This window comes from Clostridioides sp. GD02377, assembly GCF_045899875.1.
Taxonomy (GTDB): Bacteria; Bacillota; Clostridia; order Peptostreptococcales; family Peptostreptococcaceae; genus Clostridioides; species Clostridioides difficile_A.
Window position 1 is genome coordinate 1 of sequence record NZ_JBJODA010000003.1, and the last position, 57,671, is coordinate 57,671.

Genomic DNA, 57,671 nt, shown 5'->3' on the forward strand with positions numbered 1-57,671 from the left:
TTTCCAGCAATTCAAGTAGTATTGGATAGGTTCTATCCTATCTCTACACATAAGTTTCCCTATATGCTGACTATTTTAGCTACTAACTCATGACTAAAGTCACAAGTGTGCGTAGCTATTTTTTAATCAAATAATTCATCGCCAAAATCCTCACTTGTTCTTTCAATTTCTTTTATGACTAATATTTTATTCTCTTTTTTTATCTTTTCTATATCTATGTCCATATCTGGTATATCTATAAATTCAACTTTTATCTCATCCATAACTGAGTTTATACTTTTGGCGGCTCTCTTTGAAAATACAAGCCCTTCAAGTAAAGAATTACTTGCCAGTCTATTTGCTCCATGAACACCTGTGCAACTAATCTCTCCAACTGCATATAAATTTTCCATAGATGTTTTTGAGTCCAAGTCGACATGTATCCCACCCATAAAATAATGTTGTGCAGGTGATACTTTTATATATTCCTTAGTTATATCTGTCCCTCTAGTCAAACATTCATTGTAAATGAAAGAAAATCTGTTAATTAAATATTCGCTACCTAAATGCGTTGCATCTAGATATACATAAGGTGAATTATCTTTTTCCATTTGCTCAAAAATAGCTTTTGAAACTACATCCCTAGGAAGAAGTTCATCGACAAATCTTTCTTTATTTTTATTTAAAAGTTTAGCTCCCTCTCCTCTTAGTGATTCAGATATAAGCATTCTCCTACCTTCACTATTCTCTTCATAAAAAGCTGTAGGATGTATTTGAATATACTCTAAGTGCTCTATTTTTATATCATTTTTTAAAGCTATAGCAATTCCATCACCTGTAAGGTGTCTTTGGTTGGTAGAGTTTTTGAAAAGTCCACCTATTCCACCTGTAGCCAAAACTACCACTTTTGAAAAAACATGAATTTCTCTTTGAGATTTAAAAATTCTAGCTCCTATACACTTATTACCATCTTTTAATATATCTAAAAGATACGCATCTTCTATAAGAGTTATATTTTCTCTAGTTTTAGCTTCTTTTAATAAAGTCTTAAAAACAACCTCTCCAGTATTATCTTTACTATGAACTATTCTATTTACACTATGAGCACCTTCTCTAGTGTAATCTATTTCTCCATTTTCTCTATCTAAAGGCATACCATAATCTACTATTTGTCCTACATTTTCAATAGATTCATCTGCAAGAACTTGGACTGCTTCAACTCTATTTTTATACTGACCAGCTTTCATTGTATCTTCCACAAAAGACTCTATATCATCAATATTTCTAGCAGTTGAAATTCCACCTTGTGCAAGATATGTATTATTGTTTTCAATTGTAGATTTTGATACTACTAATACATTTAAATTTTTATCTAAATTTAATGCACAATATAACCCTGAAATACCACTTCCAACTATTAAAACATCTTGTTCTAAATTCATAAGTCTATCCCTCTATCCTTCTGCTAATCTGTGCATATTAAGCAGTGAATTTAAAGCCTTTTCCATGATTTCATCTTCTACAGTAACTTCATTTTCCATATTTTTAAGTGTACTGTATAAATTTTCTAATGTTGTCTTTTTCATATCAGTACATAGTATTCTTCCTCCAGGGATGTAAAAGTTTTTATTAGGATTCTTTTTCTTTAATTCATGTAATATTCCTTCTTCAGTTGCTATTATAAAATCTTTATTTTCACTATTAGTAGCATATTTTATTATTCCTGATGTACTGCCTACATAATCTCCTAAATCTCTTACTTCCTTTTTACATTCTGGATGTACCAACACTTCTGCATCTTTATACTTATCTTTTAATTCAATTATTTCTTCAGCCTTTATATTATTGTGGTATTTGCAATATCCGTCCCAAAATATAAAGTCTTTATCTGGAAATTTCTCTGCAATATATCCTCCTAAGTTTTTATCTGGAAGAAATATAATTTCTTTATTATCTATGTTTTCTAATATTTTAATTGCACTGGACGATGTAACAGAAACATCACAATGTGCCTTGACTTTAGCTGTAGAGTTTATATAACATACAACCAAAGCATTTGGATACTGTTGTTTTAGTTTTATCACGCCTTCTTCATCTACCATATCTGCCATAGCGCATCCAGCGTTACTTACTGGCATTAATACAGTTTTCTCAGGTGATAATATCTTAGCACTTTCTCCCATAAATCTTACTCCACAGAATACAACCACATCTTCGTTACAATCTCTAGCAATTTCACTTAAGTAATATGAGTCTCCAACTGCATCTGCTAATTCTTGTATTTCTGGTGGTTGATAAAAATGGGCAAGTATTATTGCATTTTTTTCTTTCTTTAGCTCTTTGATTTGATATGTTAAATCTTTATCCATAATTGCACCGCTTTCTATATGTACTAGTGTATATACACCTGTAAACTCATTATATCACTTGACTATTCTTTCTTCAAGAATTTTAGACCTCTTAATATTGTTAAGATATAGACATTTACATTATCAATTGATTTATCTTTTTTACTTATATATTTAAACTATTTTTTATGTTTTTTAATTTTTTTGTAAAATATTATCAGAATTTTGTTTATATTCTTTATTGCTATAATATTGAAAATTTTACCAAACACATGTATACTAAGTACATGATTATGTGTATGTATTAATTTCTGAAATTATATTACTTTTAGTATTTTATAGAATTTGTAGGTTATTTCAATACGTATACAGAATCCAAAAATTTTATAAATGGGGTGATATTATGACAACGTTCTTAATTGGATTGGCTATATTACTAATAGGAGGTGCTTTATATGGTGCTTATTGTGAAAAAGTATTTAGCCCAGATGACAGAAAAACACCTGCTCTTGCTCAGAGTGATGGTGTAGACTATGTTCCAATGAAAAAATGGAAGAATAGTCTCATTGAATTGCTTAATATAGCTGGTACAGGACCAATTCTAGGACCTATCCAAGGTATATTGTTTGGCCCAATAGCATTTATACTAATCCCTATTGGTTGTGTATTTGGAGGAGCTTTACATGACTATATGAGTGGAATGATTAGTATAAGAGAAAAAGGAGCACAGATGCCTTCTCTTATCAGTAGATTTTTAGGTAATAAAGTATTTCAAGTCTATAATATATTCCTTTGTCTATTAATGCTTTTAGTTGGTGCAGTTTTTATTTACACACCTGGAGATTTGGTTGTTACACAAATCTTAAATATGAAATCAACTATAAACAATCCAGTTGTATGGATAGTTTATGGAATTATTTTTGTATATTATTTATGTGCAACACTCTTCCCAATTGATAAGATTATAGGAAAAATATATCCGATATTTGGGGCAATACTACTTTTATCTGCTGCTGGTGTTGGAATCGGAATATTTACACAAGGTTATGATTTAGCTAATCTAAGTCTTGCAAATTGGAAAGGTATTCATCCTGATGGAATTCCTCTTATCCCTACATTCTTCGTTACAGTTGCTTGTGGTATAGTTTCTGGGTTCCACTCAACTCAAGCCACTCTTATAGCAAGATCAGTTTCAAATGAAAAAGAAGGAAAAACTACTTTTTATAATATGATGATTTTAGAAGGTTTAATTGCAATGATTTGGGCTGCAGCTGCTATGGGTATTTACAATAAAGGTATACCTAAGGAATTGATAGGCTCTCCTGATGTAATAGGCTTAGTTGCAAGAGATTTACTTGGTTCTATTGGTGGAATCATAGCTATAATAGGTGTTATCATTTTACCAATAACTTCTGGAGATACAGCTTTAAGATCTCTAAGATTAATGCTTGCTGATTATTTTCATTATGACCAAAAGGAAAAGAAACATCGTGTTATACTATCAATCTGTATATTTATCCCTGTCATAGCCATCCTCATATTTGCAAAACTCAGTGCTTCTGGATTTAATATATTATGGAGATATTTCTCATGGAGTAATCAAACCATCGCTATATTTGCATTTGCGATGATTACAGTCTATCTTATAATAAAAGAAAAAAATTATATTATAAGCTTAATTCCAGGTATGTTTTATTCTTTTATCATATTTAGCTATATATTCAATGCTCAAATTGGATTTAATCTAAGTATAAACATATCCTATATTTTAGCTGCTATATTTACTGTATTATACGCTGTTTTAACTGTCTACTATGGTAGAAAGTTAAAAAACAAAGCAGATGTGAAACTAGCTGACTAAAATCAACCAGAGTTACACTTAAATTAAACTTTTAATATAAAAATCATAAAAAGAGACTATCTCAAATTAGAGATTGTCTCTTTTTTATTTAACACATAAATAACTAGGTATTTACTCTTTATTGGAATATTTATCCTGAATTTCTAATATAAATAAATAAAAGTTTTAAAACAATCTACACATTTATATACTTAAAATAAATTTTTTTGGAGGAATACTTATGAATAATAAATTACATGAACTTGAAAAAAATCTACCAGAGACATCTTGTTCTTTTTGTACACATCTTTCATTCAAGGGGCCCAGCCTAGACTATAGATATGATATTAGATGTGTTATTTCAGATACTAAGCCTGACTTTAGAGGATGTTGTGAATATTTTGAACCAGAATATACAGAATTAGATACAGGAGATTTAGATAATCTATACATAAACTTTCTTGAAACATGCCTCAAGGTGAACTACAATGATTACATCAATTCTATGTACTGGAAGTTATTTAGAGAAAGAACTTTACTAGAAAACAATTTTAAATGTTCTATATGTGGTTCAACTGAAAATACAGATGTATATCATGTCAATAGAAATTTAGGAAGAGAAACTTCAAAAGATGTAATTGTTAAATGTGATAAATGTAATTGTAAATAGGTGTATAAAATTTAAATAACTTCACATAATAAGTTTAAATAAAACTTAGGAGGTTATTTTATGAAAAATAATAATTTAAATTGCGATGCTACTAATTGTGCTTATAATACTAGTGGATATTGTTATGCTGGGAGCATAAAAGTAGATGGAATGCAAGCAACTACTACAGGAAACACTTATTGTGCTTCTTTTGAAGACAAATATACTTCTGGAATAACTAGTCGTTCTAATGATACTAATCAAGTTGATACAGACAATATCCATTGTGAAGCTGTAAAATGTAAATACAATAAAAATGAACTTTGTAAAGCTGAAAAAGTTCATATAAATTCAGGAAATGCAAGTTGTGAAACTTTTGAAATGAAATAAATTTCTTGTTATTAATTCTATAGTATTTATAAAAATCAAAATGGAACCTATAAAACAGACTTCTTTTATTAATGTTGTCCATTTATAGGTTCTTTTTTAAATCAAATTATGAGTCACATTCATAAAATAAATTATTATTGTAATACATTATCTAGAAGTAAATTTAACACCTAAAATATCCATAAGGAACATGAATATTGGAACTCCAATTAATAATCCCCATACACCCAAATAATGCTCTCCTACAAGTAAAATAATAAACACAAAGCAAACTGGAAGTTTTGTTCTATTTGACATCAGCTTAGGATTCAATATGTATGTTTCTACTGCATGTACTATACAAATCATTGCCAAAACTCCAAGTACTTTTGTTATCCCACCTATATTAAAGGCTATTACAGTTAGTGGAATTAATGATACTATAACTCCTGCCACTGGAATAAGACCTAACACGAAAATCATAAATCCTAAAGCCCATATTTGAGGGAATCCCATAAAACCTAAAAAAATCATGGAAACAACAGAGTTTATAAATGCAATCATTACTTGTACTTTCATTACTTCACCAAAATTTTTCACAAAACTCTTTCCGAAAAATACAAGGGAATTATAAATAAAAGAAATCTTACTATCTGCAAGTTTATTTCCAAATTTCTTGATATCATTTTTTTCAAGTAAAAGAAGCAAACTCAGTAAGAAGCCTAACAATATATTTACTCCAAAGCTTCCAACCTTTGTTGCTGTTGATGCTATAAGTAGCCCTGCCTGTGAAATATATTTATTAAAATCTAACTTTGAAACAACAGGATAAAGTTTTGGACCTAGAGATTGAGCAATTTGATTTACATCAAAATCACTAAAAATCCTACTTAATTCCGTAAGTTGGACTATAATTATTGGTACAACTGCATAACTAATCAATACCAATAATATAGCAAATAGTAAGTATAACACTACAATTATCAACGAATCTGGAATAATTCTAGAAGAAATTTTATTAATTCGTTTTCTTATGGCTACAAGTAAGTTATAGAAAATAAAAGTCATTATAAATGTTAAAAGCACCATATTTAACATGTACCAGAACGTAATTAAAATAATTACTACAACAGATATAGAAACAATTTTATATTTTGAGCCATCATGTGTCAATTCTTTGTTATCTTTCACAGTTTAAACCCTCCCCAAATTTTTATGACTTTACAGTGTCACTCTTTTTTATTCTAATTCTAAAAATAATCAAAAAGCTTTCAAAACAACTTATTAATTCTTCATAAAACAATATTAAAATTTAGAGAAGATAATTCTATACAATTATGTTTATACTAAAATCTGCTCCATATTATAAGTTTAAATTATTATTATCTATATCATATAGTAATTCATATATTTCTGGATATTCAAAAAATAAACCATCCTTTATCAATTGTCTTATTCTGTCTGTACTTACCCACTTTATATCACTTACTTCTTCTTCTTGTAAAATAGCTTTTGATATATCATACTCCTTCTTAACAAAGTATACATCCCAAAGAGTATCACCATGAATCATACTTCTAAAAACTTTCATTTCATCTTTAGATATATCTATCCCTATTTCTTCCTTTGCTTCACGAATTGCACCTTCCAAACTATCTTCTCCAGAAACAATACATCCAGTTGTCATTCCCCACATATTTGGTAATGTCTTTTTACTTTTAGACCTTTTCTGAATTAAAATCTGAGAGTTACTATTTACAATCCATACTTCAACTGCTAAATGGTAATAACCTTCTTCAATAGAATTACCTCTTTCTATAACTTTTCCTGTTTTAATTCCATCAGTATTATATAAATCCCATAATTCCATTTCCAAATCTCCTTACCTTTACATAAATTAAACAAAATACAAATATATTTTGGTATACTTAATTTTGCTCATTTTTTATTGCAATACTTGATTTACACTTATGTTCATCTCTTTTCTTTTCTTTCCATTCTTTTATATCATCTATAATAAATCTATGTTTAAGCGACTTCGTGTCAAAATTAAACATCCTAAACACTATTTGTAATACATATCCTAGTCCTAATGCACTTACAAGTGTACCAATACCTACAGAACCTCCTAATAACCAACCAACAACTAGAGCTAGTATTTCAAGAATTGTCCTAACAAGGCGTACTGATTTATTAGTTCTCTTTTGAAGAGCAATCATAAGACCATCTCTTGGTCCACTGCCTAGACAAACACCTAAATATAGAAAACTTGCTATAGCTGCTAAAATAATTCCTATAACAACCATAAATACACCTACATAAGTGTTACTTGCATGAGGTATTACTTCAGAGAATATTACTAAATCAATAAATATTCCTATGAATGTCATGTTAAGTAGTGTTCCCCATCCTATGTTTTCACCAAAAACTGCATCCAATATAACGATTATAACCCCTACCATTATAGATGCCTGACCTATAGTTATACCTAATTTTATAGATAAACCTTGATGAAGCACATCCCAAGGCATAAGCCCAACATGCGCATTAATCATCAATACAGAAGAAATTGCAAATATAAAGAAACCTGAAAACAATCTTATCATACTTTTTAAATTTATTTTTCCCATCAAAAATCACTCCTCATAATAATAATAACAATAAATACCAATAAAATATATATATAAATACAAAATTTTACATAACTCTTCATTAATTTAATATAAAATTTCAATTATAAAAAAAGTGGCAATTCATATTTTATACACTTTCACTTATATTCTAAGCTTTCGTGTATAAAAATGGATATACCACTTTTTAATATATAAACATTTTTAGTTGTTCTTATTAATTTTCACTATAAATTCTAGCTTCTTCTTCTCCATTTAGTACTCTTAAAGTTCCAAAAGCAAGTGATTCTAACTCATTTTCTCCTGCCATAATTTCTACTGGTGCAATAAATTCCACTTTCTTTTTAACCATTGACGTAAACATTTCAGAATATGCAATTCCACCTGTTATAATTATAGCATCTACTTTTCCATCCACTACAGTTGCTAATTCTCCAATACCTTTTGCCAATTGATAAGCCATTGCTTCATAAATAATTTTTGCTTCTTTATTTCCTTCTGCTATCATCTTCTCAACTTCTCTAGCATCTACAGTGTTTAGATATGAAACGATACCACCTTTACCTCTTATCTTTTTAGTCATTTCTCTTTCTGAGTACTTTCCTGAATAACAAGCTGCCACTAATTTTGTAGCAGGTACTCTTCCTGACCTTTCTGGAGAAAATGGCCCTTCATCATCAGATAACATATCAACCATTCTTCCATTTTCATGAAGATAAATACTTACTCCTCCACCAATATGAGCTACTATTAGATTTAAACTCTTATAATCTTTCCCATTATCTTTAGCATATTTTAAAGCCATAGCTCTAGTATTTAATGCATGCCCTGTACTTGCTCTATCCATTCCACAAAGTCCAGATACTCTGGCTACATCTATAAGCTCATCTACTGCAACAGAATCATAAATATATGAGTTTATTCCAAGTGGCTCTGATATTGCGTGTGCCACAACAGCTCCTAAATTTGAAGCATGTTCAAGCACTGGTCTATGTCTAAGTACATCAATCATTTCTTCATTTACTAAATATGCTCCTGATTTTACTGGTGGTAAAACCCCACCTCTTCCTACTATTGCACTAAGAGATTTCAAATCTATATTATTTTCTTCAAGAATATTCAAAACAGCTTCTTTACGCATTTCAAATTGGTCTTGTATTGTATTATATTTTGCAATCTCTTGAGCTGGATGGTCTATTGTCTTCACAAGAATTTGTTCTTCTCCATCATATACTGCTATTTTTGTAGAAGTAGAACCTGGATTTATGGCTAATATTCTGTAAGTCATAATTTTCTTCCTTTCACCTTAATTTCTATAGTTTATTTATATATATTATAAACTATTTGTTAACCATTTCCATACCTTCATGGAAAGCTTTTATATTTAATTCAACAAATTTTGGTTTAACATTTTCACTTATAATTTTTTCCCAATCGATAGACTCTAATTCCATAGATTTAACTAGACAACCTAATAAAATAACATTCATTATTTTTGAATTTCCTAGTTCTTCAGCTTTATCAGCAGCGTTTATAACTTTTGCATTTAATCTATTTAGCTCTTCATCTATATCACCTTCTAGATATTCAGCTCCTCCGATTAAGACAGTCATAGAATCTATTCTATAATTGTTTACTAAAGCTTTTCCTTCTGGTTTTAAATAATTAAACCATCTTAAAGCTTCCATTTTTTCAAAAGATACTAATATGTCTGCTCCACCAATTTCTATAACTGGAGAATGCACACAATCTCCATATCTAACTTGTGAGGAAACAGAACCTCCTCTTTGACTCATTCCATGTATTTCACTCATTTTTACATCGTATCCAGCTTCCATCAATCCCATAGTTAATAATTTACTAGCAAGTATAGTTCCTTGACCTCCTACACCTACCAAAAGTATACTCTTAGTCATATTATTTTTCCTCCTTAACTATTGCTTGTTTTGGACAAACTTGTGAACATACTCCACATCCTACACACTGATTTCTATCTATATTTGATAATTTATTTTCTTTATCAAATGATAGGGCTGGACATCCAGTTTTCAAACATAATTTACATCCAATACACTTATCATGGTCAACTTTACACTTAGTCTTAAATGGGTTATTAAATTCTTCTATATCTTCTTTAGAGAATTTTTTAAGTACACATGGCCATCTTGTAATTATTACTGATGGTTCATCTTCTATAGCTAAAGCCCAATCTAATGCTTCATTTACTTCTTTTAGATTGTTAGGGTCTATAACTCTTACATGTTCTATTCCACAAGCTTTAACTAATCCTTCTATATCAACATCTTTAGTTTTAGCACCTTGTAAAGTATATCCTGAACCTGGGTTTTCTTGGTGACCTGTCATTCCAGTTATTCTATTGTCTAATATAACTGATATAGAATTTCCTCTATTGTAAACTACGTCTAAAAGACCATTTATTCCTGTATGGAAGAAAGTTGAGTCTCCAAGTACACCTACTAATCTTTTTTCATTTCCTTCTTTCATATTAAGAACTTTTTGAGCTCCATGTGCAGTTCCAAAAGCAGAACCCATACAAACAACATAATCTATTCCATTATATGGAGGAGCAAATCCAAGAGTATAACATCCTATATCTCCACCAACTATTAAATTTTTTCTCTTTCCAAGTTCATAGAAGAATCCTCTATGTGGACATCCTGCACAGAAACTTGGTGGTCTTGGTGTTACTAATTCAGATTTGTATTCTATAGTATCATTTGTTTTTCCAAATATAGCTTTTCTTAAAACATCTGGTGTCATTTCACCATATGGAGGCATTACATCTTTTCCAATACAGTCTATTCCATATGCTTTTATTTGTTCTTCTATAAATGGGTCATTTTCTTCTATTACATATATTTTATCAACTTTATCTGCAAATTCTTTTATTTTTTCATAAGGTAATGGATTTGTAAATCCTAACTTCATATATGATGCATTTTCTCCAAATACTTCTTTAGCAAAATTGCAACACATACCTGAAGCTATAACACCTATTTTTGTATCATTTATTTCATAATAGTTCAAGTCAGTTTCATTTGAGAATTTTTTAAGAATTTCCATTCTTTCCTCAACAACACCCCTTCTTATTTGAGCGTTTGCTGGAACTGTTACCATTTTTTTAGCATTTTTAGTGTATTCTTTAATTTCAACTTCTTCTCTATCATAACATTCCACTAAACCTTTTGAATGACAGAGTCTTGTTGTAACTCTATATAAAACTGGTGTATCGTATTTTTCACTAACTTCAAACGCTTCTTTTATCATATCTTTAGCTTCTTGGCTAGTTGATGGTTCAAATAAAGGTATCTTTGCAAATTTTGCATACATCCTATTGTCTTGCTCATTTTGAGATGAATGCATTCCCGGTTCATCTGCTGTAATAAGTACCATACCACCATTTACGCCTGTATATGCATAAGTAAATATTGGGTCAGCTGCAACATTCACACCAACATGTTTCATAGAAGCCATAGTTCTTGCTCCTGCAATTGAACCCCCTATAGCAGCCTCAAGTGCTACCTTTTCGTTTGGAGCCCATTCTGCAACTATTGCATCTTTATATGTTGCTATATTTTCTAATATTTCTGTACTTGGAGTACCTGGATATGCGGATGCATATTTAACACCAGCCTCATAGGCTCCACGTGCAATTGCTTCATTACCTGTCATCAATTGTTTCATATAAAATTCCCTCCATCTACAATTATTAAATTCATAGTCCACCCAATTTGTTCAATGAAATTAATTATTTATTTTTACTTCTAAACTTTCAAGTGCTTCTTTTATAATACTTGGTGCTTTCTCACATTTTTCTTCTGAAACTGCACAAACTGCAAATCTTAATCCCATTTTTAATGGAACTGCAAATAGATTATGTTTAGTCAATTCTTCACATACTTCTTTTGGATTATCACATGGTATACTTACAAAGAATCCTGCTATATATGGAAGAATTTCTAAGCCTACTCTTTCAGCTTCTTTTACAAATACATCTGCTCTTCTAGTTAGCATTTTTTTGTATATGTCTTTTTCATCTTCATATTCTTTAAATTTTTTAGGGTCATTTACAATGTTAGATAATACTGCCATAGCGCTTCTATTACAATTTGACCAGTTTGCTCTACATGAATGAACACATGAATAATGGAACTCTTCAGCTACATCTTCACTTGAAGATATACAAATTATAGCTCCCATTCTCATACCATAAGCTGTAAATCCTTTTGACATACTGAATCCAACCAATACGAGAACGTTTTCAGGTAGATTTGAAAATTTCTTAAAAAACTTTCTACATACATCATCATCACCTGCAAAGTCAATATATGCTGAATCTACGAAAAATATTATCTTTTTATCTTTATCTTCTGCAATTTCTTTTGATAAATCTAATATTTTATCCCATTCATCATCTGCAACACTATATCCAGTTGGATTGTGAGCTGGTGTATTTATAATTGTAAAAACTCTATCTTGTTTTTGTGCTATATTTACAAAATTTTCTTTGAATGACTCAAAATTAAATCTTCTATTTTCATCAAACAATTGGTAGTTTACTACTTTTCTATTGGCTTCTTCAGCTATACTTACATATGGACTCCAAAACCAATCAGATGTTAAAACCTCATCACCTTCATTAGTATAATTCCATACAGCCAATTTTATTGCACCACTTCCTCCTGGTGAAGCTAATACTCTTATATGTCCTTCTGGTAAGTAATCTCTGAAAAATACTTTTTTAACTGCTTCTAAGTAATCTGGCTGACCTTCAAGAGCCGCATATGCACCTATTTCACAGTTATCTAATGCCTTATATTCTTCATATACAGTTTTCATTGTTATTAATTTTCCTGAATCATCCATTAGAGCGCCTATTGTTGCATTTATTACATTATCCATGCCTAAAGCCTTCTCTGCTGCTTGAGCTCTACCAGATATGCTAAATATAACATCATTTTCTTTTGGCCACATCGCATGCTTACCAACCATACTTTGACTCATACCATCACCCCTAAAATTGTATTTACTCTCACATTATATATTAAGCAATTAGCATGCCAACAAATTTTACTTTATGTAAAACTACTTTTGTTTAGAATTCTGATTTTTTTCATTATTAAATTAAGTATTTTAGTTATTTTTCTTAGAAATATATATACTTGTCTAAAAAAACAAAAAATTACAAAAAAGTAATGTTAATTTTTTTTAACACTTGTTTCAAAAAATTAACATTACTTTCAAAATATTTTATATATATTTGTATTTATATATTTTTGTTATACTTTTTCCATAAAGACGTACGACTTATTCCAAGAACTTGTGCCACTTCATTTTTAGAGAGTCCTTGAGCAAAAAGCATGTTTATTATTTTTTCTTCAACATACTTATTTACCTCTTTTATGTCTATACACACCTTACCATCGTTTATCTTACTTATATCTACAACTTCATCTTGAACTTCTACACTGGCTGTCGTTTCAGAATTAAATTTGTCTATTTCAGAACTAGGTGCTACCTTTTGAGTTTTAAAATCTCGTTCTTTTCTCAATTTAATTTTTCCTGTTACAACATATTTCTGGGCTATTGTTTTTAATTCTCTAACATTTCCAGGCCAACTGTAATTATACAGTTTATCAATTTCATCTTTAGTTAAAACAAAATTTTCATCTATGCTATTTATTCCATTAAGACCATCGTCCTTTAATACTTCATTTACAAAGTTATTAAATAGTGGTATTATATCCTCTCTTCTATCTCTTAGAGGAGGAATATTTATCTCCAAACTACTTAATCTATAAAACAAGTCAGCTCTAAATGTTCCCATAACTATTTTTTCAGTTAATGATTCATTTGTTGCTGCTATGATTCTTATATCTAAAGGTATTATATAGTCAGAACCAATTCTCATTATTTGGCGTTCTTCTATTACTCTTAATAGTTTTGTCTGAATATTAAAAGATAAACTATTTATTTCATCTAAAAAAAGTGTTCCTCCATGTGCAAGCTCAAATAGACCTCTTTTTCCACCTTTTCTGGCACCAGTAAATGCACCTTCTTCATATCCAAAAAGTTCACTTTCAAGCAAATTCTCTGCTATAGTAGCACAGTTTATTGCAACGAAAGGTCTGTCTTTCCTTCTACTTATATTATGTATACTATGAGCTATAATTTCTTTACCAGACCCACTTTCTCCATATAGTAGAGTTGTATAATCACTTTTTCCAATTTTTTTAGCTTCTTCAATAAATTCTTTAGTTAATTTATCTTTAAATAAAAAATCATCAAAAGTATATCTAGCATAAAGACCTTTTTGATTTAAATCAAATCTTATTTTTCTTTCTAAGTTTTGTAGTTTAGTTATATCTTGTATTATTCCCAAAACTCCATAAGTGCTATTATCTACTTTTATTAATGTAGTTCTAGTATTAACAATTAAATTATTTATATTTCTTATCTTTCTATCTTCTACATCATTTTTTTCATGTAAACAGTCTAACATCCACTCCATTTTGGGGAATACATCTAATATATATTTATTGAGTGCACATCTTCTTTCTACTTTAAGCATGTTTTTTGCACTTTCATTGTACAAAATTATACTACCATTACTGTCTATCGCAATTACTCCATCTTTTATACCATCAAGTATATTTCTTAAAACTTCATTATTAAATTTTTCTTCACCTAATGTATCTAATAATTTCTTACAGTACTCAACAGCTTCTCTTATAGATTCATCACTAGCAGTTGCAAATACACTATCAATGCCATATTGTCTTGCAAAAGAACAAGCTAGACCTCCACCTACTATTACAACTTCGTCTTTTTGGTCTATATACTTTACAACTTTACTTCTTATCTCATATTTAGATTCAAACCATTCCTCAGTTATCTCAGTACTTATTACATTTCTCCAGCCAACATAATCAAAAGAAACTTCATTATCTCCAAGAATCAATACCACTTTTTTAGAATATCTCTTTGCTATTTCTATTGCTCTTAAGAGGTCAGTCGATTTCATATTCATAGGTATAACAGGTACACTTACTGTATCTATTACTAAACTATAACCTCCACCTCTACCAATTATAGCTTGAGCACCTTTTTCAACAAGTATACGTCCTTGATTTTCCATTAAGTCTAAATTGAGTATGTCAATTATTATAGTTCCATTTTCTACATCTTCTTTATATAATTCTTCTATTCTTTCTTTTAATTCAATATCAGAGGCTATAATTCCTATTTTTTTTCGCAACAAAATCACCTCAATTTTAAATTATAATGTATTGATTTCTACCTGCTTTTTTTGATTTATATAGGTTCTTATCTGCATCTTCAATTAATACTTCAGCATCTTTTCTGCTACGACACCTTTTTATACTTACTCCAGCACTTATAGTTATATAGTTTTTTACTTTAGAATACATATGTTCAATACCTTCAAATTCTAGAAGTTTAAAAACTCTTTTAATATATAATTCTATATTATCAATTTCTTCAATATCTACTGATTTTATAGAATCTACTAATATTAAAATTTCTTCGCCTCCGTATCTAATTATGTGTTCAGTAATGTCTATAAATACATTTCTTATAATATCAGTTACCTTTGTTATAACTTTATCTCCTGCTAAATGACCATAGTTATCATTATAACTCTTAAAATAATCTATATCTACCAATATCGCGACCATATTTTTTTCTCTAGTTCCATTAAATGAATCTAATTGTTCCTCTAAATATCTTCTATTATATAGTTGAGTAAGTCCATCTTTTAATATATCATTTTCTAATTTTTTATTATTATCTACAAGTGCTCTTAAACTTTCTTGTTTTTGCCTAAGTTCATATTGTTTATGAATTCCTTGAGATGTTTTATAGGAATTATTTTTTTCCCATTTGTCAGAATACCAATCCATACTTTTATAGTATTCTATCGCTAGTTTAAAATCTTTTTTTAGTTCATATCCATTTGCTATTAGACCATAAAATATAGACATTTTCTTAGGATTTAATGAGCTTTTTTTAACCAAGTTTAAGCCTTTTAGATAACAGCTTATACCTTCATCTATATTACCAAATTTTATATATAAATCTCCATACAATTTATATATATAATCTAGTTTGGAATTATATATAAAAACATCTCCAAAACTTTTATATATATTTTTTGATAAAATCAAATAGGCGTTTACTTTTTCAAAATTACAATCACTTTTCTTTAACTCAATTTCAGCTGAATATAAAAATATAAATGAGTATAAATAATCCTTATACACACCTTCAACAGCTTTCATCAACTTTATAGCTTTTACTAGAACATCTTCTGCTTCTTTATTCATATCTTCCTTTAAATAGGCCCATATAAGGTCTATTTTTATGGCTACTCTTTCAGTTAGTGATATTGAGTTATTGTTGTGTGCAACGTCTAGTACATTTTTTATGTATTTTATGGCTTCTATATTATTTCCACTTTCTAAATAACACAAGCTTATTATACATTTACAAAAAGCTTCTATAGAATACAAGTTATTCTCTTGAGCCAACCTTAGGCATTCAATTAGATACTCCATGCTCTTTATAAAGTTATTAAATAAATAAAGATAAACTCTTCCAAATATATAATTTGCTCTACTTACAAGGACTTTATTTTTTAAATTTTTAAAAAAAGATACTTCCTCTACTAAAGATATTACATCCGTTTTAGTCTTATATAATGCACTTATTTCTACACATAAACTCATATTAAACAAGACTAATAGCTCGTTTAAGTGGTTTTGTTTTATGCTTTTTTTTGCTAAAAAATAAAAGTTATTTGCCTTATCATATTTTCTTATAGAAATAGCTGATAGTGTAAGATAAATATAAATCTTAGATATTATCTCTGCATTCTCTTTTGATGGCAATTTTTTAATGTCTTTTAATGAATCCAGCAGATATTTGTATGATGCTTCTCTATCTTTTTTTATATAGTTTATGAGACTAATTAAATATAAAACATAAACTCTATTCTTAACTTCTATTTTTGTATTTAAAAGTTCTTTGTGATAATCCAAGATGTAGTTTAAATCTGTCAAATTCAGATAGAATTTAGTCAACATATCATATTCTATCTTTTTTATATTTCTCTTTAAATCTTCTATTAAACACCCTTTCAAATGAATCACCAATCCTATTTAAATAGTTAAAAATTTTTAAAATCATGATAATGCAAACATCGATTTCTACCACTTTGTTTGGCTTTATACAAGGCTTTATCCGCATTTCCAATTATCTCACTTATATCTATACTACTATTTTTACATGTATCAATACCAATACTAATTGTCAAGTTATTGTTTAAAATTTTTTTTACACTTCTACATAACTTTCTTCCAAAGATTTTACTTTTTTTATAATCTTTACATATAGATAGTATCAAAAATTCTTCTCCACCATACCTTATTATAAGCATGTCTTTTTTTAGATATTTTTTTATTATTGTTGTTATGTTTTTAAGAGCAATATCTCCATTATAATGTCCATAGGTATCATTATAGTTTTTAAAGTAATCTACATCTATCATGAATGCCGTACTGTATTCGCTGACTTCTTGTCCTTCTAAAAAATTATTTAGAAAAACTCTATTATATGCACTTGTCAAATGGTCAATATATTTTTTCTTATCTAAATCAGTCTTTACTTTTCTCATGTTATTTATTTCTTTTTCAACATATTCGTACCTATAATTTAAAGAATCTATATAATTTCTATTTCTAGCTTTTACATACATCATTTTTAACTCATAATACATTTTAAAGTATTTCATACTCATTTCATAATCTTGAATCATTTCAAAACACATATATATATTCTTATATGCTAGTCTTACATAATTATAATTTTTAGCATTTTTAGATTTATCAAGTAGTTTTTTACTTGTATCTAATGCACTATTATAATCTCCAAAACAATAATATATCTTTACTTGATGATAAACTACTTCCAAATCATACAGTATATATTCTTCTTCACTTTTTATAATACTTAAGATATCTTTAGCTCTATCTAAATAACAGATTGACTGTTCAAATGAATTTTCATTACTTTTTGCATAATACATAGCTAAATTTATAAATAATCCAAACTTCTCAGTTTCTTTTAAATTATTATTTTTAATTTTTTCTAAGTATACTTCAGATTTTGCTAAATTATTTATTGCTTCAGGATAGTTTTTAGTTTTTATTAATATCTTAGTTATATTATTTGATGCTCTATATTTTTGTATTGTATCTACATTTATATATTTTTTATTACTTATTACTTCATTAAAATAGTCTATCGAGCCTTCATGATTTTCAAATGAACACTCACATTCACCTATTTTTATATTACATAATGAAGATACGTCCATATCCTTTAATAAATTTGCATATTTTCTTGCCTGTAAAAAATTTACTTTAGCAACTATAGCATCATCTAAAAACAAAAAATATATTTTACCAACAATAAAAAAATATATTTTTTTACAATTAAAATCGTTAATTTCTTTTACCTTTATATATAAATCTTCTATTTCTTTAATTATTATAGAAGATTCTATGCACTTACTTGCCTTAATATAAATCAGTTGTGATTTGAAAATAATCTCTTCAACCGAACAATTATTATCGTTACAAATAACATTAAATTTATCTATATGTAAATTTGCCTTATTTATATTTTCATTTTTTAAACTTAAAATAGCTATTTGTGAATAAAACCTCGCTAGAAATTTATAATCTTTAGGTAAGTATTTATCAATATATTTATAGGAAATCAAAATATACTCTTTCATTTTTTCACTAATCCCTTGAACACCATATAATAAAGCCAGCAAAAAATTTGATTTTAATAACATCAAACTATTTTGTTCAGTTTTATAGCAATCGATTGAATTCTTTACTACATCAATGTTATTTTCAATAAAATCATTATTATTCAATAATCTTTCATTCAAGGTTAACCTAAACATTAAATCTAAAATTGTATCATCTATCTCTTCCAAACATTTAATATATATTGTAACTCACCTCCGACTTACATTATCTCATAAAATTAGTAATTTTCCATACTATTTGATAAAAAAGTCGGTGTCTCAATTTAGAAATTTCTCCTAAATTAAGACATACTTTACATTAAACTATACAATTTTCTATCTGAACTATATAATCCTGACAATTTTCGCAAATTATCACGCTCACAATATAACTATTATCAACTTTATTTGCTCTTGATAATTTATTAAAAGATAATCCCTTATAGTCACTAGATATGTTACTTATTACATATTTTCCATCTTTACTGAAAATATAAAAATGATATTCTAAGAAAGGGAAGAATTTTTTCTTTTCTTTAACACCTTCCAAACATAATGGACATGCTTCTTGATAATATTCTATGTCAAAATCAACTTCTTCTGTTTCATTAAGTATATCAATTATTTTTGAAACAGTTATTCCTTGAATTGGATTTTCTTCATCATTTATTAAAGCACTACAATTCTCTTCTTTTAACAAATATTCCTTCTCATCATATATAAACTTATATAAACTCATATTATATCCTCCTTATAATTATTAATCTCCAAGTTATTCTACCACTTAAATAACCTTAATAAAAGTAATTGTTTATAATATCTCCAATTAATTAAATCTTGTATACATATATCGTCATACATTTACATTAATCAATTGTCTCAAAATCCAAGTTTACGCTTTAAATATCCAGTTTTTCAAAACCTATTGTCAAAACTTACTTTAGCTATTAATATAAGGATATAAATATAGAACTGCATAGATGTGACACGCTCAAATATTTTATATGATACGATTTAGTATCTAAATTTATATATTGTATATAGGGGGAGATATATATGTATAAAGATAAAAGTGATGAATGTATACACTTAATGACTGCCTACATTGATAGTATAAGTGGATATTATTCTTTTATTGACACACAGTTAGATGATTTTATGGTTAGATATGGAGAAAATATTGTTGATTCAAATTTACACAGTATAATGATGTTGCTCTGTAAATGGGGATTAGCGTAGCATTTTGAGAAACTTTTTTGTATATTGTATTCTATATTATATATTCATTAATAAAAAAAGGATTGACATAAATTTAAGGACTATAGATAGATTTTCAAAAAAATCTATCTATAGTCCTTTTAAAGTTTCTCAAAATGTATACTTGAACAAACACCATTTATTTTTCTATAATTAACTTAGTTCATATGCTATACTTTAAGTATCTACAACAATAAAAAATATCTAATATGTATTATATAGTTTAACTCATCATAATATCATTTCTACACTTACAATTAAGATATTTTCAATATAGTACTACTCAATTTTAATATTATGAAAAGGAGAGTTTTTATATGAATTATAATGAATTGTTAAAATCAGCTAGAGAGAACTTTAATGGAACATGTAAAGTCTGTAAAATTTGTAATGGATTAGCTTGTGCTGGAAATGTTCCTGGCATGGGAGGCAAAGGAAGTGGTTCATCTTTTATTGAAAATAGAAAGAGTCTAGAAAAAATAAAGATAAATATGAGAGTAATACATAATGTTTCAAACCCAGATACTTCTATAGAATTATTTGGTAGAAAAATGAGTTCTCCTATATTTGCTGCACCTGTATCAGGTACTATATTAAATATGGGTGGTAAAGTTTCTGAAAAAGAATACATAGAACCTGTCGTTAGAGGCTGTTCCAATTCTGGAATTTATGCTATGGTTGGTGATACCAATGTGGATACTTTTTTATTGAATAATTTAGATGTATTAAAAGATAATGATGGAAATGGAATTGTATTTATAAAGCCTTGGAAAAATTCAAAGATAATAGAAAAAATTAGATTATCTGAAGAAGCAGGTGCTTTTGCGGTTGGTGTAGACCTTGATGCTTGTGGATTGATTAACAATCAACTTCAAGAGAATCCTTTTTCTCCTAAGACGATTAGTGAGATTAGAGAATTGGTTGAATCTACTAGATTACCTTTTATTATAAAAGGAATTATGACTGTGGATGATGCTTTGATGGCTGTAGAGTCTGGAGCCAGTGCTATTATTGTTTCAAACCATGGAGGAAGAGTACTTGATTATACTCCTGGTACTTGTGAGGTACTTCCAGATATAGCTAAGGCTGTAAAAGGAAAGATAACAATACTTGCTGATGGTGGTGTTAGGACTGGTGTTGATGTAGTTAAGATGCTTGGTTTGGGTGCTGATGCTGTTTTGATGGGAAGACCTTTTGTTACTGCTTCTTTTGGTGGTGGTATTGATGGTGTTGAGTTTTTTATAGAGAAGGTTAGGAATGAGTTATGTGAGACTATGATTTTGACTGGTTGTCAAGAGATTAAGGATATTGATAGTAGGGTTATATGGAAGTGATTGTAATATAGTTAAAACTTCATTTAAATCTTAGACATAATAATATTTATTTTTATAAGTTATTAATTAATATATTTTATGAAAAAGGTTGTCGCCCTATTTCTTACTTAGTGCGACAACCGTTTTTTAGTAGCGTTCTCCTGCAGCTTGCCAAGTAGCCTTTCCAACAACACCATCTTTTGTTACACCAAGTCTTCCTTGTAATACTTTTACTTGATTGTATGTTTCATTTCCGAACTTACTATCAGGAACAATATCAGAACCATTTATTTGTTGGCATAAAAGTTGCACTAAATGTACAGGATTACCTTTTTCTATATGTCCATATCCTACTACAGTAGTATTTATATTTACACTATAGCTTATAGGTCCAGTAACATCAAAACGATTTAAGTCTTTTTTATATCTAACAATAAATGCTCTTGGTTCAATATTATAATCCTCTATATTTATATTATATGTGTCTATAAATTTTTCATTAATAAAGATTGGATCATCTTTAGATGGATTTATATTCAATTCTTCACATTTTTTTTCATAATCAGATTTTATAGATTGTGGTGCATTTTCATAAGTGAATTCATAACCAGTTATTGTAAATGAATTTGTTGTTTGCTCTTCATTACTTTTTAATACATTTACATCATTGTTAGTATTTGCAAATACTAAACTAGTAGATATTAGTGTTAAACACCCTGTAACTACCAAAATTTTCTTTAGATCTTTCATTTCAAAAGTCCTCCTAATTTGTTTTAATAATGTAGAAATTTATTTATTTGGATACATAATTTTCATATTATAATCATGTTCTTCTCTAAGGTTTGCTCCTGATTTTTCTAAAATCCCTATATTTCTTAAAGAAGTTGGATTATTAAAGCTAATACTTTCAAAATCAAAATATGTAACTGAAAATAATGTAAACAAAATCAATAATAACAATAGTCCATTTCTGCCTTTCTTCTTAACAATACCATCAAGTCTCTTTTCTAAATTTGTCTTATTAAATTCAGTTGTCAAAATCCCACTATTATAATTCTTACTCAATTTAATTGACTTTATAAGTGCTAATGCATACTCTTTCTTATCTCTTAGAGAACAGTCTTCCAAAACACTTTCATCACAACATAATTCACAATCTAGATTTACTTTATTGCTCATTATATAAACAAGTGGATTAAACCAATATATTATTTTGACAGACAACACTGCAAACTTTATCAAAATATCCTTGTTCTTAAAATGCATTAATTCATGTTTTAAAATCCAAGTCAACTCATCCTTACTATAAGGATAATCTGGCAAGAATATATATGACTTAAATAATCCCATACCTGCTGGACTTATCAATTCATCAGAACCTCTTAACTCAATTTTCTTTTTTATATTTAATTCTTTCAACAAATTTTTATAGATACAGTTTACATCATTATCTTCAATGTCATAAGATACATCAACAACAAGATTTTTAAATTTTGTATACTTTACAAAGGTATAAACTGCAATGACTATGGTTACAAGTATCCATAAATAAGATAAATACAGCATAATATTATTACCCATAGAAATGTCAGTAACTCCATTACCTATTACATTTCTCTTAGGCTCTTTTACTTCATACATTATTGTATAATTAAATAGAAAAAGTAGCATTCTAAAAACTATTATCAACCAAATATAATAATTGAATCTCTTACTAAACTTCTTAAACACATATCTTTTCAAAAATAATAATAGACAAATACCAAGACTACATATAATAGTTGTCTGTATAAGATTGTCAAAGATATACAACATATAATTATTCATCCTTTAAATTATCAAAATAACTTTCTAAAAAATCCAGCTTATCTCTGCCTAAATTTTCATCCTCATGTAATGCTGAAATTAAACTTGTAAAAGAATCATCATGTATATTGCTTAGGAAATCCTTTGTCTCAAAGCTTAAATATTCTTTATGTTTTACCACTATTGTGTAATGTGTATATCTGTCTATTTTTTGAGCATCTAAGAATCCTCTTTTTACTAGCCTTGATAAAAGTGTCAGTGTTGTTGTTTGTTTCCAGCCATATTCTTGTTCCATTGCTTCAATAACATCTTTTGATGTCACTGTAGCATCTACTCTCCAAATAAATTTCATTACTTTTAGTTCTGCTTGTGGTATTTTTTTTATCATTATTTACACCTCCCCCAAAACTCCCGCTAACATAATTCTACAACACGTGAATTTTTTAGTCAAACAATTTATGAAAAAAATGTGAATTTTTGTATTTTTTGTTAATTTTCTAATTTTTATACCATATTAAAAGTTAGATTTAGAAATATACTTTTCTAAATATTTTACTTTTTATATGTTTAATTACAATAATGTATAGTAATTTTTTTATACTAAATTTTTTTCATAAGAATGTCTATATTTGCACACAAAGGATATTATAATACTTTTTTTAAAAATAAACTAGACTAATCAATGAATAAATTCTAATGATATCTTTACTGTGCCTTTATTACATACATATATCTGTTTTATATTGATTATTTTTCAATAAAAAAGATATCTAGATTTTAAAATTCTTATAATAATTACTATTTTTCAATATCAATTTATTTATGAACCTTAATAATTGAAAGTATAATACTATTAAAAAATTTAGCTTTTGTAAAATATGATATAATTTTAAATAAACAAAACTGGAGGTTAATAGTGATTATAAAAGTGAGTTTTGGTGGAGATTACAATCCTGATTACATAAAAGTACCTAATGACATTAATTTGAAAAAATACGAAATTAGACGTAAATTCTATAATTGGATTGATAATACAGAAGAAGAACATCCTTTCTGGGAATATGAAAATGGACTTAGAATTGGATTAAATTATAGAGGAAATGCAATTGTTTATTGGCTAAATAATTATATTCTAAAAAATGCTAAGTGTAAGTCAAGGTTAATTGAAAGTTTCTCTAACAAAAGTCTAGATTATGATTTAATGATAAAGTTATAGAATATAATATATGATTTAGATTTTCAAACATATCTACTTAAATTAATTACATACCTCATTGAGTAAATTTATTTAGAGTTATATCTTTTTAAAGATGTAAAATTTAAAAAGATATAGTAAAAAACCCTTAAAATACTTTGATTTATTATTTTAAGGGCTTTTATTATATTATAAATTTTTATTTTCTATCTATAAAATCTAATTATTTATAAAGTGTTTTAAATTTATAACTTTTCTTTGCTATCTCATAATATAAACATAAATGTCCCCTAGCTTCATAATTATCCATATTAATACTTAATTTATCTATTGCTTTTTAACACTTTTAATATTACACAATTCCTTTGAAATTTCTTCAAATCTTTCATCAGATATGCCAAGCTTTTTCTTAAACTTTTCATCATTCATTCTTTCAACAATTACTTTATCTGGAGATAATTCCTGAATAATACTCTTTATCTTATCAATAGACTTATCATCATCATTATATCCCTTGATAACTGTTACATCTAAAATAAATGTTCCTCTATACTGTCTATTAAATAAAATCATATTTGAAATATATTCATCTAGAATATATCCTACAATTGGTCTTTGAATTTTCTGAAAATCTTCTTCTGATATTGTTTTTATCTCTCCAACAACTTCATCACACATATTAGCTATTTTTATATATTCAGCTTTACCAAATAAATACCCATTAGAAAGTAATCGTACAGACACTTTTTTTCTCTTTATTAATTCAATAATATCGTAAATTTTATCATTCAATAGAGCCTCTCCTTTTGAATTAATAAAAACCAATTCTACTCCATTCTTTTCTATCATACTTTCTAATTCTTTCAATGAGTCATTCATATTTTCAAAAGATTGTGGTGTATCTACTTTATTATATGACCTTCCAATAGGACAAAATATACAATCAAAATTACAGTACTTTTCAGGAAGTATATTGACTTCTAATATTTTTCTACCATCCTCAATATAGATGTCTTTATAGCTAAAACTACTCATCACTATATCATCTCCAAATTAATTTATTAATACTTCTTTATTATTAGTATCTAAAATTGAAATTTTACATGTACCACCTAAATTTTCTTGAACCGTTTTAGCTAAGTCACTTAAAGCATTTTCAAACTCTTCAAATCTACTTTCATCCACCAATTCAATACATAAAAAGGCATTGTTTGTACTTTCAGTAAGCATTGTTCTTATTGCTTCACGCCAATTCCAACACCTACAAATTGCTCCTTCATCATCTTTATAGACTACTTCACCTTCATATGGAGGTGTATTTTCATCTGCTCCCAATGGAATAAATTCCTCATTTCCAACTGCTTTAGTTAACCTAATATCCCCTATAAATTTGTCTATATCTTCTCCTCCACAAGGTAGCGCATATTTTAGTGAGATAGAATTATAAATATCCACTAAAGGGTTGATAGTTCCTATGTTATTTCCATTATATACTCTTTTTAATAGTGCCTCAATAGATGACCTTGCTCCTTTTTTCGTTTTAAATTTTTTAAATGCGTCTCTCCATACTTTAATTACTTGATTATTACTAAACTCTGAATCTTTTAAGTATTTTAATGCCTCTTCTTCTCCCTTCAAAATCATTTTTTTATATTCTTTATTTCTTATATAGTTGTCTATATTATTACAAATAACAACTCCAATCTTAGCACTGGGAAATAGATTCCAGAACTCATCCTCAATAATAAATCTCTTCACTAGAATACCTCCTAAAATTTAAAATATATAAAACAAAAAAGCCTAGAGAAATATTATTAAATATCTCCCAGGCTTTTATCCTTCCGTGTACACAATAATCGTGCGTTTTCTCTTGGACCTGACCATTATAAAATGCGGAACCCTAGAAAACTAAAATATTTTTTTGTTTTATAAAATACAAGTAAATTTTAGCATAATATAATATTTAAAACAATACTACATTCTACATTTTATACAATAAAACAATTGCCACCAAATTACAACTTTGGTGGCAATATGGTGGCAAAACAGTTTTTTATTATATATCACTAGACTGAAAACACTAAAATCACTAGATTTTATATTTTCTTAATCAATTTCCGACTTAAAAGGAGTGTCATCAGCTTTAGCTATTCTATATTCCTTATCAGTTATATAACCAAGCTCATGCATCTTATACAATACAATTAATTGTCTCTTTTTAGCCTCTCCATGGTCAATATACCTTGCAGGATTATTTGTCATACCAGCCAACATAGCACATTCAGATAAATTTAACTCACTAACTTTTTTACCAAAATACACTTCAGCTCCCTTTGCAGCTCCATATGCATTTTTACCTAAATACATATTATTTAAATAAGCTTCAAGAATTTCATCCTTACTCATAATCTTATTCATCTGCTTAGCATTGTACATATCCCTTATTTTTCGTTTCATAGTTTTATCATCACTAGTAAGCAGATTTTTTGAAACTTGCATATCTATAGTACTTCCACCTTGTGTTGTATCTGTAAATACATTATTGAGTACTGACCTAGTTAAAGAAATAACATCTACTCCTTTATGCTTGTAAAATCTCTCATCTTCTATAGAAACTATAGCATGCTTTAAGTCATTTGGCATTTGCTTTATGCTTACAACTTCACTACTTATATATTTAGACCTAATTAATTTTTTAGTGACTTCAGGTGACCCTTTTATAGCCGAAACTGTAAATATTGCACCTGCTACTGAAAGTATAATCAGAGCAACTAGCATAATAGATAACAATGCTCTAGCTATCTTAATCCTTTTTTGTTTTTTTCTTTTTTTACTTTTTAGCTTTTTCTCTCTTTGCTTATAATCAACTCTTCTTCTTTCTCTTTGATTGTAATCTGTATTTAAAGGTCTTACATTATCTCTTGTAAAACTATCTCTTTCTCTTTTTATAAGATTCTGTGAATCTACTTTTTCACTCATTCTTTTACTAGAGCTTGTCTTAGAAGTTTTATTTTTTTTATTTGTTGAAGTATAAGAATGTTTAGATTTTTTATTACTATCTTTACTATTATTTACTTTTTTACGTCTTATTTTATTATTATCATCATCATCGTAATAACCCATTTTAGTCTCCCTTCTTTATACTAAGGTACATTATACATTGTTCTACAAAATAAATCAAAGAACAAAATTGTAAGTTTAAGGGTCAATTTTATAAAGGATATTTTCACTAATTTTCTCTATATTTAAGATTAATATTCATCTTTTATTTTCAAAAATAGTTTTGCAGTTGCTAAAGTGTCACTGTCAGCTCTATGAGCATTTATATTCTCTATATTGTAATAAGCACAAGCTGTTTCAAGCTTCTTATTTTTTCCTTTATAACTTTTACATTTTTTTAATAATTCTAGTGTACATATATAATTGTTTATTGGTTCTAAATCTAATATTCTAAGATAGTAATTTAAAAACTTTAAATCAAACTTCGCATTGTGTGCAATTATAGTTCTATTTCCTATGTATTTTCTAAATCTAGGTAAAACCAATTCTAGAGGCTCTTCATTTTCTACCATTTCATTACTTATATGTGTCAATTCTGTTATAAATGAAGAAATTATACCTTTAGGTTTTATCAATCTTGAGTAGTTTTTTACAATTTCGTCATTTTTTATTTCTGTTATTCCTATTTCTATTATTTCATAACCTTTATATGGATCTAAGCCTGTAGTTTCTAAATCCACAACTACATATTCATTCATATCTCTTCTCCTTATTATCAAATGGATATATTTATATTCTATATTTATGTAATAGACTAATCAATACTTAATTTTATACCATATAGAAAGATTTTACAAATTACAACATATATATATTATTTTTCCATTATAAATAAAGATTATTTTTTTATAATCGCTAAATTTTCACTTTATTATTATTTAATCTATTTCGATAAATATTATTTATCTCCTTATTGTTTAAATCTTTAAGGTCTAAATTTTTACATTGTTCATCATCTTCCCATATTCCTGCCTGTTTATTTCCATCATTTTTATATAATATACCTTTACCATTTTTCTTATTATCTAAAAAATATCCCTTATAAATATCATTATTTGGATATGTCAATTTTCCCAAACCATTTTTTAATCCATATTTAAATTCTCCTGTATATATTGAGCCATCTCTATAAGTATACTTTCCTATTCCATGCATCTTATCATCTTTCCATAATCCTTCATATCTTTCATTACTTGAAAAAACATATATTCCAAATCCATTTTTCTTTCCATCAACAAACTCACCTTTATACAGATCTCCATTGTCATATTTGAATACTTTTTCTTCTTTTAATTTTTTATTACTATTGTTGCTCTTAGTTTTGTTGATATTATTAATTTTTATATGTACATCTTCTCTTCTCGTTTCAATCAAATCTCTATCATACCTAAATCCTTTTTTCAATTTATTTTTCTGATTAACTTTTTTCTTATTAATAAATACTCTTGCTAGTTGAATAAATATAAATGCAGACGATAAACATATAAATACACATAGTATCGTTCTAAAATAGCTAGTTATACTTTCCATAATAAATCACCCTTTAAAAATTTATTTAAAATACCTAATACAATATATATTTTTATTAAGTGATATTTATACTTTTATAATAATATATTGAATAAAATTAATATTAAAGTTATTTGTGTTAAAATAAGGTCACTATAAAATTAATAAATTGAGCTTCTAATTAACATAAAACTATTTATAAAGCATATTTAACTATTTCAAATAAACTTTTTTATCTAGATAACTGATTTTCTATGAGCAAATAAAAAAATGAACCCTATCAAATAGAGTTCATTTTTTTAATATATTTATTCTTTTACAAGAACTTTTATAATTTCTGAAATATACATAGTGTGATAATCCTTATTTGGATACCACTTTTTATCATTTTCTTTAGCATCGAAATTTTCTGGTGGCATAGTATCATGATACAATTTCTTACATACCATAATCATATTAGCTTCTTCAAAAGCTACAGTATCACCTACAAAATATGGTGTAAGTCCTGCTTTTTCTACTTTATCTATATCTCTACCAGAAATAGTTCCACAGATATTTAAAGCCTCTCTATAAGTTTCATCAAAAAATGCAATTGTAAATGTATCATTATTATCTACAAATTCCTTTGTATATCTCTGTGGTCTTATGTAAGTTGTAACAACGTTTTTACTCCAGTATACTCCGACACCACCCCAGCTAGCAGTCATTGTGTTAAATTTTTCTGAATCACCAGCTGTTATTAGCAACCATTCTTTACCAATCTTAGTAAATGGATTAAACTGTAATTCCTCAATTTTCACTTCTTTAAAGCTCATGACTTCATCCTACCCTTCATCTTTTAATATATAAACTAATAGTTAAATTTTTGAATATATCTACTCTTATAATACTTTTTTTAATTGTCTTACATATTCATGTAAATTATAATACAACAAATCAATTACTTTCGCAAGAAATAGTTTCTATATTTTATAACAGTAAAATATCACTAAAATATATTAATTATAAAACAGATACTATATTTCTTAAACTAAAAAAATGTAGAAAGTATACATCCTTTCCACATTTTTTATTATTTTATATATTTTTATATCAATTTAGTTCTATCTAACTTTAATCTTATAAAAAATTATCATAGTCATCAAATTTTATTATATTATATATAATTTCCTATACCTTGTTAACAGCATCTAAATTATTATCTTTATTGATATATATTTTTTCATTACATAAATCTTCATCAAACATTTTTATTATATTTTCTACTTCATACTTATACTCATCTTCATGCACTCTATAAAGCATTAAATCTTCTAGCAAATCTTTCATATCAAAATATACATCTTCTAATAAGTAAAAATAACCTTCTTCTATATCTTTCAGTTTATCTATAGTATCAAATTTCTTGCTTATATCTTTCATAACCTCTAAATTTTGTATATTTATATTTATGATTGTTAATAAGTACATTCTCACAGTTTTTATTATTTCGATAGAAAAATCTACAATATTATAATTTCCTTCTTTATTATACAGAGATTCCTTAAATTTATTAAAACAAGTATCTAAGTCACAATTTATGTCGTTAAATGGTGGTCTTATTATATCTCGTATTATCAAAAGATTTTGTATATCAATATTATTTGTTATTGCTTCATCCAAAACAAATAAATTATATGCGTCATTTAATGGGTCATGAGCATCTCCACTAAATTCTAAATTTGCAAATTCAAGTAAGTTTTTTAATGATATGTAGTTCATACATCTCATACCACAATTTATATATTTTTCTTTTATATCTATAAATAAATCCCTAATATTATTTACAAATCTTGGATGATTATTCTTCTTAGAACTTCTCATATCAGTATTATTAAAACATGTCAAATCTAAATTGCCAAAAGTATATATTCCTTCAATGTCAGAAAATATGCCTAACCATTTTTTAAACTTTCTCATGACCTCTTCATAGCTTGGTGCATTCTTCAATTCTTCTGAAGATATATGTGTTAATTCCTGTATATGAGGATACAATTCTTCATTACTTACTGGCTTTATTAAAGATTTAAATTTATCAATATTTTTTGTCTTTTCATCATACATAACTGCTCCAATTGCAATTATATCAGAATTTAATACTGCCCTCTTTGATTTAGAATTTGGCATATTCATTTCAAAGTCTACATATACTCTTTTCAATATAAACACCCTTTCCAATTGTTTATAGTGATTCTTTTTAATTATTTTTATTCAAAATCTTCTAAGAAAGAATGTTTCTCCCCATTTTGTTGCCAACCAAGTATTGAATCAAGATTTACATTTTCTGCTGCCTTAAATATAGATTTCTCTACATTTTTAAAATTTGGCTCTAAACTTTTTATTAAGTCTTTTATTTCATATCTCTTGTTTCCTGTTTTTTTAGCTGCAACCATACATGCACAATTTAGTGGCCATATACCACTATTTTGAATAAATCTTATAATATGCTCTTCTCTTATATAATAAAGTGGTCTTATGATTTTTATACCTTCAAAATTAGTAGAATTAAGTTTAGGAAGCATTGTTTTAAAATTACCAGCACACAATAAATTAAGCATTGTTGTCTCTATTACATCATCATAATGATGACCTAATGCAAGCTTATTACATCCTAACTCTTCTGCCTTTGAATATAATGCTCCTCTTCTCATTCTTGCACACATATAACATGGATAATCTTTTGCTATTTCATCTGCTATTTCAAATATTCTTGAATCAAATAAATGTATTGGTATATTTAGGTACTCACAATTATCTATAAGTAATTGTCTTATATTTGCATGATATCCAGGGTCCATAGCAATAAACTCAACATCGAAATTAACTTGTCCATGTCTTTTTAACTCCTGAAACATTTTAGCCATAAGGATACTGTCTTTTCCACCAGAAATTGCTACAGCTATCTTATCCCCTTCTTCAACTAATTTGTAATCTCTTATTGCTTTCATAAACTTTGACCATAAATTTTTTCTATATTTTTTTATTATACTTTTTTCTATATCTCTTACTGGAAGTCTTTCCTCAAAAGGAACTATAATTTCACAGCCTTTTCCTGATAGCTCACTCATTTAATCACCTCATATATTTATGTTAATAATATTTTACAAAAAAGTCTACCTTCATCTATAAAATACTATAATTTTCACTTTAATTTCAACAAATAATTTATAATTTTCAATAACACATAAACTTATAATAACATAAATAACCTCTTTCTTTTATTATCTTTTTTATTTTTCTCATTTAATATTTTATTATGAGTAACGATTTTTAAATGACTGAATATTATACACTAGATAGACTTACCTATCTATTCACAACAAGGAGGTTTTCAACTTGGAAAATAAGACTAGAGATATCAAAAAAAATTGTGGTCCATCTTTGGCTAGACCATACATTAATAATCAAATTTTCACAGAAATGTACTGCCTTTCTGATGCATTAAAATTTGGAACTATATTCCCAGAACTAAACTTATTAGAATCTGAAATGTACAACAAAGAATTATATGCTAAGCCAAAAAAATTTAGAGGAGGTAGAAGATAATGAAAGATTCATCTAGAGCTGAACTTATGAGAAAAATTCAGGAGACATCTTTTGCATGTGTTGATATGAACTTATATTTAGACAATCATCCCGATGATAAAAATGCTATCAACACTTACAATTCATTATGTAACCAATTTGCGCAAGCTAGATATGCTTACGAAAATAAATACGGTCCTTTAACTAACTTTGGGTACGCTCCAAGTAGATGCCCTTGGCAATGGGCTGACCAACCTTGGCCTTGGGACAGAGAATTTAATTATTAGACATCAAGTATTGGAGGATTGAAAATTCATGTGGATATATCAGAAAACTATACAACACCCAGTTAATATAAAAACTTGCGACCCTAGAATGGCTAAATTTCTTATAACTCAATTTGGGGGACCAAATGGAGAACTTGCTGCATCTTTAAGATATTTAAGCCAAAGATATACAATGCCTACTGGCAATATGCGTGCACTTTTAACAGACATTGGTACAGAAGAATTAGCTCACGTTGAGCTTATATGTACTATGGTTTATCAGTTGACTTCTGATGCAAGTCCAGAAGAATTAAAAGCTGCAGGTCTTGGTTCAAACTATGCACAAAATGGATATGGAATTTATCCAACAGATTCAAATGGTGTTCCATTTGATGTAAGACCTATAGCCGTTATGTCAAATCCTGTAACTGATTTACATGAAAATATGGCTGCTGAACAAAAAGCACTTGCGACTTATTATCAACTTATAAATCTAACAGATGATGTTGATGTTATAGATGTACTAAAATTCTTAGGTCAAAGAGAAATAATTCACTATCAAAGATTTGGTGAAGCTTTAATGGATGCTTACGACTTAGAAGAAAACCAAAAAATGTTCTAAAATTTTTATTTATATAAACTAATATTATTTGATAATTTATAATTTACTGTTGTTATTAAAATTTACAAAATAACATAAATCCAGTTTATTTTCTATAAATTGAAGAAGGTAAAGAAAAAAGCAGGTACTAATTAAATAGTAATATAGAATGTAATCTATAACACTATTAATATTGTACCTGCTTTTTTATTATAAGCAATAAAGAAAAATCTATTGATTAAGTTCTATAATAAAAAATTATTATAAAACTCTTCTTGCGTTTACATATCTACTTGAATAGTAACTACTATTTATATTAGATATTGTTACCTTTTTCGATGAACCTGAAGATGCATGTATCATATCTCCATTTCCCATGTATATTCCAACGTGACTTACAGAACCATTATTTGACCCTTGTGTATCAAAGAATATTAAGTCTCCACTTCTAAGGTCTCCTCTGTTTACATATGTTCCATACTTACTTTGGTCTCTAGATACTCTTGGTATGCTAACACCTGCTGATTTTTTCATAACGTATTGTGTGAATCCTGAACAGTCAAAACTATTTGGACCTTCCGCTCCCCATACATATGGTTTTCCAAGTAGTGTCTTTGCAAAACTTATTACACTATCAGCTCCCTGACTTGGAGTGTTAGTTGAATCAGATGGAGTTGAAGTATCAACAGAACCTTTTTCAGCAAGATATTGACTTGATACATATCCTGTTTGATTGTCATGATTTACCTTTGTCCATCCTCCATCTTCAGAAATACTTCCAACTTCAGTTCCATAGCTTAATGTTGCTACTTTAGAATGACCTGTACCTGGCCCCGTTCTAAGGTTCAATGATTTTGCTGTTACAACCTTTGTGTCCTTTACAAGGTCATTTGAACTACTTCCAGAATTTCCATTCGTAGATTCATTTATGCTAGTTCCTAAATATTTGCTTGAAACATAACCCACTCTACCATTAGAACTTATTTTTGACCACCCATTTGACTCAGATATGTATCCAACTTCAGTTCCGTATCCTAACGTAGATATTTTAGAACTACTTGTACTTGGTCCTGTTCTAAAATTTAATCCTTTGGCTGTAACAACTTTTGTTGACTTAACTGAAGCATCACTACTTTCATTACTATTCCCAAGGTTATTTATTCCTACATAATTTGCATGTACATAACCTGTGTTTCCATTATATTTAACTTTTGCCCAAGAACCATCTTTTCCTACATACTCAACTTTATCACCTTTGTAAAGTTTTCCCATTGATTCATGGTTTGTACTTGGTCCTTTTCTAAAATTTACTGCATTCCCTGTTATTGTTCTACTTTCTATACTTACACTCTCTACTCCAGATTCATCGGCATATGCTAAGTTCCCCATTGTAGGCATTATTATCGCAGTTGCCATTATACTGGCTGCTATTCTCTTTTGATTAAAATTCATAACTTTCCACTCATCTCCTCTTTTCTAGTAACTTTATTTAATTTTTAAATATAAAAGAAATAATTGACACTCTATTAAAATATCAATTATTTCTTTTATATTAATATTATTACAAATTTGTAACTATTTGTCTATAGCAATATTTATTTACCACAAATTACCATAAATGAATTTTAATTATTAACAGTCTGTAATTCAGCAATATAGCCATCTTTTACCTTTTTAAAAGATGGCTATATTTTTTAACTTTTTTGTAACTTTTTAAAAACCTGTTGAACCAAATCCACCTTTTCCTCTTTCAGAATCACTTAATTCCTTCACTTCTTCTATGTTAATATCATAGATAGGTTTCACTATCATTTGAGCAATTTTCATATGTTTCTCAACTTTAAAATCATTTTTCCCATGATTTATTAATATAATTTTAAGCTCTCCTCTATATCCTTCATCAATAGTCCCTGGTGTGTTTAACACAGTAATAGAATGTTTTAAAGCAAGTCCACTTCTAGGTCTTACCTGTGCTTCTGTCATAGCAGGAAGCTCTATACATATACCAGTTTTAATAAGTTTAGTCTCCCCAGAAGGTATTACAACCTCTTCTATAGAATACAAATCCATACCAGCATCACCCTTGTGAGCAAAATTAGGTATTATAGCATCATCATTTAATTTTTTTACTTTCAAATTATACATTTTATATCTCCTTTCAACTTTCTATAAATATTATAACTTAAATTTCGACCTCTTGAAGTTTTTTATTTTTTTGTGGTAATATAATTATTAGTGTTTTAAAGGAGGATTTTTTATGAAACTTGTACTTGCTGAGAAACCATCTGTTGCAAAAACTATAGCATCCTTTCTAGGTGCAAAGACTAGACAAGATGGTTACTTTGAAGGAAATGATTATATAATTACTTATGCAGTTGGGCACTTAGTATCATTATATGATATGAAGGATTATGATAAAGATAAATATTCTGGTTCTTGGAAAATGAATAATTTTCCATTTGTTCCTGAAGATAAGTTTAAATTTAAGATTGATAGTTCTAAAACCAAACAATTTAATACTGTAAAAAAGCTCTTGAATAGAAAAGATGTAGAATACATAATAAATGCTACTGATAATGACCGAGAAGGAGAACTCATAGCATTTCTAATATTTTTACTTGCAAACAATAAAAAACCAGTAAAAAGAATCTTAGTAAACGAATGGACACCAGAAGACATTACAAGAGGTATAAAAAACTTAAAAGATGAAGATGAAATGAGAAATCTTCAAGCGGCTGGATATACAAGACTTATCACTGATTGGTTGATTGGAATAAATTTCACTTCTGTTGCTACATTGAAATATGGAAATGGAAAATTATTAAATATAGGTAGAGTAATTCTTCCAACAGTTAAATTAGTCTATGATAGAGATATGGAAATACTAAATTTTGTTCCTAAAACTTATTACGAAATCGAAGGTCATTTTAAAGCTGAAGCTGGTGAATATAAAGGTAAGTATGTTAAGGGCAAAGAAAGTAAATTTGATACACTTGAAGATGCAAATAAAATTATAGCTTCAATTACATCTGAAACAGGTAAAATACTAGATAAAAAAGTTACTATGTCAAAAGAATATGCACCCAAACTTTTTAGTTTGACATCACTTCAAGGATATATAACTTCTAAGTATTCTAATTTTACATCTGACAAGGTTTTAAATGTCTGTCAATCTCTTTATGAAGGTAATGGTAAGGGTGGATATATAACTTATCCTAGAACTGATTCTATTTTTTTAGAAGAAAGCTTAACTTCAAAAGTATCTCAAACCTTAGACAAATTAAAGGTTGGTCTTGAATATGAAAATAAAATTAAATTTTCCAAGACTAAAAGAGTCTTTGATTCTTCTAAAGTAGATTCACATAGTGCTATAATCCCTACTTATATAATTCCAAAAAGCTTATCTAAAGATGAACAACTAGTTTATGATGCTATAAAAGATAGGTTTATAGCAAATTTTATGCCTCCTGCTGAATATGAGAATACAGAAATTAAGACAGAAGTAGATAATTGTACTTTCCTAACAAAAGGTAAAGTACTTAAATCAAAAGGATATCTTGAAGTATATAATAAGGAAGAAAAAAACGATTTACTTCCACTTGTAAATAAAGATGATAGTGTAGATGTCTTAGAAGTAAAACCATTAACTAAACAGACTACTCCTCCTAAACCATATACTGAAGACACTCTTCTAAAAGCCATGAAAAATTGTGGTAAAAACGTGCCTGAAGAAGATACAACAGTGTTATCAGGATATTCTATAGGGACATCAGCCACACGTGCTGATGTATTGAAGAAAATAAGCCAAGTTGGATATGTAAATAAAAAAGGAAAATCTTACTCTATAACAGACCTTGGAAAAAACTTAGTTGAAATTTTCCCTGTTAAAGACTTATTTGATGTAGACTATACTGGAAAACTCGAAAAAAGTTTGAGTGATATTCAAAAAGGAAAATACACTAGAAAAGAATATCTTACTAATATCATTAATTTTATATATCAAAATGTCAATATTATAAAACACGATACTTCAAAAAACATAAACACAGAAGCATATATTTTTGATTCAAAAACTAAAAAATTTACTAAAACAAAGGAAAAAAAGCAGAAAAAAGGTATAGCTAATTCCACAAAGGAAATTGCTGTGTCAAAAGATTCTGATGACAAAAATGAAAGTAAAAATAATGATGATAATCTATCTCTTGGTAAATGTCCTGTTTGTCAAGGTGATGTGCTTGAATTCGATAAAGGATTTGCTTGTAAAAATCATAAAGAATGTAAATTTGTTATTTGGAAAAATGATAAGTACTTAAGTCTTTATAAAAAGAAAGTTAATAAAACAATGGTCAAAAACATTTTGAAAAAAGGTGAAACCAAAGTAAAGTCTTTAACTTCTAAAAATGGGAATAAGTTTGATGCCACATTAAAATACAATAAGAATCCAGATAATGGTTATTTTAGTTGGAAAATAGAGTTTGATAATTAAATAATACTCATAAAACAATAAATGTCAGTAGTATAATATATAATATTATGCTACTGACATTTATTGTTTTACAAAATTTTTCTTTTTTAATTATGACTTTCACAACTACATCTAACCTAATTTTTTTACTATTTCTGATAGCTTCAGTGTGTGTTCATCCAATAAAGCTAACTCTTCTTCAGAAAGATTTGATAGTTTCTTTACTAAAGACTCTTTAAGTATAGCTTTTACTGCATCAAACAATTTAAATGCCTTATCCGTTAATTCCACCCTAAGAATTCTTCTATCTTTTGGGTCAGGAAATTTATTCACTAAATCATGTTCTACCAATCTATCAATAATTGGTGTCATATTTGATTTTAATATTCCTAAATTAGAAGCTATTTGAGAAATTGATGATGAGTTCGATGTCATAAGATAAAGAATTACCTTCGCATGCGATGGAGCCATTGGACATTCTTCAAAATACGCTTTCATTATATCCGAGTTATTTTGAAATTTTTTTAACAAATCACTTTCTTTAAATATATTATTTTCAAGTACAAATAAGAAATCTAAGAAAGAGTCTGCTATTTTAAGTATATTATTGTTATCCATCTTTGTAACATCCCTTCAACAAATAATGTAATAAAACATTCGTTATTTATATAGTATAAATTATAAACTATTAATAAATTTAAAACAAGAAAAAGTTATTGACTCATAATAATTATAAATTTATAATCAAATTAGAGAATTATAAATTGCCAATAAAGGGAAGTTTTTTTATTAGCCTAAAACTAAACTTAAAATAAGACACTTTAAATTCTACAACAAGCTAGTGCGCAATATATAATAGGAGGAGATATGAAAAGATATTTAATAGTTTTCTTAATGTGTAGTTCACTGTTTTTAGTTGGATGTGGAAAAACAGAAGAACCTGAACCTGAGAAACCAATAGCAGTTTCTGTTCAAAAAGCAGTAGGAGGAGAAATTGAAAACACAAATGCTTTTTCAGGAACTACAAAGGTTAAAGATGAAACAGCTGTTACTGCACAGACTGTTGGCACAGTTCAAGAAGTTTATGTAAAACTTGGGCAAAATGTAAGAAAAGGAGATGAATTATTGAGTATAAGCAGTCCAGATCTAGAAAATAGTGTAAAACAAAGTAAAGCAGCATTAGATTTGGCTAAAGCAAGTTATTCAAGTGCAACTGGTGGTTCATTAGAATCACAAGTGAATCAAGCAAAGACAGCTCTTGATAATGCAAAGATTCAATATGATGAATCTCAAAGGAATTATGACAATAATAAGGTTCTTTATGAGCAGGAAGTAATTAGTTTAGACCAATTTAAAAAAATAGAATTTGCTTTAGAACAATCAAAACAACAACTAGATTCTGCTCAAAGATCATACGATACAGCAACTTCAAAGAGTATACCTCAAGCTAAAGCTCTTGCTAAAAAACAACTTGACCAAGCTCAAGTATCATATAATTTGGCAATGAGTAACTTAGATAAGTTAACATTAACAGCTCCAGTAGATGGTACAATAACGGCTAAAAACTTTGATGCAAAAGAAATGATAACACAATCACAGCCAGCTTTTACTATTTCCAACCCTAACATATTAGAAGTTGACTTAAATGTAGCCGAATCAGACATAGGTAAATTTAAGAAGGATGGAAATGTAGAAGTTATAATTGAAGACCAGAGAATTTTAGGAAAAGTAGATTATGTACCTTCAGTAGTTGACCCACAGACATCTTTATATCCTGTTAAAGTGCTTGTTAATAATACAAACAATAAATTTAAAGCAGGAATGTCTGCTCAAGTAAATTTAAGTGTTGAAAAAGAAAATGGTGCTGTTACAGTACCTAAAAAGGCAATATTCGAAGAAAAAGGAAAGAAATATGTATACATAGCAAAGAAGGATAATATAGCAAAGAAAAAATTAGTTCAAACTGGAATTGTAACAGAGGATAAAATAGAAATCAAAAGTGGTGTAAGCGAAAAAGATACAGTGGTTATTGGGGGTATAAGTCTTATTTCTGATGGAACTAAGATATTTCCTGTAGAAAAGGAGAAATAGTACTATGAATTTTATACAAACTTCTGTTAAGCGTCCTCTCACAATCATAATGGTCTTCTTAGTATTAATAGTTTTTGGTGGTATTGGATACAAGAAAATGTCAATAAATCTAATGCCTGATATAGAAATACCTGTTGTAATGGTTATGACTACTTGGACAGGTGCTGGTCCTCAAGACGTTGATGAACAAGTTAGTCAAAAAGTTGATGAAAGTTTATCAGCTGTTTCAAACGTAAATACTACCATATCAAGTTCACAAGAAAGTGTTTCTATGGTAGTTGCTCAATTCGAGTTTGGAACCAATTTAGATGAAATAATGAACGATGTTAGGTCTAAAGTTGATGCATTACAGACTAGTCTTCCAGAGGATGCAGCTAAACCAACAGTTCTAAAATTAGATATGAATGCACAAGCCATAGGTCAGCTTGTTATATCTGGAGGAAATGAAAATAGTTCACAGGCATTGAGAAAATATGCTGAGGATGTGATTCAACCTAAAATAGAATCTATAGATGGTGTAACTTCAGCAGACCTTAAAGGTGGAGAAAAAGCACAAGTCAATGTAATAGCTGACCCAGCTGTTCTTTCAAATTATGGAGTTAGTTTATCAACTATAAAGGGTATCTTATCATCTAGTAATAAAACATATCCTTATGGGTCAATTACTCAAGGTGAAGATAAAATAGTTTTAAGAGCAATTGATAAACTTGAATCTTTAGATGATATAAAACAGCTTCAAATTCCTGTAAAAGGTGGAAATACAGTTAGATTAGATAACCTTTGTAGTGTAGATTATGGATATGCAGACAAAGACAGTATTTATAGATATAATGGAAAAGACAGTTTGGTAATAGATATTTCTAAACAACAGGATGCCAATACTGTAAAAGTTATGCAAAATGCATATAAATATGTAGATGAATTAAATAAAGAAAATCCTCAATTTAAAATTAAAATTGCTAACGATACAAGTGAGTACATAAGTGAATCAATAAATAGTGTAATGAGCAACTTGCTTATAAGTGCTGTTATTGCCTTTGTGGTAATCTTTGCTTTCTTAAAAAGTGTAAGAGCTTCACTAGTTGTTGCCATAGCAATCCCAATTTCTATAATAGGTGCTATAGCAGTTCTATACTTTACAGGAGAAAGTTTAAACCTTATCACTGCAAGTTCCTTGGTAATTTCAGTTGGTATGGTTGTCGATAATGCTACAGTTGTAATTGAAAATATATTTAAATATAGGAAAAGTGGTCGCATGAGTATTGACGATTGTGCTATTGAGGGTACAAGAACTGTAACCAATGCCATACTTGCATCAACATTGACTACTATAGCAATATTTTTACCTATTATGTTTACAGAAGGTATAGCTAAAATAACCTTTGGAGCATTAGGTAAAACACTTATAGCTTCTCTAGCCTTCTCTTTCATAGGCGCAATTACTCTTGTTCCTAGTGTATTCGCAAAATTAAGTAGAGGTAAGAATAGCGAAAAAATGAAAGAAAAAGATAGCCCTATATTTGATAAAGTAAGTGAAGGGTATAAAAAATTACTAAGTGTATGCTTAAGACACCAACGCTTAGTAGTAATAGCAAGTTTACTTATTTTTATAGCTTCTCTATTTGGAATGAGCTTTATAGGTATGGACTTTATGCCAGCTGCAGACAAAGGGGCATTGGCAATTTCTATAGAACTTCCAAAGGGTCTTAGTCTAGAATCTAATGATTACTATGTATCTATGACTGAGAAAAAAGTTTCAGATATCCCAGAAGTTAAAACTTTAATAACAACTTTAACATCAGATTCAAATAATAATACAGCAAATATAGCAATTGAATTAGAATCTCAAAAAAATAGAAAGAGAACTACTGATGAGATAGAAAAAGAAATAATTGATAGAGTTGCCACTGTCCCAGACTGTAAAATAAATGTAAGTCAAAATAGTAGTGTCATGGGTGGAAGTACAGGGGCAGACTTTACATTAGAAATGAAAGGCCCTGATTTAGATGTATTAAAAATATTAGGAAAAGAAGCCGAAAAACAATTCAGCTCCATAAAAGGATTTAGAAATGTTAAGACTTCTCTTACAGATACAACACAAGAAGCTCAATTTACCATAGACAAACATAAAGCTCAAGAGTATGGTGTAAATACTGCCGAAATTGCAGGATTACTACGTACAGCAATAAATGGTGATTCAGTCACTACTGCTACTATTGATGACTATAAAGTGGATGTAAATTTAAAATTTAAAGCAGACAGTATTGACAATCTGGAAGATATAAAACAATTAAAAGTAAACTCTGCAACTGGAAAAGAAGTTCCTCTTGGTGCTTTTTCAGATATAAAAATGGCAGATGGTCTACAATCTATATCTAGGACTGATGGAGATTTCTCTGTAAATATAACTGCTACACTTGATAATGTAGATGCTGGTACTGCTACTAAACTAGCACTAGAAAAAACTAACAAGATGGTAATTCCTAAAGATTACTCTATTGGTGTTGGTGGAGAAACAGAGATGATGAACGAATCTATGGCAAGTCTTGGATTCTCAATGGTTATAGCCATAGCATTAGTTTATATGGTAATGGTAGCTCAGTTTGAATCATTTAGTAAACCATTTATAATCATGTTCTGTGTTCCATTTGCATTTGTTGGAGTTGTACTTTCTCTCCTAGTCAGTGGGCAAAGTTTGAGTACTGTAGGTATGTTAGGTATAATCTTACTTATAGGTATAGTTGTTAACAACGGTATAGTTCTTATTGACTACATAGAACAACTTAGAAAGACAAATCGTAGCAATGATTTAATTGGATTGGTTTCTATTGGTTGTGCAGCAAGATTAAGACCAGTTCTAATGACAACAGCAACAACAATTTTAGGTATGTTACCAACAGCACTATCTCTTGGTGAAGGTGGAGAAACAATGCAACCACTAGCAATAGTTATAATGGGAGGTCTGACTGTATCTACACTTATAACTTTGGTACTTATACCTACCATATACTTGATATTTGATAGATGGGAAGATAAGTTTTCAGACAAAATGCCTAAAATATTTGGTAAAATAACAGATAAAATAGGTGATATAAAAAGAAAGATAATAAAGAAACCAAAATTGAAAGCTAAAGTTTAAATAGAATGGAGGGTGATTGTATTGAATAAGAAAGTTAGTAAAATAGTTGCAATCGGATGTGGTGTTGGTATAATAACAGCTAATCTAATGCCAGTTTATGCAAATGATAATACTTCTTCTATAAATAAAGTTGATAACTCTATCATGAATGACTCAACTAAAAGAACATCTGAAAAGGAAATTTTGACTGCTAGAGAAGCTGTCAGTGCAGCGCTTAAAAATAGTGAAAAATTAAAGATGAAATCAGAAGAAATAAAAATGTTAAAAGAAAAGTTAGAAGTACAAGATGAGTTTGATAGTTTTACTGGAAGTGATAATGCATTTCCATACGACCAAATTGGACTTCTTAAAAATCAAAGTGAGCAAGCCAAGGGATTTATGGAAGACCAAATAGCCAATGATATTACTAATAAATACAATGATTTAGTCTCAAGAGAAAATGAATTGGATAAAATAAAAAACAATCTTGAAATAAAAACTAAAGAAATTAAAGATATGAAATTAAAAAAAGAGTTGGGTTTAGTAACATCATTAGAAACTGAGTCAGCTGAACTTGAACTTCAAACGCTACAAAATACTCAAAAATCTAAGCTTCAAGAATTAAAAAATAATCAAGACTATTTTAAATTGTTAACTAATATAGATTTAAATAATTATCAATTGGATAAAGAATATAGATTTGAATCTTTTAGAGTTGGTGGCTCAGTCGATTCATATATGGAAGGTAAGGTTAATGAATACTTAAAGTATGACCAATTGATTTTAGAACGTACTGAAGAAAGTTTTAATGATAAGGATGAGAATAAAGCAGATTTACCAGATAGACCTAATCTTACAAGACCAGTTGCACCTACAAAACCAGAACAAAATGGTTTACCTGATGATGAATATAAGGTTCTTATGGATAAGTATAAAAAAGATTATGAGCAATATGAAAAAGAAGTTGAGGTATACAATCTTGAAAGACAGACTTATGCTGCTGGGCTTACTACATATGCAAATTATCTTCAACAAAAATACAATACTGAAAATGGTCTAGTAACATTAGAAGACAGTAAAAAAGCTCTAAAAAAAGGCTTGATTGACAGTTATGCTCAATTACTTGCTTTAGAAGATACAATTGAAATTACTAAAAAACAACTTGAATTATCAGAAAAACAAGTAAAAAATACTAAATTAAGATATGATTTAGGATTAATTACTCTAACTGATTATAAAAAACAAGTAGTAAGTAATGAAGATGCTAAAAATAGCTATGACACGCTTATTGTAAACTATAACTCACTAAAAAATGGTATAGAAAAGCCTTGGATACTTAGTACTGGAAATAATACTGGTAAATAGAAAGTATTAAATAACTTTCACAAAGTTGTTTAATAAAAATATATAGAAAATTGATTTATTATTAAATAAAAGACTGTAGATATATTTATATAGAAACAAATATATCTACAGTCTTCTTAGTATACAATTTATAAATTTATTTTATATAAATCTACTTAATTCTCTATATTCAATATTTCAATTTCATATCAAATAATTTTCATTTTAAATCATTATAACTTTTCTAAGTTCCATATGACATAATCCTTTTACCTAGAGCTTATATCTATGTAAGTCTTTATTATAATAAAATAATTGACAGTTAGAAAAATAAAACTATTTTGAAACCTGGAATCCATATTTTAAAGGGTCATCATTGTCAATAATATAAGTAGATACCCCTGTTATATAAGCACTTCCTGTAATTTTAGGTATTACTGCAGAATAATCTCCAGCCTTTGCTTCTTCCTTAATTACACCTGTAAATGTAGTACCAATAAAGCTTTCATATACAAAAGGCTCTCCAATACCAATTTTACCCCTTTTATAAAGAGTCGCAAGTTTAGCGCTAGTACCAGTTCCACATGGAGAACGGTCTGCCATATAATCACCAAATATTACAACATTTCTCATGTCACATCCAGGTGTTGAAGTAGGACAATACAATTCAGCAAGGTCAACAGAAGTAATATCACATTCAGGATGTTGTATTTCGTTTTCTTGGTTAGCATGTTCAATTAATTTCATACCAAAATCAGTTAGAAATGGAATATTTTCAGGTGTTACATCCATACCAAATTGTGTAACATCACACAATGCGAAGAAACTTCCTCCAAATGAAATATCATATGTAATCTCTTTTCCATTAATATTAGTTGTTAAGTTTTCCTTATACAAAAATGCAGGTACATTTGTTAGTGTTACATTTACAACTTTACCATCTTTTACTTCTGCTTTTGTACGTATTAGACCAGCAGGTGCATCTAAAACAACTTCTGTATATGGCTCTTTTGCTTCTACAAGTCTAGCTTCTATAATCGCAGTAACTGTTCCAATAGTTCCATGCCCACACATATTCAAATATCCACCAGTATCCATATATATAACTCCATAATCTGCTTCTGAATGGATTGGCTCAGTAACAATAGAGCCAAACATATCATGATGTCCACGAGGCTCAAACATTAATGCCTTACGATACTGGTCACAATTCTCTTCCAAATATTTTTTCTTTTCAATCATTGTATTTCCTGGCAATTTTGGAAATCCAGATAATACAACACGTGTAAATTCTCCAACTGTATGTGTATCAACAGCAGTAAAACATTTTTCGTAAATACTAAGATTTACATTTGGTTTTAGTTCCATTTTGGAAACCCCCTTAATATTATGTAATATAGTTATGTAACTTTATTTTATAACTTTATTTTTAAATTGTCAACTCAGAGAACTGGAAAAGATTAAGAAAATATGATATCGTATATTTAAACAAAAGTAACGACTAATGGAATATAACAAGAAAGGAAATGTAATCTATGGGAAATAGAGAGAAACAGTTGAAAAATGCTTCAATGCCATCAGACTTAAAATATTTAAATCGGAAACGAATACTTGATATCATCAGAAATACAACAGAAGTATCAGTCAATGATATTAGTGAAGCGACCAAAATCAGTCGTCCTACAGTGAAAAAAGCTATTCAGAGTTTTGAAGAAATAGGGCTTTTGGTCTCAGCAGGTAAAGGCAGTTCTACAAATATTGGTGGAAAACGCCCAGAATTATATTCGTTTTCTTGTAATAAAAGGATATTGTGTATCTCTCTTGAAGAGAGCTATATTCATTTTGCACTTTTGACTATGAAAAATGAATGTGTCTTAGAAATAGAAATTCCTGCTACTTACAACAATACATTAGACACATTTCAGAAAGAATTAGCAATTCATATTGAAGATATTCTAGTAAATGCAGAAATCTCTCATGATGAATTATATGGCATAAGCTTTGCAATCGCTGGATTCGTAGACCAAAAATATGGTATTGTCAGATTTTTTATGATGGCTCCACATTGGGGAAGAAATATCAATATAAAAGAATGGCTTGAGAAATTGTATCCAAAACAGGAGATTATAGTAGAAAACCTAGTTAGAATGGCTGGAAATGCGCTTCTTCTTGAGGAAGAATTTCGTAATAAAAGAACAGTTGTCATGTATGCAGAGGCAGGAATTTCTTCATGCTACATTGATAATGTTGTACTTACTGGTAGAAATGCTCTTATTGGAGAAATCGGACATATGACTGTTGATTACAGTGATGAAGAGATTTGTTCCTGTGGAAGTAAGGGATGCTTTGAACGTATGGTTAGTGCTGAAAGAATTCGCCATAGGTTAAAGAAAAATTCAATGAAACTTTTAAAGTCTTCTATAAATCAGTGGATAGAATCTAAAGATTTAATTCGACATGTGTTTGAAGAAGCAGACAATGGAGATGAACTGTCAATGATAGAGGTTGGTTATCTGGCAGAAATGTTCTCATTAATGTTGAAAAATGTAGCAATCAATTTTGACCCAGAAATTGTAGTCCTCCTTGGACAATATGCTTATGCAGGAGACTATTTTAAGATTAAATTGAAAGAAGAGCGAAAAAAAGCTCGATTCTTCCCAGAAGAAACTGCATCTGTAATATATTATGATATACGGCCATTAAGAGAACTCCAAAAAGCTGGTGGATATCAGGTATTAACACAAAAATTCTTTGAAAATCCCATATTTTATAAAGGTAATATTAAGGAAAATGAAGATTAATCAAAAGCTTATGATTTTATAGAGCCATCCAAAATGGATGGCTCAAAAGTTTAACTCTGAATTTAATTATCTTTTATCAAATGTCTCATCTATTTTACATCTTACCATGTTAACAAATTCAGAAATATTATATCCTTTCAGTTTGCATCCACATTTAGGACAATAATCTAGTCTCCTAGATACCAAAGCCCTACAACTAGGCTCTGGGCATCTCATTTTTAGACTTTCCTCTGCTACTTTAAATCCACATCGTGGGCATATACTACCTGGACGTGATGATACTTCCTTTCCACATTTAGGACACTTTGTCAACTTTATCCCCTCCAGTAAACTCAATTTAATTATTAGTTAAAATTTCTCTCTACAATAATATATGCAATACAATTAAATACGTTTCACCTTAAGTTATATAAGTTATCTTTTTGTAATAAAATAAAAATCCCCTATACTTAACTTACAAATAATTTATTTGATACATTAAATATATAGGGGATATTACTTTAATTATATAATTTTACAGTATATTAACTATCTAGGATTTTTTATAGATGCCTGAGCTGCTGCAAGTCTAGCAATTGGCACTCTAAATGGTGAACAAGATACATAGTTAAGTCCTACATTATAACAGAACTCTACTGAAGATGGTTCTCCACCATGCTCTCCACATATTCCTAGTTTTAATTCTGGTTTAACTTCTCTACCTAACTTAGCGCCCATCTTAACTAATTTACCAACACCATTTTGGTCTAGTACTTGGAATGGGTCTTTTTCTAATATTTCTTCATCTACATATTGACCTAAGAATTTACCAGCATCATCTCTTGAATATCCAAATGCCATTTGAGTTAAGTCATTAGTACCAAAGCTGAAGAAGTCTGCCTCTTGTGCTATTTCATCAGCAGTTAAACAAGCTCTAGGTATTTCTATCATAGTGCCTACAGTATAAGGAACTTCTACACCTTCTTCTTTTATTATAGCATCAACAGTATCTACTATCATTTTTCTTATTATCTTTAACTCATTTACTTCTCCAACTAATGGAACCATTATCTCTGGAGAAACTTTAACACCTGCTCTTATTGCCTCTATAGCTCCTTGTATTATAGCTTTAGATTGCATTACACATATTTCAGGATAAGTTATTGCAAGTCTACAACCTCTGTGTCCAAGCATTGGGTTAAATTCATCTAAATCAACTATTCTCTTCTTAATATCACTTACTTTTATACCCATAGATTTTGCAAGCTCTTCTATAGTCTCATCATCATGAGGTAAGAATTCATGTAGTGGTGGGTCTAGTAATCTTATATTAACTGGTTTTCCATCCATAACTTTAAATAACTCTACAAAATCTTCTCTTTGCATTGGTAATATTTTTTCAAGTGCTTTTTCTCTTTGCTCTACTGTATTAGATAATATCATTTCTCTAACTGCTGGTAATCTATCTTCATCAAAGAACATATGCTCAGTTCTACATAGACCTATACCTTCAGCACCAAACTCTATAGCTGCACGAGCATCTCTAGGATTATCTGCATTAGTTCTAACCATCATACACTTGTGTTTGTCTACCCACTTCATTAATTTCTCAAAGTTACCAGTTAAAGCTACTTCTGTTTTCTTAACATCTCCTAAGTAAACATTTCCTGTAGAACCATCTATAGAAATATATTCTCCTTCTTTTATAACTACATCATCAAGTGCTCTTATTTCTTTGTTAAATTCATCAACTTTTATTTCTCCACATCCAGCAACACAACATTTACCCATACCTCTAGCAACAACTGCTGCATGTGATGTCATTCCACCTCTAGCTGTAAGGATTCCTTCAGCCTTAACCATACCTTCTATATCTTCTGGAGATGTCTCTAGTCTAACTAAAACTACTTTTTCTCCTTTTTCACTTGCTTTTACTACATCATCAGCATTGAAATAAACTTTACCACTTGCTGCACCTGGTGATGCTGGTAAACCTTTTGCTATAACTTTAGCTTCTTTTAATGCCTTATCTTCAAATTTTGGATGTAATAATTGGTCTAATTGATTAGGCTCAATTCTCATTATAGCTTCTTTTTCGTCTATTATTCCATCTTCAACTAAATCAACTGCTACAGCTATTGCTGCTGCTGCTGTTCTCTTACCATTTCTAGTTTGTAATATATATAATCTTTCATTTTCTATAGTAAACTCTATATCTTGCATATCTTTATAGTGACCTTCAAGTATATGAGTAATTTTTACGAATTCATCAAATACAGCTGGCATTACATCAGCAAGAGTTGATATATTTTGAGGAGTTCTTATACCTGCAACAACGTCTTCACCTTGTGCATTCATTAGGAATTCACCAAATAATTTATTTTCTCCTGTAGCTGGATTTCTAGTAAATGCAACACCTGTACCACTAGTTTCTCCCATGTTACCAAATACCATTGATTGGATGTTTACTGCTGTTCCTAAGTTATGAGCTATATCATTCAATTTACGGTATACGATTGCACGAGGGTTATTCCATGATCTAAATACAGCCTCTATAGCAAGCATTAATTGTTCTTTTGGGTCTTGTGGGAAATCACCTTTAATTTCTTTTTTGTATATTGCTTTAAACTCTTTTACTATTTCTTTTAAATCATCAGTTGTAAGCTCTGTGTCAACTGTATATCCTTTTGCTTCTTTTACTCTATCTAATACATTCTCAAATTTATATTTTGGAACTTCCATAGCAACATCAGAAAACATTTGTATGAATCTTCTGTAACTATCATATGCAAATCTTTCATTTTGTGTAGCTTCTGCTAGACCAACAACACTATTATCATTAAGACCTAGGTTAAGAATTGTATCCATCATTCCTGGCATAGAGAATACTGCACCAGAACGAACTGATACTAATAATGGATTCTTATTGCATCCTAATGTTTTATTTAAGTCTTTTTCTAAAGTAGCTAAATGATTTTCTATTTCTTTTATTATCTCTGCTCTTATACTTTCATTGTTAACATAATAGTCATTACATGCTTCTGTTGTTATAGTGAATCCAGGAGGGACAGGTAAGCCTATCTTAGTCATTTCTGCTAAATTGGCACCTTTACCTCCTAGTAAAGATTTCATGTCTTTGCTTCCTTCACCAAAACTATAAACATACTTAGTTTCCATTGTTAAATCCCCCATTAATCTTTTTATTTTAATTTATATCATTTTTATTAATAGACATTATTAAATTTCTATTTCTTTGTATATCTTTAGACCATTTTCTTTCATTATGTCTAAGATTATACCTGCTGTTTCTTCTATTGCCTTATTTGAAACATTTATTACTGGGCATCCTATTTTTTTCATTATTTCTTCTGAATAATCTAATTCCTGAAGTATTCTTTCTAGATTAGCATAGTTGGCTTTACTAGATAGACCTAAAGCTTTTAATCTTTGAGTTCTTATTTCATTAAGCTTTTCAGGTGAATTAGTAAGACCTATTATCTTCTTAGTATTTATCTCAAATACCTCTTTAGGAATTGGTATTTCTGGAACTAATGGAACATTAGCTACTTTTATATTTTTATTAGCCAAATACATACTCAAAGGAGTTTTAGATGTTCTTGAGATTCCCACTAAAATTATATCTGCTTGAAGAACACCTCTAGGGTCTTTTCCATCATCATATTTTACTGCAAACTCTATAGCTTCAACTCTCTTAAAATAAGATTCATCTAATTTTCTAATTATACCAGCTTCTCTTTTAGGTTTTCTTCCTGTTCTCTTGCTTATTTCTCTTAAGATATCTGTCATAAGGTCTATACAACTAAGACCTTCTCTCTCACAATATCTTTCAACAATACTGCATAACTCTTCATCAACTAATGTATATACAATCAAAGCGTTTTCAGCTTTTGCATTCTCCAATGTTTCAAGTAGTACTCCTTTATTAATCATGTATGGGAATCGTTTTATTTCATAAGTTTCATTTACATAAAACTGAGACATACATGCTTTTGCAACTTGTTGTGCAGTCTCCCCTACTGAATCTGATACTGCATATATAATTAGGTTTTTCACCAGCATACCTCCTTAATTGTCAACTATTTCTAAGAATAGCTTAGTTATGTTGGTTTTTGATATTCTCCCAACAACTCTCATATGATTTTTGTCTTCTCCCTTATATTCAACAATTGGAATCGAATCTACTTCATGTTCTATTATTTTTCTTGAAGCTAATAAAACACTTGCTCCTTTAGTTAAAGTAACTACATTTGGAGTTCTTGTCATTATCATGCCTATTGGCATCTTATTTATATCAGAACCTCCTATTGTTGCTTTTAGCAAGTCTTTTCTGGAGACAACTCCACATAACTCTTCATTTTCATCTATAATAACTATACTCCCTACATCAGATAAAAACATAGTGACTATTACATCATATATACTTTCGTCCTTCTTAGCTAGTACAGGCATGCTCATTATATCTTCTACTGATTTTTCTTTTATACTTTTACCAATTAAATTAATTTCACTAACTCCTGAATAAAAATATCCAACTTTTGGTCTTGCGTCTAGTATTCCTGTCATTGTCAATATAGCTAAATCAGATCTAAGTGTAGCACGAGTCACATTCAAGCTGGAGGCAATACTTTCACTCGTTATTGGTTCATTTTCCTTAACTATATCTATAATTTTTAGTTGTCTTTCATTAAGCTGAATAATAATCACCTTCTTTCATTGTGCTATACTTTTTATCTTTTCGCATCTTATATAGTATATTATATAACTATATATACCATTCTGTAAACAGATTTTTTATTGAATACGATATATTTTTTTACTAAGTCCTCTTGCTTAAAGATATTTATTATATATTAATGGGGGATATTTCTTTAATTAATAGAACTATATTAGTATTACAGTTAATATTATAATACATAATTGGTCATTTTAATTCATTTTATATTAAAATTTTTAATTATATTATTTAAAATATGAATATAAAGTTGCAAAATTAATTTGAATTAAATATACTATTGAGATTTTCAATTATAAATGACCTATAATATATTTACATACAAAATATCCTACCAAAAATATACATAAATTTAAAAGGGCTGATTTAAAAATAACCATCACCCCTTTTGAATAGTATCTATATTATATTATAACCAAATCTTACCCAAATATTTTTTCTTGTAATTGTCTTAAATGATATAAAGTAGTATCTTTTTCTATCTCAACCATATCATAAGTTATAACTTCACCTTTTTTAATATCTTTAACTACTTTAGTCTTTTTGCTAACTAGACCAATAGGAACAGCATTCATAGCTTTTGCAACATCGTACTTTTCTATAGTACCATAGCATGTATATGCACCATATCCATCCATATACTCACCTTTTTTCAAATCTTTCTTAGCTATAGTCATAACTTCTGCAACTAGTCCATTTTTAGGTACTATTGTAGCCTTATGTTCTAAAACGGCCATAGCTGCTGATAAAGGAGTCTCTAAGCTACACAAATGATATGGTCTATATAATATGTAATTAGGTCCATCACCCATACTTAAATATTTTAATTCATCATTAACAGCTTTTAATTTATGAGCAACCACTACGAATACTCCAGGTGCTATGCCATTTACAAAATCAACTACACCATAATTATCTAATACTCCACCTTCACTTTTTAATGCATATTTTTTAGGTACTTCATTCACTGTAGCTTCAATACCATGACCACCTCTTACATCAGGTACAAATCCAGTTGCATTACACATTAAGGCCATTTCTACCATTGTTTTAGTTCCTTCTTTAAAAGAAGCTATCATATGAGGTGAAGCTCCTTTTCTTTCTGCTTCTTCTCTAACAGTATCAGGATTACAATCTAAATCTAATTTATTATTTTTACCTTTTCCTATAACTCTAACTTCAAATCCCATTGCATCTGCAAAATCGAATAATTCCATTACAGCTCCTGGCTCATCCCCTGCAGAACCTGTAAAGATTACTCCAGCATCATCTGCTAATTTTTTAAGTATTGGTCCAACAACACAATCAGTCTCAGCATTTAACATTACTATGTGTTTTTTATTTAAGATAGCATTTAGTGCTATTTCTGCACCAATTGCAATACCACCAGTTGCATCTATAACTACATCTATTGACTTAGTCTTACAAGCTACAAGAAAATCATTACAAGTCAATACTTTTCCTTCTTGTAGTTTTAGTTCTGCATCATTTTCATTTGTTACATTATCTATAACTGCTTCATCTATTCCTGCATCAGTAAATGCCTTATGAGCTAATTCTAAATTTATATCTACAACAATAGAAGCCTCAATACCTTTCATATTTGCCATTTGGCTTACCATTCCATTTCCCATATGACCAGCACCTATAAGAGCTACTTTTATTTTCTTACCTTCTTCTTCTAACTTTGCAAGTTTTCTGTTTAAATCTAACATATCCATTCCTCCTGTTATAATAATTTTATTTTTCAAATTAAGAAATAGTTATTAAATCTCCAATAGTTACATTTGGATTTCCTATTTCTACATGTATTTCTCCTGGTAAATTTACTTCACATTCCCCATCAAATTTGATTGTACAATGACCAATTTCTCTAAGAGTCTTTTGAGCAATGTCTCCAACTGAAACTATACAATAATCTCTATTTCCTATTGTAAGTGTGTCTCCTATTTCAACATCACTTTTTAATGTTGATATTGAATGAATTACAGATATATCCTTTAAGTCTTCATCATTGATGGTTTCATCATATATGATAAGACAATTGCTTTCATCCATTAACTCTTTAACTAAACTGCCTATCCCACTTATCTTAACTTCATATTTCATGACATTCCTCCTGATAATTTATATTTATATTAAGTTAATTAAAAGAAACATTTATTTTTTCTTTTATAAATTTTATAGCTTGTACAATACTTTCTTCATCTTTAAATCTTTGCTCTGCACTATATATGTCTAATCCTTCTATTTCTTCAATCTCTTTAAACTTAGCCATTACTGTGCGTCCTTTCAAAATTTCCCCAAACCTTATAAAACCATCTGAATCTGAAGATATAATAGCTATACTTCCTTTAGAAAAATAACTTTTCTTTTTTCCTGTAGATACTATCTCCCCTTTTGTTTTAGCTCTATTTAAAGTTTTAAAATATAATTTATTCTGTTTCATTATAAATATAGTATTTAGAACATAAACAACAAATAAAATTACAAGTAGTTTCATATTTATACACCTTCCACAAATCACATTATTTTTTAATTCTGTACGATTCTACATAAGATTTTTGAGTAACACTTTTTTAAATTCTAAAAAACTTCTACATTTACTTATCTTATTTGTTAACTTTACATCTTGTCCTATCTTTAAAACTTCTTCATAAATTTTTACCAACAAGTCTGAATCCATTTGATTCTCACATGGAAACATGGTCATAAGTATTATTTTTATACTTCTATTTGCATATTGTATTGGTTCTTCTAAAATCCCAATTGCCATTAGAAATTTATCTGACTTTTCATTTACAGAATGGGGAAATAATAGACCTTTATCAAAAACTGTAGGAGATTTTTCTTCTCTATTAATTATGTTTTCTCTAAACTTATCATCAATACATCCTAAATCCATAAGATTGTCCATCATTTTTTCCAAAGACCCAATTATCGTCTTTTCATTCAATATCATAAATTTATCTTCATCCAACAAATTATTTATTAATAAATTTGTAGAATTAGTGGTATCAATATTTCCTTCTCTTAAACACAATACTGTTTTTAATTGTTCTCTTAGTTTATTTTCATCAAATATTGTATTTATTTTCAACACTATTGTTCCTATATTTGATGTGTCTAAATCAATAGTTGTAAAAACTATATCGTATTCATCTAAGTTAATATTTCTCAAATTAAAACTTGAAAGAGTATCAATTTGTGGATTATTACCTATTAATTTTTCAACTCTTATTTTTAATAGCTTTGCTGTCCCTAGACCAGTACCACATATAATTGCTATTTTCTTTATTGAATAAAATCTACTACTATTTCTTTCTAAATATCCACTAAAATGAATTGCTATATATCCAATCTCATCTTCTGAAACTTCTAAATTATATTTCTGCTCTATTACTCTTCCTGCTATTTGAGCTAATTTAAAAGGAAGTATATAGTTCTGTTTAATCTCTTCTAGCAATATATTCTTTAATTTTATATTAAATAATAGCCTATTTAGAGTAAAACTAAGATGATATCCTAGTCCTATCCTTAATTCATCCTCATTTATAAAAATACCCATATCAATATATATTTGGTTAAATATATTTTCCATCAACTCATCAATATTTTTATTAATTCTACTACTATTTAAAGCACATTCTGATGCTGGTGCATTTCCACTTACTAATGGTATAGTCAAATAAATAATTTCCTCATCATTTAAAACACATTCAAATCTTTTTGATAATATTTGTTTTATTTCCCTAGCAATAAGGTATTCATCATATGATTTGAGTAAATCAAACTTTGCATTATACTCTTTTACTCTATTTTTTTCTTTTACTCTATAAATTAAAACTACAATATAGTTAAGAACTTCTCTTAGCATTTCATCTGTAACATAAAAATTATTATTTTTGAACAAAGTCAATAATTCCTCTTCCAAACTTGTGAGTTCTTCTTTTTTAATATCTTTAAAATATTTTGAATTATTTAAATCCTTTCTTGAGTTCTTATACAACTGATTTAATATAAGTAATCTAATATCAAGTTCATTTCCATGTAATTTCATCCCTGTATTCTGTTTTTTTATTAAGTTTAAATTATATGAAGCTAGAACTTTTTCTACATACTGGAAATCATTTACTAGAGTAGTTCTTCCTACACACATCTCATCTGCCAAACTATCAAGTGTAATAAATCCATCTAGCTCTATCAAATAATTTAGTATAAACTCTACTCTATCTTCCTTTGAGTTTAATGAGAATATATTTTTTCTATTCATATCAATAATCTTATTAAGTACTTTTTCATCTTTTATTTCCAGTTTATATCCTTGACCTTTTACATATTTAATTACTGCTATATCACTCCCTAAGTCTTTATTCAATTGTTTTATATATGTTCTTACACTTCTAGTTGTAACATTTAGTTCATTTGCTATTGAATTGATACTTACAAACTCTTTTTTACTACATATAATCAATATTTTAAATATCTTGCGGTCAATAGAAGGAATTTTCTCAGTTACATTCATTTTGTATCTCCTCCTTGATTTCATTCTAGTACAAACTTGAAACCAAATTAATACATAAAATTTCACTTTAATAGAGGAAAATTTAGTATTAATCTAAATCGATAATTACAGTTGATTAATAGTATAAAAGCTAGTCTTTCATTAACAAAACTCTTGACTAGCTTAAATTTATATTTTAAATTTTATTAATCAAATTTAAACCTAATACTGACATTAAATATTATCTTAAAGCAAATACCGCAACTCCATATGCAATAATAACAGATATTGGACCAGTTATTAAACGAGAATAAAATAGAGCTGGAACACCATATTCCACGGTTTCTGGTTCTGCTTCTCCCAAACTTAATCCTACTGGGACAAAATCGCATCCAGCTTGTCCATTTATTGCAAATAAAGCAGGAAGTGCTAAGTATGCTGGTATTGCTCCAAGACCAATTTGAGTACCTACAAGAGTTCCTACTACTTGTGCTATAACTGCACCAGGCCCTAATATTGGTGATAAGAATGGAAGTGTACAAATTATTGATATAATCAATAACCCACCAATATTACCAGCAAGTGGAGATATTACCTTTGCAATCCAATCTCCCAAACCAGATGCTAAAATAATTCCCATAAGCATACTTACGAATGCCATAAATGGTATTACATTATTCATTATCATTTGGATAGTATCTCTACCAGCATCATAAAACTTTGAAACTACTTTTCCTGCGCCTTGGCCAATAGAAAGTATTATGTTCTTTTTAGCATATTCACCTTGTGCTTTTGATTTTACTTCATCATAATTATCAGGCTTTCTGATGGAACTCTTATTTTCACTTTTATTTTCTTGAGCTTTTTGTGGCATATCTTCTCCATCTACAACACTTATACAATTAGGGTTAACATCTGATACATAATATTCCTCTGTTATAAATTTTGCTAGAGGACCTGTTTTTCCAACTGGATTTACATTAATTGTAGGTATTTTTTTCTTTGGATATACTCCACATCTAGCAGTTCCACCACAATCAATAATAACTACTGCCACTTCTTCATCAGAAACACCAGTTTTAAATCCATCTACAATCTCACAACCCAGTAGTTCTTTTATTTTTAATGTTACTTCATGGATACCACCAGCAGTCATTGATAAGATTTTATTTCTATTGCCTTCTTTTTTTATATATAAAGGGCCTCCCCAACCTGAACTTCCTTTTTCTATTTTTAATATCTTGTTTTCATCCATTTTAACTACCTCCTAAGCTTTATTTGCTACTTTATTTTTTCTTGTTAAAAAAGCATACATTTTTTCTGTTATTATACCTCTTATAAAAATCACGATTAAACCAACTATAAAATA

At 28.5% G+C, this 57,671-nt stretch carries 52 protein-coding genes and 1 riboswitch (1 of these 53 running past the window's edge); of the genes, 14 read left to right on the forward strand and 38 right to left on the reverse strand.

Going from position 1 to position 57,671, the window contains the following annotated elements; genetic code table 11:
- Window positions 1-122: 122 nt before the first annotated feature.
- Window positions 123-1,421 (reverse strand): L-aspartate oxidase, encoded by a 1,299-nt coding sequence (locus Q3304_RS02995; RefSeq protein ID WP_407814182.1) that lies wholly within the window; start codon window positions 1,419-1,421, stop codon window positions 123-125.
- Between the two features lie 12 nt (window positions 1,422-1,433).
- Window positions 1,434-2,348 (reverse strand): quinolinate synthase NadA, encoded by a 915-nt coding sequence (gene nadA, locus Q3304_RS03000; protein WP_054270971.1) that lies wholly within the window; start codon window positions 2,346-2,348, stop codon window positions 1,434-1,436.
- A 382-nt stretch (window positions 2,349-2,730) separates the two neighbouring features.
- Here nadA and Q3304_RS03005 point away from each other — a divergent pair, with 382 nt between their 5' ends.
- The 3 genes from Q3304_RS03005 (at window position 2,731) to Q3304_RS03015 (ending at window position 5,206) form a co-directional block, all read left to right on the forward strand.
- Window positions 2,731-4,188 carry a carbon starvation protein A gene (locus Q3304_RS03005; protein ID WP_074178396.1) on the forward strand — a complete coding sequence of 486 codons (1,458 nt, stop codon included), beginning with the start codon at window positions 2,731-2,733 and terminating at the stop codon, window positions 4,186-4,188.
- Between the two features lie 220 nt (window positions 4,189-4,408).
- Window positions 4,409-4,837 (forward strand): hypothetical protein, encoded by a 429-nt coding sequence (locus tag Q3304_RS03010; protein ID WP_054270973.1) that lies wholly within the window; start codon window positions 4,409-4,411, stop codon window positions 4,835-4,837.
- Between the two features lie 60 nt (window positions 4,838-4,897).
- Entirely contained in the window at window positions 4,898-5,206 is a 309-nt protein-coding gene (locus Q3304_RS03015) for a DUF1540 domain-containing protein (protein WP_021385244.1), read from the forward strand.
- A gap of 147 nt (window positions 5,207-5,353) precedes the next feature.
- Here Q3304_RS03015 and Q3304_RS03020 read toward each other — a convergent pair whose 3' ends face one another.
- From Q3304_RS03020 to Q3304_RS03070, 11 genes are all read right to left on the reverse strand, one after another.
- Window positions 5,354-6,376 (reverse strand): AI-2E family transporter, encoded by a 1,023-nt coding sequence (locus tag Q3304_RS03020; RefSeq protein ID WP_407814181.1) that lies wholly within the window; start codon window positions 6,374-6,376, stop codon window positions 5,354-5,356.
- Window positions 6,377-6,548: 172 nt separating this feature from the next.
- Complete coding sequence (locus tag Q3304_RS03025; RefSeq protein ID WP_054270974.1) at window positions 6,549-7,055, reverse strand: NUDIX domain-containing protein; 507 nt, start codon at window positions 7,053-7,055, stop codon at window positions 6,549-6,551.
- 58 nt (window positions 7,056-7,113) lie between these two features.
- Complete coding sequence (locus Q3304_RS03030) at window positions 7,114-7,815, reverse strand: YitT family protein (protein ID WP_054270975.1); 702 nt, start codon at window positions 7,813-7,815, stop codon at window positions 7,114-7,116.
- A 217-nt stretch (window positions 7,816-8,032) separates the two neighbouring features.
- Window positions 8,033-9,103, reverse strand: a complete 1,071-nt coding sequence (gene buk, locus Q3304_RS03035; RefSeq protein WP_054270976.1) for a butyrate kinase — start codon at window positions 9,101-9,103, stop codon at window positions 8,033-8,035.
- A gap of 52 nt (window positions 9,104-9,155) precedes the next feature.
- Window positions 9,156-9,731 (reverse strand): indolepyruvate oxidoreductase subunit beta, encoded by a 576-nt coding sequence (locus Q3304_RS03040; RefSeq protein ID WP_054270977.1) that lies wholly within the window; start codon window positions 9,729-9,731, stop codon window positions 9,156-9,158.
- 1 nt (window position 9,732) lies between these two features.
- A complete protein-coding gene (gene iorA, locus Q3304_RS03045; RefSeq protein WP_054270978.1) occupies window positions 9,733-11,520 on the reverse strand; it encodes an indolepyruvate ferredoxin oxidoreductase subunit alpha in 1,788 nt (595 codons plus the stop codon).
- Window positions 11,521-11,580: 60 nt separating this feature from the next.
- The gene (locus Q3304_RS03050; protein ID WP_407814180.1) at window positions 11,581-12,840 is read right to left on the reverse strand and encodes a pyridoxal phosphate-dependent aminotransferase; all 1,260 of its coding nucleotides are present in this window, start codon (window positions 12,838-12,840) and stop codon (window positions 11,581-11,583) included.
- Window positions 12,841-13,102: 262 nt separating this feature from the next.
- A complete protein-coding gene (locus Q3304_RS03055; protein ID WP_187130395.1) occupies window positions 13,103-15,103 on the reverse strand; it encodes a sigma 54-interacting transcriptional regulator in 2,001 nt (666 codons plus the stop codon).
- 7 nt (window positions 15,104-15,110) lie between these two features.
- Window positions 15,111-16,940, reverse strand: a complete 1,830-nt coding sequence (locus Q3304_RS03060) for a diguanylate cyclase (RefSeq protein WP_407814183.1) — start codon at window positions 16,938-16,940, stop codon at window positions 15,111-15,113.
- Window positions 16,941-17,023: 83 nt separating this feature from the next.
- Window positions 17,024-18,865, reverse strand: a complete 1,842-nt coding sequence (locus tag Q3304_RS03065; protein ID WP_407814179.1) for a diguanylate cyclase — start codon at window positions 18,863-18,865, stop codon at window positions 17,024-17,026.
- A gap of 130 nt (window positions 18,866-18,995) precedes the next feature.
- Window positions 18,996-19,415, reverse strand: coding sequence for a DUF3785 domain-containing protein (locus tag Q3304_RS03070; RefSeq protein WP_407814178.1), 420 nt, complete (start codon window positions 19,413-19,415; stop codon window positions 18,996-18,998).
- Between the two features lie 317 nt (window positions 19,416-19,732).
- On the opposite strand from Q3304_RS03070, the gene Q3304_RS03075 reads away from it, so the two are divergent.
- Window positions 19,733-19,915, forward strand: a complete 183-nt coding sequence (locus Q3304_RS03075) for a hypothetical protein (RefSeq protein ID WP_021385205.1) — start codon at window positions 19,733-19,735, stop codon at window positions 19,913-19,915.
- Window positions 19,916-20,250: 335 nt separating this feature from the next.
- On the forward strand, window positions 20,251-21,267 hold the full coding sequence (locus tag Q3304_RS03080; protein ID WP_407814177.1) for an alpha-hydroxy-acid oxidizing protein: 1,017 nt from the start codon (window positions 20,251-20,253) through the stop codon (window positions 21,265-21,267).
- A 126-nt stretch (window positions 21,268-21,393) separates the two neighbouring features.
- Here the strand turns inward: Q3304_RS03080 and Q3304_RS03085 are convergent, their stop codons facing one another.
- From Q3304_RS03085 to Q3304_RS03095, 3 genes are read right to left on the reverse strand one after another with little or no spacing between them, the layout of a single operon-like run.
- Window positions 21,394-21,996, reverse strand: a complete 603-nt coding sequence (locus tag Q3304_RS03085; protein WP_407814176.1) for a peptidoglycan-binding domain-containing protein — start codon at window positions 21,994-21,996, stop codon at window positions 21,394-21,396.
- Window positions 21,997-22,035: 39 nt separating this feature from the next.
- On the reverse strand, window positions 22,036-23,073 hold the full coding sequence (locus tag Q3304_RS03090; RefSeq protein WP_407814175.1) for a M56 family metallopeptidase: 1,038 nt from the start codon (window positions 23,071-23,073) through the stop codon (window positions 22,036-22,038).
- Window positions 23,066-23,440, reverse strand: a complete 375-nt coding sequence (locus Q3304_RS03095) for a BlaI/MecI/CopY family transcriptional regulator (RefSeq protein WP_079770229.1) — start codon at window positions 23,438-23,440, stop codon at window positions 23,066-23,068. The genes Q3304_RS03090 and Q3304_RS03095 overlap by 8 nt, the downstream gene beginning before the upstream one ends.
- Window positions 23,441-23,968: 528 nt before the next feature.
- Here Q3304_RS03095 and Q3304_RS03100 point away from each other — a divergent pair.
- Window positions 23,969-24,268 (forward strand): hypothetical protein, encoded by a 300-nt coding sequence (locus Q3304_RS03100; RefSeq protein ID WP_407814174.1) that lies wholly within the window; start codon window positions 23,969-23,971, stop codon window positions 24,266-24,268.
- Between the two features lie 306 nt (window positions 24,269-24,574).
- On the opposite strand, the gene Q3304_RS03105 is transcribed toward Q3304_RS03100, so the two are convergent.
- From Q3304_RS03105 to Q3304_RS03140, 8 genes are all read right to left on the reverse strand, one after another.
- Window positions 24,575-25,282, reverse strand: coding sequence for a radical SAM protein (locus tag Q3304_RS03105; RefSeq protein ID WP_407814173.1), 708 nt, complete (start codon window positions 25,280-25,282; stop codon window positions 24,575-24,577).
- An 18-nt stretch (window positions 25,283-25,300) separates the two neighbouring features.
- The gene (locus Q3304_RS03110) at window positions 25,301-26,005 is read right to left on the reverse strand and encodes a B3/4 domain-containing protein (protein WP_407814172.1); all 705 of its coding nucleotides are present in this window, start codon (window positions 26,003-26,005) and stop codon (window positions 25,301-25,303) included.
- Window positions 26,006-26,067: 62 nt separating this feature from the next.
- A riboswitch (guanidine-I (ykkC/yxkD leader) is annotated at window positions 26,068-26,162 on the reverse strand.
- Between the two features lie 191 nt (window positions 26,163-26,353).
- A complete protein-coding gene (locus tag Q3304_RS03115; RefSeq protein WP_054270989.1) occupies window positions 26,354-27,370 on the reverse strand; it encodes a biosynthetic peptidoglycan transglycosylase in 1,017 nt (338 codons plus the stop codon).
- Window positions 27,371-27,498: 128 nt separating this feature from the next.
- Window positions 27,499-28,005, reverse strand: a complete 507-nt coding sequence (locus Q3304_RS03120; RefSeq protein WP_407814171.1) for a PolC-type DNA polymerase III — start codon at window positions 28,003-28,005, stop codon at window positions 27,499-27,501.
- A gap of 157 nt (window positions 28,006-28,162) precedes the next feature.
- Window positions 28,163-28,837, reverse strand: a complete 675-nt coding sequence (locus Q3304_RS03125) for an MORN repeat-containing protein (RefSeq protein WP_054277155.1) — start codon at window positions 28,835-28,837, stop codon at window positions 28,163-28,165.
- Between the two features lie 287 nt (window positions 28,838-29,124).
- A complete protein-coding gene (locus Q3304_RS03130; protein WP_407814170.1) occupies window positions 29,125-29,631 on the reverse strand; it encodes a flavin reductase in 507 nt (168 codons plus the stop codon).
- Between the two features lie 355 nt (window positions 29,632-29,986).
- Window positions 29,987-31,015, reverse strand: coding sequence for an exonuclease domain-containing protein (locus tag Q3304_RS03135; RefSeq protein ID WP_407814169.1), 1,029 nt, complete (start codon window positions 31,013-31,015; stop codon window positions 29,987-29,989).
- Between the two features lie 47 nt (window positions 31,016-31,062).
- Window positions 31,063-31,923: an ATP-binding protein gene (locus Q3304_RS03140; protein WP_021385277.1), complete on the reverse strand. Its 861-nt coding sequence runs from the start codon at window positions 31,921-31,923 to the stop codon at window positions 31,063-31,065.
- Between the two features lie 268 nt (window positions 31,924-32,191).
- Here Q3304_RS03140 and Q3304_RS03145 point away from each other — a divergent pair, with 268 nt between their 5' ends.
- Genes Q3304_RS03145 through Q3304_RS03155 form a run of 3 tightly spaced genes read left to right on the forward strand, consistent with a single transcriptional unit; the run spans window position 32,192 to window position 33,268 of the window.
- Window positions 32,192-32,401 (forward strand): spore coat associated protein CotJA, encoded by a 210-nt coding sequence (locus tag Q3304_RS03145; RefSeq protein WP_054270993.1) that lies wholly within the window; start codon window positions 32,192-32,194, stop codon window positions 32,399-32,401.
- Window positions 32,401-32,667, forward strand: a complete 267-nt coding sequence (locus Q3304_RS03150) for a spore coat protein CotJB (RefSeq protein WP_003416729.1) — start codon at window positions 32,401-32,403, stop codon at window positions 32,665-32,667. Before Q3304_RS03145 ends, Q3304_RS03150 begins: the two co-directional genes overlap by 1 nt.
- A 28-nt stretch (window positions 32,668-32,695) precedes the next feature.
- A complete protein-coding gene (locus tag Q3304_RS03155; protein ID WP_054277158.1) occupies window positions 32,696-33,268 on the forward strand; it encodes a manganese catalase family protein in 573 nt (190 codons plus the stop codon).
- A 240-nt stretch (window positions 33,269-33,508) separates the two neighbouring features.
- On the opposite strand, the gene Q3304_RS03160 is transcribed toward Q3304_RS03155, so the two are convergent.
- Both Q3304_RS03160 and dut read right to left on the reverse strand, forming a co-directional pair.
- On the reverse strand, window positions 33,509-34,699 hold the full coding sequence (locus Q3304_RS03160) for an SH3 domain-containing protein (RefSeq protein WP_054277159.1): 1,191 nt from the start codon (window positions 34,697-34,699) through the stop codon (window positions 33,509-33,511).
- Between the two features lie 261 nt (window positions 34,700-34,960).
- Window positions 34,961-35,392, reverse strand: a complete 432-nt coding sequence (dut, locus tag Q3304_RS03165) for a dUTP diphosphatase (protein ID WP_054271009.1) — start codon at window positions 35,390-35,392, stop codon at window positions 34,961-34,963.
- Between the two features lie 112 nt (window positions 35,393-35,504).
- Here dut and Q3304_RS03170 point away from each other — a divergent pair, with 112 nt between their 5' ends.
- Window positions 35,505-37,733 carry a DNA topoisomerase gene (locus Q3304_RS03170; RefSeq protein WP_407814168.1) on the forward strand — a complete coding sequence of 743 codons (2,229 nt, stop codon included), beginning with the start codon at window positions 35,505-35,507 and terminating at the stop codon, window positions 37,731-37,733.
- 111 nt (window positions 37,734-37,844) lie between these two features.
- Here the strand turns inward: Q3304_RS03170 and Q3304_RS03175 are convergent, their stop codons facing one another.
- Window positions 37,845-38,330 (reverse strand): MarR family winged helix-turn-helix transcriptional regulator, encoded by a 486-nt coding sequence (locus Q3304_RS03175; RefSeq protein ID WP_054271011.1) that lies wholly within the window; start codon window positions 38,328-38,330, stop codon window positions 37,845-37,847.
- A 249-nt stretch (window positions 38,331-38,579) separates the two neighbouring features.
- On the opposite strand from Q3304_RS03175, the gene Q3304_RS03180 reads away from it, so the two are divergent.
- From Q3304_RS03180 to Q3304_RS03190, 3 genes are read left to right on the forward strand one after another with little or no spacing between them, the layout of a single operon-like run.
- The gene (locus Q3304_RS03180) at window positions 38,580-39,803 is read left to right on the forward strand and encodes an efflux RND transporter periplasmic adaptor subunit (protein WP_054271012.1); all 1,224 of its coding nucleotides are present in this window, start codon (window positions 38,580-38,582) and stop codon (window positions 39,801-39,803) included.
- 4 nt (window positions 39,804-39,807) lie between these two features.
- Window positions 39,808-42,942, forward strand: a complete 3,135-nt coding sequence (locus Q3304_RS03185; protein WP_054277161.1) for an efflux RND transporter permease subunit — start codon at window positions 39,808-39,810, stop codon at window positions 42,940-42,942.
- Between the two features lie 21 nt (window positions 42,943-42,963).
- Complete coding sequence (locus Q3304_RS03190; protein ID WP_074178413.1) at window positions 42,964-44,286, forward strand: TolC family protein; 1,323 nt, start codon at window positions 42,964-42,966, stop codon at window positions 44,284-44,286.
- A gap of 315 nt (window positions 44,287-44,601) precedes the next feature.
- Here Q3304_RS03190 and Q3304_RS03195 read toward each other — a convergent pair whose 3' ends face one another.
- The gene (locus Q3304_RS03195; protein WP_284182119.1) at window positions 44,602-45,633 is read right to left on the reverse strand and encodes a proline racemase family protein; all 1,032 of its coding nucleotides are present in this window, start codon (window positions 45,631-45,633) and stop codon (window positions 44,602-44,604) included.
- A gap of 167 nt (window positions 45,634-45,800) precedes the next feature.
- On the opposite strand from Q3304_RS03195, the gene Q3304_RS03200 reads away from it, so the two are divergent.
- Entirely contained in the window at window positions 45,801-47,066 is a 1,266-nt protein-coding gene (locus tag Q3304_RS03200; RefSeq protein ID WP_074178414.1) for an ROK family transcriptional regulator, read from the forward strand.
- Between the two features lie 66 nt (window positions 47,067-47,132).
- On the opposite strand, the gene Q3304_RS03205 is transcribed toward Q3304_RS03200, so the two are convergent.
- From Q3304_RS03205 to Q3304_RS03250, 10 genes are all read right to left on the reverse strand, one after another.
- Complete coding sequence (locus Q3304_RS03205; protein WP_054271017.1) at window positions 47,133-47,378, reverse strand: hypothetical protein; 246 nt, start codon at window positions 47,376-47,378, stop codon at window positions 47,133-47,135.
- 216 nt (window positions 47,379-47,594) lie between these two features.
- Complete coding sequence (ppdK, locus tag Q3304_RS03210) at window positions 47,595-50,222, reverse strand: pyruvate, phosphate dikinase (RefSeq protein WP_407814167.1); 2,628 nt, start codon at window positions 50,220-50,222, stop codon at window positions 47,595-47,597.
- A 60-nt stretch (window positions 50,223-50,282) separates the two neighbouring features.
- Window positions 50,283-51,125, reverse strand: a complete 843-nt coding sequence (locus tag Q3304_RS03215; RefSeq protein ID WP_044213707.1) for a pyruvate, water dikinase regulatory protein — start codon at window positions 51,123-51,125, stop codon at window positions 50,283-50,285.
- A gap of 6 nt (window positions 51,126-51,131) precedes the next feature.
- Entirely contained in the window at window positions 51,132-51,770 is a 639-nt protein-coding gene (locus tag Q3304_RS03220) for a helix-turn-helix transcriptional regulator (protein WP_054271019.1), read from the reverse strand.
- A gap of 450 nt (window positions 51,771-52,220) precedes the next feature.
- Window positions 52,221-53,513: an NAD(P)H-dependent oxidoreductase gene (locus Q3304_RS03225; RefSeq protein ID WP_054271020.1), complete on the reverse strand. Its 1,293-nt coding sequence runs from the start codon at window positions 53,511-53,513 to the stop codon at window positions 52,221-52,223.
- A 37-nt stretch (window positions 53,514-53,550) separates the two neighbouring features.
- On the reverse strand, window positions 53,551-53,907 hold the full coding sequence (locus Q3304_RS03230) for a PTS glucitol/sorbitol transporter subunit IIA (protein WP_054271021.1): 357 nt from the start codon (window positions 53,905-53,907) through the stop codon (window positions 53,551-53,553).
- Between the two features lie 34 nt (window positions 53,908-53,941).
- Window positions 53,942-54,301, reverse strand: a complete 360-nt coding sequence (locus tag Q3304_RS03235; RefSeq protein ID WP_054277165.1) for a transcriptional regulator GutM — start codon at window positions 54,299-54,301, stop codon at window positions 53,942-53,944.
- Between the two features lie 48 nt (window positions 54,302-54,349).
- A complete protein-coding gene (locus Q3304_RS03240; protein WP_407814166.1) occupies window positions 54,350-56,323 on the reverse strand; it encodes a BglG family transcription antiterminator in 1,974 nt (657 codons plus the stop codon).
- Window positions 56,324-56,543: 220 nt separating this feature from the next.
- The gene (locus Q3304_RS03245; protein WP_054271024.1) at window positions 56,544-57,557 is read right to left on the reverse strand and encodes a PTS glucitol/sorbitol transporter subunit IIB; all 1,014 of its coding nucleotides are present in this window, start codon (window positions 57,555-57,557) and stop codon (window positions 56,544-56,546) included.
- A gap of 12 nt (window positions 57,558-57,569) precedes the next feature.
- Window positions 57,570-57,671, reverse strand: partial view of a PTS glucitol/sorbitol transporter subunit IIC gene (locus Q3304_RS03250; protein ID WP_054271025.1) — the 3' end only. Its footprint extends 444 nt past the window's final position; the window shows 102 of its 546 coding nt (coding positions 445-546); its start codon lies off the right edge, out of view; its stop codon occupies window positions 57,570-57,572.

Excerpts from the sequence above, each read along its gene's own strand:
- Q3304_RS02995 (WP_407814182.1), bottom strand. The coding sequence starts at position 1,421 with ATGAATTTAGAACAAGATGTTTTAATAGTTGGAAGTGGTATTTCAGGG.
- nadA (WP_054270971.1), bottom strand. The coding sequence starts at position 2,348 with ATGGATAAAGATTTAACATATCAAATCAAAGAGCTAAAGAAAGAAAAA.
- Q3304_RS03005 (WP_074178396.1), top strand. The coding sequence starts at position 2,731 with ATGACAACGTTCTTAATTGGATTGGCTATATTACTAATAGGAGGTGCT.
- Q3304_RS03010 (WP_054270973.1), top strand. The coding sequence starts at position 4,409 with ATGAATAATAAATTACATGAACTTGAAAAAAATCTACCAGAGACATCT.
- Q3304_RS03015 (WP_021385244.1), top strand. The coding sequence starts at position 4,898 with ATGAAAAATAATAATTTAAATTGCGATGCTACTAATTGTGCTTATAAT.
- Q3304_RS03025 (WP_054270974.1), bottom strand. The coding sequence starts at position 7,055 with ATGGAATTATGGGATTTATATAATACTGATGGAATTAAAACAGGAAAA.
- Q3304_RS03030 (WP_054270975.1), bottom strand. The coding sequence starts at position 7,815 with ATGGGAAAAATAAATTTAAAAAGTATGATAAGATTGTTTTCAGGTTTC.
- buk (WP_054270976.1), bottom strand. The coding sequence starts at position 9,103 with ATGACTTACAGAATATTAGCCATAAATCCAGGTTCTACTTCTACAAAA.
- Q3304_RS03040 (WP_054270977.1), bottom strand. The coding sequence starts at position 9,731 with ATGACTAAGAGTATACTTTTGGTAGGTGTAGGAGGTCAAGGAACTATA.
- iorA (WP_054270978.1), bottom strand. The coding sequence starts at position 11,520 with ATGAAACAATTGATGACAGGTAATGAAGCAATTGCACGTGGAGCCTAT.
- Q3304_RS03050 (WP_407814180.1), bottom strand. The coding sequence starts at position 12,840 with ATGAGTCAAAGTATGGTTGGTAAGCATGCGATGTGGCCAAAAGAAAAT.
- Q3304_RS03060 (WP_407814183.1), bottom strand. The coding sequence starts at position 16,940 with ATGTTGACTAAATTCTATCTGAATTTGACAGATTTAAACTACATCTTG.
- Q3304_RS03070 (WP_407814178.1), bottom strand. The coding sequence starts at position 19,415 with ATGAGTTTATATAAGTTTATATATGATGAGAAGGAATATTTGTTAAAA.
- Q3304_RS03075 (WP_021385205.1), top strand. The coding sequence starts at position 19,733 with ATGTATAAAGATAAAAGTGATGAATGTATACACTTAATGACTGCCTAC.
- Q3304_RS03080 (WP_407814177.1), top strand. The coding sequence starts at position 20,251 with ATGAATTATAATGAATTGTTAAAATCAGCTAGAGAGAACTTTAATGGA.
- Q3304_RS03085 (WP_407814176.1), bottom strand. The coding sequence starts at position 21,996 with ATGAAAGATCTAAAGAAAATTTTGGTAGTTACAGGGTGTTTAACACTA.
- Q3304_RS03090 (WP_407814175.1), bottom strand. The coding sequence starts at position 23,073 with ATGAATAATTATATGTTGTATATCTTTGACAATCTTATACAGACAACT.
- Q3304_RS03095 (WP_079770229.1), bottom strand. The coding sequence starts at position 23,440 with ATGATAAAAAAAATACCACAAGCAGAACTAAAAGTAATGAAATTTATT.
- Q3304_RS03105 (WP_407814173.1), bottom strand. The coding sequence starts at position 25,282 with ATGAGTAGTTTTAGCTATAAAGACATCTATATTGAGGATGGTAGAAAA.
- Q3304_RS03115 (WP_054270989.1), bottom strand. The coding sequence starts at position 27,370 with ATGGGTTATTACGATGATGATGATAATAATAAAATAAGACGTAAAAAA.
- Q3304_RS03120 (WP_407814171.1), bottom strand. The coding sequence starts at position 28,005 with ATGAATGAATATGTAGTTGTGGATTTAGAAACTACAGGCTTAGATCCA.
- Q3304_RS03125 (WP_054277155.1), bottom strand. The coding sequence starts at position 28,837 with ATGGAAAGTATAACTAGCTATTTTAGAACGATACTATGTGTATTTATA.
- Q3304_RS03130 (WP_407814170.1), bottom strand. The coding sequence starts at position 29,631 with ATGAGCTTTAAAGAAGTGAAAATTGAGGAATTACAGTTTAATCCATTT.
- Q3304_RS03140 (WP_021385277.1), bottom strand. The coding sequence starts at position 31,923 with ATGAGTGAGCTATCAGGAAAAGGCTGTGAAATTATAGTTCCTTTTGAG.
- Q3304_RS03150 (WP_003416729.1), top strand. The coding sequence starts at position 32,401 with ATGAAAGATTCATCTAGAGCTGAACTTATGAGAAAAATTCAGGAGACA.
- Q3304_RS03155 (WP_054277158.1), top strand. The coding sequence starts at position 32,696 with ATGTGGATATATCAGAAAACTATACAACACCCAGTTAATATAAAAACT.
- Q3304_RS03160 (WP_054277159.1), bottom strand. The coding sequence starts at position 34,699 with ATGAATTTTAATCAAAAGAGAATAGCAGCCAGTATAATGGCAACTGCG.
- dut (WP_054271009.1), bottom strand. The coding sequence starts at position 35,392 with ATGTATAATTTGAAAGTAAAAAAATTAAATGATGATGCTATAATACCT.
- Q3304_RS03170 (WP_407814168.1), top strand. The coding sequence starts at position 35,505 with ATGAAACTTGTACTTGCTGAGAAACCATCTGTTGCAAAAACTATAGCA.
- Q3304_RS03175 (WP_054271011.1), bottom strand. The coding sequence starts at position 38,330 with ATGGATAACAATAATATACTTAAAATAGCAGACTCTTTCTTAGATTTC.
- Q3304_RS03180 (WP_054271012.1), top strand. The coding sequence starts at position 38,580 with ATGAAAAGATATTTAATAGTTTTCTTAATGTGTAGTTCACTGTTTTTA.
- Q3304_RS03185 (WP_054277161.1), top strand. The coding sequence starts at position 39,808 with ATGAATTTTATACAAACTTCTGTTAAGCGTCCTCTCACAATCATAATG.
- Q3304_RS03195 (WP_284182119.1), bottom strand. The coding sequence starts at position 45,633 with ATGGAACTAAAACCAAATGTAAATCTTAGTATTTACGAAAAATGTTTT.
- Q3304_RS03200 (WP_074178414.1), top strand. The coding sequence starts at position 45,801 with ATGGGAAATAGAGAGAAACAGTTGAAAAATGCTTCAATGCCATCAGAC.
- ppdK (WP_407814167.1), bottom strand. The coding sequence starts at position 50,222 with ATGGAAACTAAGTATGTTTATAGTTTTGGTGAAGGAAGCAAAGACATG.
- Q3304_RS03215 (WP_044213707.1), bottom strand. The coding sequence starts at position 51,125 with ATGCTGGTGAAAAACCTAATTATATATGCAGTATCAGATTCAGTAGGG.
- Q3304_RS03225 (WP_054271020.1), bottom strand. The coding sequence starts at position 53,513 with ATGTTAGATTTAAACAGAAAACTTGCAAAGTTAGAAGAAGAAGGTAAG.
- Q3304_RS03230 (WP_054271021.1), bottom strand. The coding sequence starts at position 53,907 with ATGAAATATGAAGTTAAGATAAGTGGGATAGGCAGTTTAGTTAAAGAG.
- Q3304_RS03235 (WP_054277165.1), bottom strand. The coding sequence starts at position 54,301 with ATGAAACTACTTGTAATTTTATTTGTTGTTTATGTTCTAAATACTATA.
- Q3304_RS03240 (WP_407814166.1), bottom strand. The coding sequence starts at position 56,323 with ATGAATGTAACTGAGAAAATTCCTTCTATTGACCGCAAGATATTTAAA.
- Q3304_RS03245 (WP_054271024.1), bottom strand. The coding sequence starts at position 57,557 with ATGGATGAAAACAAGATATTAAAAATAGAAAAAGGAAGTTCAGGTTGG.